Here is a 57,671-nt window from a genome sequence, read left to right on the forward strand (position 1 = left end):
AATCTTATTAAAATTTCGTCAACAGCTTAATAAATGGAATAAAAACTTATCTCTCCGATTTAAAGTGATAAAAGTTTCAAATATTTTTTTATAAAATTCCAATATACTTAAAATCTCCTTTTCTATATAAAAATATATATTATATAAATAAATAAGAAAACTTTTTCTATTGAAAAAAAATAAATAAATGATATTATATTATTGTAAATAGTATATATAATAAATATGGAAATGTGGAATAAGAAAAGGTTCGCAATTTAGTAGTTAAAAAATAAAAAGGGGGAAGATGATATGTTTAAGAAAATAACATTAATATTATTAATATGTACTATATTAGTGATATCAATAAATACAGCAAAAGCAAATAATGTAGAATTAATAGATGGAGAATATATAAAAGACGATATGATAATAGGAAATACAATAAAAACCCCAGCTCATAATAATGGTGAATTAAAGCCTTTTTCACTAAGGTCTAATGAAATAAGTTCTCCTAATTATGCTATATCTACAGAAACTCTCCAATTTATCTATGATGGATACTTGCAGTTTAGAGCAATTTACAAAACAAAATCATCAGATGGATATGGATTAGTTGCGAATAGAAATGTAAGACAAGGTTGGATAGACTACACAAGACAAGGAAGTAGTGTTATAGGAGGTAGAAAATATACTGAACACGCAGCAAACATACATGATACGAATTTATATTCAGTTAGTGCAAGAGCTTATGATAGTCTTATTCCTTTAGAAAAATATACAACCTATTTTGAAAGAGGATGGTATTATTTTCAATAGAAAGGTTTATTATGAAAAAAACAATTATTATTATAATTTTAATAATGATAACTATTACTGGATGTAACAAAAAAAAAGAATTATCTATAAATATAAATTTAGATTTAGATGATAAAATCTATATGATTTCTTATGAATATTACATAAATAATAAAGTATCAGGAGGTTCTTCTATAACAAAGTCTAATTTTAAGCAATTAGGAAGTAGTGTAAATTTTAAAATAAAAAGCAGAAGTCCTTATAAGATAAAAGAAAATGATAAAATTAAATTCAAATTTTATTTAACTAAAGACATTGACAAGGCAAAATCGTCAAACATTATATTAGAAGATAATTTATCGACTAATATTACTGAAGAATTAATAATCGATTTTAATAAGGAATATAACTTTAAAATATCAGAAAATTCGAATAAAAAATTAGAAGTCGTTTATTTAAATAATTAAGACCAGATACTTATAATTTCCTGTTATTTTATACTATTTTCAACTATCGTTACAATCTAGACACTTTGTATAATATATAGTTAATATATTTCCTAATTCTTCAATGGTAAAAAAATTTAATGATACTTAAAAAACTTATAAGAACAGTAATAGCTCAGATAAGAATGTAATATAAAAAGCAAAAAAGTATGCAAAATTGCGTACTTTTTCTTATTGTGGTTAACAAACAATGATATGCTAAGCCATAGGTTTTAAAACCTAGCTTAGCATCATATTTTTATGTTTAAATCAAAAAGTCAGGCAGTATTGAATGTCAATATTTTTTTGTAAATAGTTTTAAATTAATTTTCTAAAAGAATAAAATATTATCTCTTTTGACCAACAAAATACTTTAAAAATAAAATAAATTTGAAATACACTTAAATATTTACTACTAATGGCTCTGCATTATTGATTTTGTAATTTATACACTCTTCTTCCGAAATATTAAATAATATCTTAAAAAATACTCTAATAGTATATAAATGTGCAACAATAACGATTTTATTGTAATTCTTATCTTTAATTTCTTCCCAAAATAATCTAACCCTATTTTCAACATCGGCATAATTTTCTCCACCAGGTGCTTTGACTACAAAACTATGAGCAAAATGTTTTAATTCTTCATCATAAAAATATTTTGAATATTCAGGATGTATTTTCAATTCTTTAACTAATTGCCCCTCAAAAGCTCCTAAAGATCTTTCTCTAAGCCTTTTATCAACAATAATATTTTCTGATGATGTGATAGCTAATGCTGTATCATAAGCACGAATCAAATCTGATGAATATAATTTATCAAATTTCTCAAAAATTTCATTATCTCTCAATTTTAAAATTTGCTTAATACCTAACTCACTAAGTGGTGTATCAAATTGTCCTGTACATATGGTATATTCATTTTTATTTAATTTATTTGCTTCACTTTCGCCATGTCTAACAAAAATTATTTGCATTAATCCTCCAAAAAATTATTTAATTTCTTTTATAAAATACAATGCTAATTCATCATTATTTATACATTTTTCATTTACTGGTAAAACTTTACCTTCATAATAAATTCCAGTTCCATTTGGAATAAATCCATTTTTTACATATAATCTTTGAGCCTTACCATAATTTGAATTTAATCCTACACCAATACCTACCTTATCACTAAATTCTTTAGCTTTATCTATAACTGCAGTTAAAAGTTTTTGACCTATTCCATTTTTTTGATATTTTTCAAAAACATTAAAGTCAACAATTTCTGGGATATTTGTATCTTTAAATGGTCCAGAATTTTGATTAATAACTAATGTAATATATCCTGTACAGTCATTATCAATTTCATCCACAATAACTATTCTTTCATTATTTTGTTGCTCAATTAAATATTTTTCTAAAATAACTTTTCTTGATCCCCAATTTTGCTCAATAAAATTATTATCAATTTTATCTATGTGTTTTTTATTTAGTTTAACTATCATTTTATTTATCTCGTACTCTTTTTATATTTTTTAATATTAAAATTGTATCCATCAATTTTTTCCCTTTTAATAATATCAAAATCATCTTCATTAAAATCTTTTCTAATTGTGATAGTATTTAAGCAATCATATCCTAATTTATTGTATAATCTCATTGCACTTAAATTTCTTGCTGCAACCTCTATATATAAAGATTGTGAATATTCTTTAACATATTTTTCTAGTTTCTTAATTACTTTACTTCCAATTCCATTATTTTGATATTCTTTAATTATAAAAATATCTTCTAACCAATCAATTTTAGCTCCTCTATTTCCAAGATGCGCAAATCCAATATAATTTTTTTCAACTTTTACTAAAAATAATTTGTGACCATTATCAGTCCAATTTTTATAATCAACCTCTATTTCTATATCATCAAGGAAAACACCATTATGCTCTTTCCAAAATTGTTTTATAAGAAAACATGATATTTCTATTAATTTTTCGTTTGCTTCAATTAATTCTATGTTCATTTTAATTATTTCCTTTTATACTAAAAATAATTTTGACTATTTTTCAAATTAATTTATTTAATTCAAATAGTAACTTTTGTTTCATTTTATCTAGTTCCATATCTGTTGGTCGATTTGAATCATCATACATTTTTTCCATCTGAATCCACCATACTGGACCTTTTCCATTGTGTCCGTATTCTCCTAAATCACCATTATTTCTTGGAAAAAGGTGCCAATGTAAATGAGGATCACCATTTCCAAGCAATTCATAATTCATTTTTTCGCATTGAAAAGCATTAGAAACAGCTTCTGCAACTATAGACACTTCCTCTAAATACTTGATTTTATAATCCCTATCTAATTCAAAAATTTCATTTTTATGATATTTACAAATAAAAATCGTATACCCCTTAAAATATTGATGATCACCTAAAACTACATATCCCGTATTCAACTCTTTAACAAAATATGGATTTGTACCATCTTCAATTATTTTTATTCTTTCACAAATAAGACACATAAATTCATCCTTTTAAAATTATTTTTTCTAAATTTCTATCCCTTTTTCAAATAAGTTTTCAATACACTCTTTCAAATATTCATCATCATGTTCAGGATATACGGGTTTCGTTAATTCAATTTCTTCAACACTATAATATGGAGCACATGTTTTTCCTCTATAATTTGAATTTCTCCAAAAATTATCAGGTTTATAACCTCTTTTTTCCATTTCATTCAGTATCAAAATGTGATATTGATATAATTTGTAAGGATTATAGTTAAACACATAATTTACAGTTGAATGTGGTTTCCCCCAGCCATTACCTCTAAGTGCACAGCATTCTCTATGTTGTCCTAATAGTTGTTGTCTGGGTAGTTTATTAATAATTTCTTCATGCCATAGTCTCATAAAATATCACTCCTTGCAAAATCTTATCACAAAATGTATAATTCCTAGAAAATTTACTAACTAATATAATTAATAACTTTTATTCCAAGTCAAAATAAAATATATCTTCAAACTTTTTATCCAATGCAATACACAATATTAATGCAAGTCTGGATGTAGGACAAAATTCACCGGTTTCTATTGAACTAATGGTATTCCTTGAAACTCCAACCATATCAGCCAAATTTTGTTGAGTAATTTTTTTTTCATTTCTTATACTTTTAAGTCTATTTTTTAACTTTAATTTCTCATTCATTTTAACCAACTATCTTAATTAAATAAGAGATATAAAGAATACTCCCACCTATTATAAAACATATATAAAATATTTTTTGTAAAAACTTCATATTTTTTCTTTCCTTAAAATATTTATATGTCGAATTGCCAATAATTATAGATACAAACATAAGAGAAGCAGTTGTATAATCTAAATTTTTCACCAATGATATAATAAATATCAATAAGAATGTAACTGTAGAAAAAATAATCCCATACGAATATGATTTTACACTAACATAATTTTCTCGCACATCCCCCAAACTATTTTCAATCTTAAATTTATTTAAAATATCTTCCTTATCCATAAACCCCTCCTGCCAAGTATACTTTTCATTATTATACTCTTGAAAATTTTACTTGTCAATATATTATAATTCTTAAATAAAAAAATATTAGTAAATAATATTTTTCAGAGAATTCAAACACTTCATTTTTTCGTTTTAAAAATCTAATTAAAAAAACTCCATAAGCAATTTAAATTACATACTTTATTTTGCTTATAGAGACACAGATAAATTAAATCTATCATTTTTCTAATATTCATGTTATATTTTTACCTTTAATTTATTTAATACCATAATCAAATTAAAAACTATATTGGTTTTATTTTTTTTAATAATAAAAAAATATTTAATACCATAAGTAATTAATTATTGATATTGGTTTGATTATTTACACTATTAAAAGCTAAAAAATCAAACCATTACTATGTAATAACCAGCTTTAGTTTGATTTTATTTTAATAATATCTTAAAATTTAAAACTATTATTTTTGTATATAAATATTTGGTTTGATTTATAATAAAACTATAATTAAAACCCATTATATTATCTTTACCAATTCATTCCATTCTATTAAAAGATATATATAACAAGATGATTCCAAATCAATCCGCAGGGCTCTGCCCGAGGACGTGAGAAATCATCTTGTTTTAGTATAATTATAGTGTAATTAAAAATGCTATATTAGCATAGACCTTTTTTAGTACGTTGTACTATATTATTGAATTAAATTAAAATTAATCCACAATAAATTTAGCTATTTAGTTCTCTACTTCTTTTCTTAAAAATAATATAAGAGACAATTAAATTAAAAACAAATGGTATTATTTGTATCATAATTCTAATATAAACATTAATATTATTATAAAAACTACTTATATTTTTATAAACAATAAAATAAAAAACTATTTGAATGATAAATAATACTATAAAATATTTAAATAAATTTTTCATATTTAATAATATTAAATTTCGATTTGTCATACCTAAATCTCTAAACAAAATAAAATAATTTTCATTTAGCATCCAGTATGTATTTAAAGCTCCAATTGAAGAAAAAAACAAAATGCAAAATATTAATATTATATATAAAACTATAATAAATGATTTAAGATATTGGAAGTTGTGAAATTCCTCTAAATAGTTTGATAAATTTTTTATATGTAAATTCTTAATCTTGCTTGTTGAATTATATATTTCTTTTGCAACATCATTGGCTTTATCAAAATTATTTAAATAAATATGTAATCTTGTAGGCTCATAATTAATGTTATTTTTCTTAAAAAACTTATCTGAAACTAATATTCTATATGATGAAAGTACATGACTATCTAAATCGAACCATCCAATATTTTTATAAGTCTTTGATACCAATGGCAAATTGACTTTATCTACTTTAACATCTAATTTATCTAAAATTTTATCATTCAAAAATCCTGCAATGTTTTCATTTGCTTTAGGAAAGTATATATCAATGTCATTATAATCTAACAACTTTTCATCTCGTAATATATTTTCCCCCGATTCTTTATATTCCCAATAAAATGTTTTCTGATTATCTAAAGAGGAATCTTCTGATGTTAAACTGATTGATGGTGAAATAAGTATTCCGGAGTCTCCATTTAATAAATTCGTAATATCAACTTCACTGGAAATTTCTTTAAGCACAGTTTCTAAAATAAAGTCTGGCATTGCAATAATATTTGCTAATACAAGTTTTTTATTTTGTTCATTAAAATATTTTTTCCAAAAATCAACATTTGTATTTAATACACCATTATTAAGTATTTTAAAAAATTGTGAATCTACTAATTCTTTTCTCAAAGGAATATATACATAATAATTTTCATAAAATTGATCAATCTTTTTTATATATTTATTATTTTTTAATTTTTCTAAAACATCTGAAAGTTGATTATTATGGTTATAATAATAGAATTGAGTTATATCAAGTTTATTATTCATATAATCAGCAACATTTACAAAATCATTTCCTCTTAAAATGTAATTTTGAGGAATATGTTTTTCAATATAATTAATCTGAAAGTCATAGTCTTTTTTTATTTGTCCATATAATTCAACTATTTTATTTTTATTTTCAATATTATTTAATGAACCAATGAACGTAAATGACATATATATAATTATTAATATCATTGATGAGTAAACTATTAAATTACTTTTACCTTTTAATATTTTACTTAATGACATTATCTTGTCTTTTTTAATGTTGCTTGAATTTTGCTTTTGATTTAATATTTTACTTGAAAATATTGCACAGACAGTTGCTGCAAATAAATAAGAAAAAATGTAAAGTCTAACATAAAAATATCCTTTAATAATATTATATTCCACTTTTGAAATATTCATGGCATTTTTAAACAAATAAACTAACAATACATTTAATGTAAAACTAAGTAATATACAACTAAAAGCAATTATCAATATTTCTAAACTTACAACAAGAAATAAATTAGATTCTCGAATTCCTAAGTGCCTATATAATAAATATCTTTCTTTAGAATTAATAGTATATGAACTAAAGATAAAAAAAGATAATAAAAATAGTATAGAAATTTGAGTAAAATAAAACTCTTTTGGATATGAAAATAAAAACAAATTTGCGTCATCTTTTATTGGTTTATTTTCATAGTAATTTCCCTTTATATTATTAAAATCAATTTTATTAACTTCATTTTCATTCAATAATGTAATCCTATAATTTTCATTTTTTTGCAAATTTAAAAATGTTTGGTTATTTATTAATACATTTGGAGTATATAATTTTTTATTTTCCTCTCTAAAGCCTTTTATCCAATTATATCCAAAGTCATTAATAATACTTTTTACAGTAAATTTTTTACCATTTATTTTAATTTTATCATTAATTAAAATCTTTAGTTTTGAAGCTAAGCTTTTTGTTATTATAGCACTATCATGTTCTAAATTCTTTATATAGTCATTATTTGATGAAAAAGAATAATTCTCCGCTCCATTATAAAAACTTCCAACAATAAAATCTCCTTGTTTAAAAATATCAATATATGCATGTGAATTATATCCTGTATCTATATATTCATCTTTTTCTTGATAAATTATTGTATTAAAAGATCCATATAAGGAAAATTTACTATCAATTATTCTTTCCTGATTTATATTTATTATAGAATTTGAAAAAAATAAAATTAGCAAAATAATTGAAGAAATAAATAAAGTTATCCAAAAATTACGTGATTTTTTGCTGATTGAAGCTTTTATCAGCTTTAGACTACTTTTCATTAAATATCTCCCCATCAGAAATTGTAATTTTCTTAGTACCAATTTTTGCTAAATCTGTATCATGAGTTGCTATTATGCACAATGTATCATATTTTTTATTAATCTCTAAAAATAATTCAATTAAATTATTTGATGTTTTACTGTCAAGTGCACCTGTCGGTTCATCAGCCATTATAACTTTAGGATTTAGCATAATTGCCCTTGCTAAAGCAACTCGTTGTTGCTCCCCTCCAGATAAATCAGATACATATGAATATTTGTATTTTTTTATTTCAAGCAAATCTAAAATTTCATCTAAATAGTTTTTATCAACTTTTTCACCATATATTATTGATGGTATCATGATATTGTTTAATACAGAAATATCAGGTATAAGTCTATAATTTTGCCAAACAAATCCAATTTTTCGTGTACATTTTAACTTAATTTCATCATCAGACATAATATTAACTTCATTTCCATTAAAAAAATACTTACCATCTCTAGGCTTTAAAGTACCATTTAATAGTTTTAACAATGTTGACTTACCGCTTCCACTTTTGCCAACTATTGTTACTATTTCACCTTCATTTAATTCCAGATTAATATTTTTTAAGATTATTTTATTATTGTATCCCGCTGAAATATTATTTAATTTAATCATATTTACCTCTTTGTAATATAATCAATGAAAGAAAGATAAAATTTTATCTTTCTTTTCTTGATTATATTAATTGTTGAATTTCCAAGCTTGTGTTGATTCATGAACTTGATTTCCATCTACATAATAATATGCATAATGTGTACCTGTTCTACCATTCAATCTATTTGTAGTTACTTTGCAATATGTACTATTTGCAGTTGAAGCAAAATTTGTATAACCTGAATTATCATTAAAACTAACCGTTATTTTATTCATTAATATGTTTTCTGGTGCTGTAGATTCAGTTATAGCATAACCGTGTTTATAAAATCCCCAATCAACATTTCCATGTATATGTTCCAAATCTCCATTTATCGCAAATGTAAAACTATTAAAAATAAACACTAATAATACAAATGATATCCCAAGCAAAATCTTTCGAACCTTATTAAAATTCATCAAATACCTCCTTTTTTTAATATTTCTTAACTCCAAGATAACATATTTATGTTTTTTTTTCAATATATAATCTAAATAATAATTAATTATTTAGAAATATTAATATATTAATAATGATAAATAATAAATCATTTACAATATTTTAGATTTATTTAATTTTAATGTTTACTAACTTAAAATAATTATAACTTTGAGACATATACAAAATCTAATAACTTAAGTTTCAGTTGTCGACAAAATATCGACAACTCCATAAATAAATTTAATAATATAACTTTACAGACAAAAAACAAGATGATTTCGAATCAATCCGCAGGGCTCTGCCCAAATCATCTTGTTTTTTTATTTTAATACAATTTCGCCCCTGCTGGAATGTTACTATCTAACATCAACAAGTTCAAACCTTCTTTTTCTTCATATTCATATACAGCAGATATCAACATACCTTGTGATGGGATGCCCATCATCTTTCTTTCTGGTAAGTTTGTAATTGCAACTAATGTCTTACCAATTAATTCTTCTGCTGAATAGTATTCTTTAATCCCTGATAAAATCGTTCTATCAACTCCGGAGCCATCATTTAATGTAAACTTCAATAACTTCTTAGATTTTGGAACTTCTTCACAATTTAATACCTTAACTACTCTGAAATCAGATTTTTGGAATGTTTCAAAGTCTACAAACTCTTCAAATAAAGGCTCTACCTTAACTTTTGATAAATCTAATTTTGGAGCAGATATTTCTTGATTGCTTTGTGATTTAGAAATCTTTTCTCCACCAATTGGCTTCATCGTTGGGAATATATCAAAAAATTTTTGTTAACTATTTAAAACTCTATAAATATTAAATTCCCAATAATTTCAATATAATTCATATATTACAACTATTCATATCTCTATCTAAGTATCTAGTAAATTGTCGTAAATCAGTCGTAAAACTGTAGTAACTAATAATTCTTTAGATTAAATGCATTTTCAAAAACTTTCATCTGCTCTATATTGAAATCTTGTGTAGCATCTACATATATATCCATAGTCGTCGAAATATCTGAATGCCCTAGAATTGACTGCATAGCTTTTGTATTAATGTTTTGTTCATTAAGCCTAGTAGTAAATGTATGCCTAAAAATATGATTACTTAAATGTGGAACTAAAACTAAATTGGTTGATTTATTTTTATCAATTAAGGCTAAGTTACAATCTCTAACTATCCTTCTCAATGCTTTATTCAATGTACCATTATTATGCACTTTCCCAAATCTATTTAAAAATACAAAATCACAAAGTCCATCAATAGAGTCGCAACACTTAATTTCAAATATTTTTTGCATCTGCTTTTCCATAATCAAAGCATCTTTTACTTTTTTCATCATAGGAATCGTTCTTTTACCCGATCTTGTCTTTGGCGTATTTATTGCATACTTATTACTTAACCCTTTCCCTTTACTATAATAAACAAGGGTGCGATTAACGTTAATTAAATTATTTTCAAAATCAATATCTTTCCACTGTAATCCAGTAACTTCTCCTACTCTCATTCCTGTCCATAACATAACAATGAATATAGGATACCACCTTTTATATTCATTACTTGAAAACAAAAAATTTTCAAATATTTCTTGTTCGTCAACTGTCATAGATTTTTTTTTAGGCGTTTCATTTCGATAAGCTACCTTTAATTCTTTTAATGCATTATCAGATGGATTAAATCTAAGGTACTCATCATCAACTGCTAATTCTAAAACCTGATGTAATACTGTATGAACGCAATCAATAGTTGCTACCTTTAATCCTTGATTTTCTTTTACCTATTTTATCTCTCCACTTATATTCATATGTCCCATTTGCTCTTTGATGCTCACCTTCTTTAAGAACTACTCCTTTACTGTCTTTTCTTCTATTCAAAATAACTACCTGTCCTTTCTAAAAAAGAACTCATTTAAATGATTATATCACGAATTCATTTTATTTAAAATACTCTAAATTGAATACTGCCCATTTAAATATTTTTCAATATTATCTTTTTTTATAAGTCTTTTACTTCCATTAAATAATACAAATTCACACTCTTTTTCATTTGTAAGTTTTCTTATTTTATCTTGTCCAATATTAAAATAATCAGATGCTTCTTTCAATGTTAAAAAAGCTTTATCCGAAATCTTTATATTTTCATCCATATCAATTCTCCTTATACAAATAAATATAAAGTAATAAGTTTTTTGACATTGGTAGGTTCATTGGCTGCTACATTGGAATCTAACCACCGCCCCTTATTTAGACGAGCCAGCTTAAACTATTGAAATATCATTATCACCATTTACATCACAGAAGATTAGTTGCCACACTATCCTTTATGTATTCCTATCTATCGCTCTTTTTCTTTTATCCTTGGATTTCCCAGTATTTATTTAAACCGAATTACTCAGCAGAAAAGTCTTGGCGTAGGTCATAATTCTCAGCAAATGGATAAAGTCCTACCATGGTCTATTCAGTTGTCAAGGTACAAATGGCTTAATGCCATGTAGGAATATTTTGCTTATTTTGGGAATAGTTCATTTCTACTTAAAAGCAAAAGGATAAATTTCCCCCTACACTTTTAGAGTTAAAATTTATCCTTCTTGGTAACTAGATTTTTCATTTTTTGAAAAAGAAAAAGCACCGACTTTCTCGAAGCCGATGCCATATTCCTTATTAATCAATAATTTTAAGATATTCATCATTTGCAATAAACAACTTACGGTAATACTCGTTATATCCTTTACTAAACTTTCTAATGAGTGGAATTGCTATTTCATAGTACTTGTTATCTTGCATATATTTTTGTAGTTTATCTTGAATGATTTTCATTAGGCTATTTTGATACTCATAGCTGTTTTTATAATCTTGATATTGAGACAATATCTCCTTATTTTCTTCTAGCCATTTTTCAGAATTCTCTATAGCCTTAATTTTGGATTCATTAACTTCTTTTAATGTGTTCATATCATAAATAGTGCTAACTTCTTCGATATACTCTTGTTCTTCCTTGGTAAGTGTAAATGAAGGTAGGCTGTCTAGATATGTAACAAACTCTTTATATGCAACTTTGCCTTCTTCGTCCAATGTCTCATTCAAAAATGGTTGATAAGCAGAAAATATTAGCTGTCCGAAATATCCAGGGAAGGCATTTTCTAATTTTTCATAAATGCTTTCTTCCGCTTCAATCAAAGCAATTTTACCATTGATAATATCTTGGCTTTCCTTTTTAACCATCAATTCAATAACTTCTTTTCTTTTTTGTTCAATTTCCAAATGATATTCTTTTCTTCTAAGAATTGAAGCTAGTGATCTACTACTTGACGATAAACATTCTTCAATCTCAGATATTCTTAGACCAATCTTTCTAAACAAATATATTTTATTTAGAGTTTCTAAATCTTGATTACTATAATCTCGATAGCCATTTTCCAATTTTAAAGGCTTAATCAAACCTTTTTCTTCATAATACTCGATTGCTTTTCTAGTCAAACCTGTTTTCTCTTGAATTTCATTTCTAAGCATGGTCTAACACCTCCTTTATTAAAGGATATCCCAGTCCCTAATGGACAGGTCAAGGCTTATCTTAATATTTTTTCTCATAATATCTATTGATAAAAAACATAATTATTGGAGAACACCCAACTGAAATTGCTAAAAGAGCTGCTGGTAAATATGCTTTTACCGAAATACATACAACTGCAATCATTCCCATTAGAAGCATTAATATAGATGCCATTGATGCGTTTACCTTATCTCTGATTTTTTCATTTCTTTCATCCCTTACGCTTACTTTGTAATCATGGTCTTTCTCCATCATTTTATGATGCATAATTTTCACATGCGACACGGATACACAAATAGCAAAAATAAAAGTTAATGCAATTTCGGTAGCTTCATTCAACTTGAGGGCAAACACTAAAATTAAGCTACAGATTCCTATTACATATCCTATATACCATATTTTATTATTTTTCATTTTTTTCCTCCTCGTAAATAAATACATCTTCAATTGACAAATTAAATAACCTAGCAATTTTAAATGCCAACATAATGGACGGATTATATCTTCCATTTTCCAAAGAACCAACTGTCTGTCTTGATACTTCAAGAGCATTAGCTAATTCTTCTTGCGTTATACCTTTTTCTTTTCTGATTTCTTCAAGTCTATTTTTCACATTATATCTCCTTCTAGAACGGAAAGTTAGCTTTACATATAGTATAATCGCTACTCCCATAAATGTCAAGTTAGCTTTCCATTAAAGGAAGCAGACAAATTTTACTCTGCCTGCTCCTTTACAAAACTTCTATCTAAAGTCTTTTAATAGCTCCCTTAGCTTTTCTAATATCTTATTCCTTCTCTTAATCAAAGCTGGATGCGATATGCTTTTTTCTTTTGCGACTTTCCTAAGAGTTTCATCATCAAAATATAGCCTATCAATTATTTCTATTTCATCAACACTTAGTTTAGATAAGGCACTCCTTACAGCTTCTATCATTATCTGTGTTTGAATTATCTTTTCAACATCAAAATTTTTTCATCTATATTTTTCATTTTATTTTCCTCTCTTTCTGTTTTTTGAACAAAGAATAGCGACTAAGATTTATTCTTAGTCGCTATTCTTATAATGTAATCGTATTTTTATTCTTGTATTTCAGCAAACACGCACAAATGATCTGAATTTGGATACTTTTTAATTTCTACACTTTTCACATTATATTTATTTCTCGGTATTAAAATATGGTCTATTCTTACTCTAAAAATTGATGGAAGCTTTGTGTTCCATGTTCCCGAATTAAGTTTTGCGGCATATTCCAAAATATCTATGTGTGTTTTAATATTATTAAGGTTTCCATGTTTCATCGTCGCATTAAAATCACCAATTATTATTGAATCTTGATTGTTATTAGAAATTGCTGCAATTAAATCTAGGTCTCTTTGCCATAAGCTCATTAGTCCTGGAAGCGGAGGTGCTGTGTGTAATCCAATAATATCCGGATTATTTTTTGACGTTGATGATAGGTACAACGTTCCAAATCTTGTCATCGGAGTTTTATTGTAAATGTTATATTTCCCAAAAGTTTTCTTTATTACAATTGTAACGGGTGCTATACTTCCTTCTGTTGGTTCTGATACATATGCCACATACTTTTCAAAATCAACATTCGCTTGTTTAAATAAATTAGCTAATCTTTTATTAGACATATCTCCTTTTTCGTATCCGTCCAGTTCCGGAAATACTACTATATCAGCATCAAATTTACCAAAAATATCTTGAATGTTTTTTTCGTTTATATTGTTAGCTACATTCCATTCAACCAATTTTATTGTTCTATTATCTGTATGTTGTGCTTCGATTTTTTTATTATCCATTCCAAAATAAATAAATAATATAGAAAAAATCGAAGTGCCCATTAAAATTATATTTGCAACATCAGTTTTCAATTTAAAACCATTTCTAAATATTGATATTGAGATCATCAATATCGAAAAAATTATCATCATAAATCCTATCAATGTAGAAAAAGAGTACAAATGAGCAAACCCAAATTTTGTTGAAAGTACATTATTTAACTTGCTACGCGAGAAAAAAACATAACTACATCCTAATACTGTATATATTAAAAAAATTATAAAAATGATAATTTCCTTCTTTTTCATATTGAAAATTCATTCCCCTCTGTTATATAAATTAGAGACAGCGCATGAAAAATCGCTGTCTCGATTAAATACAAATTACATACCTTCACCGTTTGTTGCAACTAATGAACCATTTACAATTCGTCTACAATATCCATTTCTTACTTTTGACTTAACTGAACTAACAATACTCGATAATGATTTTCCTGAAACGTCTATACTTCTTCCAACACTATTGTTATGCAAATCCATAGTTTTATCAATTCCACTAAAATCATATTCGTGAGCTGTAGCCCATTGTTCTGCTGCTGACTCTCCTATTGATTGTTTCATTAATGCATTCCACAAACAATGTCTAAAAGCATCAGAATTATCTTGCCAACCGTTTTTCCCATAAACTTCAATAGTTTGCGATGTAGCACTATTCCCAGCATTATATACCTTTACCGATTGAATTGGATGTGCAAGAGCTAATTTTCTCTCAGCAGAATTTAAACTATTATAACCAGGTAAATAATCACCTATTCTCCTTAAAGAAACACGATTAAGTCCACCATTTTTCATAAAAGAAATAAGATGTTGTTCTTGTTCAAACTCTGTGCTGTGGGGTTTTGTGCAATAAACTTATCTAATTCTTCTGAAAGCACAGCTAAATCGTTAGTATCTCTAATTTCAAAAGATATATTTTCTTCAACTTGCTGATCATTAATAATATCAGCTGCAAAAACATTTACTGGCATCGCTATCATAGACGCAATAATCATCATCGTTGCTAAACCTGTAGCAACTAGTTTTTTCTTTAACATTTAGATTTCCTCCCTTTCGATTTTATTTTAATAAATTGTTAAACTCTTCATCGAAAAGTAATAAATCTCCATTTTTGTACCTCTGAGGATTATTATAGTTCATAAATTTCACCTCTCTTTTACTAAATATAATCATATAAGTCTTAACAACAGTCTCACTTATGACATTTATATGTTTCTTCTCCATCTAAATCGAAAATCTGATACATACAAACTCCTAAAGCATTTGCAATATCATTTGCCTTTTTTAGACTGGGGATAGTTTTTTCTGTTTCTATTTTATTAATATTGTTCTTGATATTCCAATTTTTTTACCTAGTCTATGTTGTGATAGACCTAATGGTTTTCTATATTCTTCAATTCTATTTTTCATTATTTAGCCTTCTTTCTTTGGTTAATTATAGTTTACGATATCATCTTATGAAAATCAATAGCTTAAATCAGCAGCCTCTAACTCTTTTCATTTTTATTTAATTGAATATTTCCTATAAAATTAAAGTATACATCGACTTGTTGCTTTCGGTCTTTGCCTTTTCTTCCCCCTGTTGCTTCATGGACTACAACTTTTTCTATATATTCATTTATCATTGGTACGGTCAGTTCTTCAATATCGGTATATTTTTCTATCATTTTTAGGAATTTATCGGTGTCAACTTTCCTCTGATGGTAGCTTTCTATTTCTTGTTCAAAATACTGTATTTGCTTTTCTAAATCTTGTTGCTCTGTATCATAGGTATTAAATAATCTATCAAAGTGTTTTACAGGAATTTTTCCAAGTGCATGGTCTTCATACAGCTTTGTAATTAGTGTTGTTAGTTCTCCATTTCTTGATGACAGTTTTTCTAACTTTTCTTTATACCCTTGATACTTTTCTTCCCTTTTTTCATCGGATAACTTGTTCATCACTTTTAGAAATTCTTGCTTTTCTTCTTTTGCAAAGTCTGTGATTTTTTTAATCTATTTTAATAGAATTTCATTCACTGTTTTTACTTTGATGTAGTGCATACTGCAAGTACCTTTTCTGTGTCTGTAATGTTGACATACAAAACAATAATCACAATCGTATTTCTTTTCTTTATGTTCTGCCGGCTCTCGATAGCTTAACTTTTCTCCACAATCGGAACAGATTAAAATCCCTGTAAATGGGTGTGAGGTTGTACCATACTTTGAACTTCTTCTTACTGTTTTTCTTAATCGTTGAGCGTTGTTCCATGTTTCTTCGTCAATGATGGCTTCGTGGGTATTTTTGAAGATAATGAGTTCATCTTTTTTGCCTTTCTGCGTTTCTTAGTTTTGTAATCAAGGCATATTGTTTTACCAAGTACAGTGTGTCCCATATATTCTTGCTTTTCTAAGATATAACCTACTGTGGTAGGTGTCCAAAAATATGGGTCTTCTATTCCTCTTTTCTTGGAGCTGTGGTTATTTTCAGGGTAATGTATTTCTGCATAGGCTGATGGGATAAGGACTTTATCTTTGGTTAATATATATCTGCTATCTGTGTTACTCCATATCCCTCTATTACAAGCCTGTAAATGCGTTTTACGACCTTTGCACTCTCTTTATCGACAAGTAGCTCCTGTTTGTTCTTAGGGTTTCTGTAATAGCCGTATGGAACGCTTGGGGATACTCTTTTACCTTCTTCCATTCTTGCTCTGAAGATAGATTGTATTTTTCTCGATGTATCTCTTGCATACCATTCGTTCATAATATTTAGAAATGGGGTAAAGTCGCTTTCTGCTTGTTTTTCACTGTCTATACCGTTATTGATTGCGATAAACCTTACTCCCTTTTCTTTGAACAGTATTTCAGTGTAAAAGCCTACTTTGAGGTAATCTCTGCCGAACCTGCTCATATCTTTTACTATCACAGTAGATACTTTGTTTTCTTCTACTGCTTTTATCATCTTTTGAAATCCCTCTCTATCAAAGGTTCTTCCGCTTACTCCTTCATCGGTATAGTGATAGATATTTACAAAGCCGTTTCTTTTTGCATAGCTTTCAAGTAGCTGCTTTTGATTGGTGATGGAATTACTTTCTCCTTGCATTTCATCATCACGACTTAAACGCTCATAAAGGGCTGTTTGTCCTGTTCTTTTCATATTTGACACGAGAATTACCTACTTTCCAAGTTTTTATTATTTTCTCTGTCCCTAATAGGTTAATCCTTTAGGATCAATTACACAATATGATGAGTGCATTTGCTTAAGATTGGGCTTTACATAAAATCTAGTCTTACCACTTCCTGAACCACCAATGACAAATACATTCTTGTTTCTTGCATACTTTGGATTAGCTGGTCTGCCATTCATAGTTAATCGTTCTGTTTGGGTAAGTAATATATTATTCTGAAATTTTTCATCCATATATGGCTCAATATCTTTTCTTGTTCCCCATCTTGCTGATCCATATTCTTTTCCCTGTCTGAACTTTTTAGCATTTTTCCCTTTTGTATATACGATGAGTTTAATTAAGCCTGCTATTACCAAACCCATTAAAATATCCGTAGGATGAATGCTTGGGATAAAACTCATCGTGTTAAGCTCCAATATACCTTGAAATATTTTATCAATGATATCACCACCTGTATAAGCTCTTACATGGTGTGAAAAGATATTACCTACATAAAAAAATGCAAGATAAGGAATATTCTGCTTTAGAAATTTTTTCTTATCCTGCATCCTAAACAAGCCTTTGATATCTTTTAATATTTTATCTATCATAGGCTCTGCTCCTTTTGCTTATTCTTAATTTTTTCCTTTGAAACAGAGTTTTTAGCCATCTCCTTAAATTTCTTAATACTTTTTCGTATAGACTCTTTTCTATGTTCTTTTTTCTCAATACTTTGAAGAACATTTTGAAATGCCTTATTCATTACCTTTGTGTCTTTTGCTTGAAAAAATACTGAGTGAATTTTTGTGTCCTTGTCTTTCATAATTGAAAATTTTACACCATGTTTATTTAACTCTCTTTTTAGCTTTCTTAACTCTCCATCTTTAACATTTATTTCTTCAAGCTGACCTTTTTTAACAAGATCTTTTAGCTTTACTTTATTTCCCTTGGATTTAATAAGCTTGTCAAGCCCACCAAATTTTTCAGATTCTTTCATGATTTTTTGTAGAATTTTCAAAACTTCTTTTGCTGTTGCCTTACCTATCCTTGCTTCAAGATTTAAAGTTCTATTAGATATTTCATCATTAATCAAGTTCTTTCACCTCCACCAAGTAGTCTCTCTTTATTTTCTTGTAGCTTTTGTTTTTGTAATCTCTTTCTAAAATCTTCTCCAGTTAGTTTGATGGGTATACACATCTCAATAATTCTTGAGTAAATCCTTTCGTATTCAACTCCTCGATCTGAATTTTTTATTTTTTCATAGGGAAGATTTGTTGTAAAAATCGTTGGCTTTTGTTTTAAATACCTGTTATTAACGATGTTGTATACATGTTCTTTTGCATAGCTTGTGTCTCTTTCTATTCCTAAGTCATCTAATATTAGAACAGGTACATTTACTATTGATTCTAGATATTCGTTTTTATCAAAATCGAAACCACTTTTTTGAAGGTCGTTAATTATTTGAGAAAAGTTTCTTATTTTTACTCTGACTTGATATTCCTCAATAAGTGCATTTGCAATACTACAAGCAAGATAAGTTTTACCACTTCCAACTGTACCAAAGAACAATAATCAAACATTATCCTTTTTCATGGCTTCATATTCTTTAACAAAATTTTTAGCAACAATATATGATTGTTCTTTATCACCTCGATAATTATCAAATGTATATGACCATTGACTAATAGAATTAAAGCAACTCCTTTTAAGACTTTCTATCATCCTTCTTTTTTCTTGCTCTTTTTCTTGTTTCAGTCGCTCTTTATCACAAGCACAATGACTTTTAAAGATATATTTTCTACCTCCAAAATCTACAACATCCCCATCTTTTCTTTGGTTACATACTTTACAGTATGCATGACCATCTTTTATATACTCTGCATCTGGATTTTAGTTATACTCGATTCCATCAATTAATGCTTTATTTTGTTGCTTTATCATAAATATTCTCCTGTTTCATAATCTTCTAAACTATATGTTGTAACTTTATTCTTTTGTCTACTATTTCCTTGGTCTTTGTAAAACCAAGAAAGTATTGTTGCCTTATGATCCTTATACGATTTACCTGTACTTTGAATATATGTCGATAGTCTTTCGATGTAATTTTCAAAGTTATTAAGAAGTATTTCTTTTAAGTCAATTACTTCATCTTCTGTTAAAAATACATTTTGAAATGTACCTAATCCATTTTCGCTAAAACTATAATCAGGATTACTATACTCAAGATTATTATTATAAGGATTACTTCCTTGTACTTTTTTCACTTCTTGAAGTGTATTTTCTTCATTTCTGGAGTGTAAATTCTTCACTTCTGAAGTGTAATTTTTACACTCAGAACGAAATATGCTCATGAAGTCTTTAACATAAATGATGTTAGGTTTTCCAAGTCCCTGTCTTTTTCGTTCAATAAATCCTATCCCACCAGTACTGCTATCCAATTCATTTAATATTTTTACTGCTGTTTTATTTGACTTGTTTAAGATTCTCATTATTTCTTCAACCGTAAAAATAATATATACTCTGCGTTCATCATCAATCCATTTATTCCGATATGATAAGCTAGTTCTCTCTAATAGGCATGAATATAGTATTTTAGCTTCTGAGGATAACTGTTTAAACATCTCATCTGTTACAAGTACTTTAGGTAGCATATAATAGCTAAACCTATCCCCATCTCTGTTATAAAAATAATCAAACTCCATCAACACACCTCCTTTCTTTCAATTTTGGGTAAAGAAAAAGACGATAGTTTTTACTCTATCGCCCTGGTAATCATTTAATATAAATTTCTATATTTGTTTAATTTTGATATTTAAAAATTCTAAAAATGCTATTATACTTGCTCCGACTAAAGGTAAGCCATATGGACTAAATATAAAGGCAATTACTAATGCTTCAATACCTGTTGCTGTTTCTTTGTTTATAAAACTTGCTATTGCCCCTATAATACAAAATACCATTAATAAATGTAAAATAGTTGTACCTATGCTAAGCAAAAATGTCAGACAAGCAGTTAATACTGATAGCAAAATACTTATAGGAAATAATATTATTTTCAATACCCATCTCATAAATAACCTCTTATTACTTATTTATTTTATTCTCCAAACTTTTAAGACCGATTGAATTTAGTTTTTCTAAAGATAAAAGCTGAGTTCTAGCAAGATTTCTAAGCTCTATCATTCTTTCCTTTTGCTCCATTCCTTTACTAATAAGAACGGCATTATAGTTTTCCATATTTGCAAGAACTAATAACTCGTTTAGACTTGCATAGTCTCTCATATTCCCTTTAATCTTTGGATTTTCTTCACGCCACTGTTTTGCTCTTTTATTAAATAAAGTGGCATTTAACATATCTGCTTCACTTGCATATTTATATGATAACTGCTCCGTAGTAAGTTCATTTAATAGATATTCTTTAATGGCATCAGTATGGATTTTGTAGTTAATCTTTGAGATTTCTCGATTTAAGTTCCAGCTTAGTGATAATTTTGAGTTCTCATCTAATTTAAGTCTCTTATAATCCTGAATAATGTATAACTTAAATTCAGGTGATAACCATGATGCAAATTCCATCGCAATATCATAGTGTGCATATGTTCCACCATATCTTCCTGACTTAGATATAATTCCAATTGCATTAGTAGATTCTATCCATTTTTGCGGAGTCATAGTGAATCTATTCAATCCTGATTCATTTCTAAACGTGTCGAATTGCACACGGTTAAAATTTTCATTATTGAGAGCTTCCCATAATCCTATAAACTCTAATGTATTTCTATTTCTCATCCAGTTTTGAATAACAAATCGTGGATCATCACTATTCCTGTACTTTGCTATATCCGTAAGACTTATATAATCATTTTTAAAGACTTCCGTATAGATTTGAATTTAAAATCCTTGTGCTTCAATTTTGTCTTTTTTTATTTTAGACATATGAATTCCTCCTATATGCTGATGCACTGTTTACAACATTTATTTTTTAAATAACCGCTCTAAACAGCACACCAACTATTAATTTTTTCAGTTTTAAATTTTAGTAGAAGTCCTAAAACCCTTGATTTTACTGAACTATTTGCCTCTGTCATTATTATGAGACGAAACCCACCTAAAAGATCTTTTAATGCTTCTTGAATATCTTCTGCTGTTTTTATATCATATTCCTCAATTAGTGAGCTTATGATATTTCTTTTTCCTTCCGTTAAGGGCTTTACATGATATACTTCTTTTTTCTTTGACATAAAGAAAACCTCCTTTGATAATTATACTCTACCAAAAGAAGTTTATCTTGTATTTACAGACTTTTTTTCACAGGCTCGCTTAGTATTGTATTTTTTTCCATAGGATGACTCTAATTTAAGTTGTCGACAAAATGTAGACAACTCACTTTTATCTTCTTCTGTCATTATTTTCTTTACTCAATACCAATAATCCCTAGGATTTTTACCTTCTGATAATACTCCTACAATATCAATAACTGAAAAATACCATTATTCGTTTTCGTTAACTCAAATTTAACGAATTTCTTTACCTTCAAATAATTTAATCTCATTGTTCAAACCTAGACCTCCTTTATTAGTATGTTATTCTCAAATAATTATTTTATAAATATAAATAATTACGACAAAGTTAAAATAATATTATCAAATATATCATTTTATAAAAAAGCTGAGGAAAATATCTAATTTTACCCCAGCTTTCAAAATGAGTTCTTTTTAATACAATTTCGCCCCTGCTGGAATGTTACTATCTAACATCAACAAGTTCAAACCTTCTTTTTCTTCATATTCATATACAGCAGATATCAACATACCTTGTGATGGGATTCCCATCATCTTTCTTTCTGGTAAGTTTGTGATTGCAACTAATGTCTTACCAATTAATTCTTCTGCTGAATAGTATTCTTTAATCCCTGATAAAATCGTTCTATCAACTCCGGAGCCATCATTTAATGTAAACTTCAATAACTTCTTAGATTTTGGAACTTCTTCACAATTTAATACCTTAACTACTCTGAAATCAGATTTTTGGAATGTTTCAAAGTCTACAAACTCTTCAAATAAAGGCTCTACCTTAACTTTTGATAAATCTAATTTTGGAGCAGATATTTCTTGATTGCTTTGTGATTTAGAAATCTTTTCTCCACCAATTGGCTTCATCGTAGGGAATAACAATACGTCACGAATTGTTGTTTGGTTTGTTAAGAACATTACAAGTCTATCAATCCCAATTCCCAAGCCGCCTGTTGGAGGCATACCAACTTCGATAGCGTTTAAGAAATCTTCATCTAATAAGTTTGCTTCATCATCTCCAGCTTCTCTTAATCTTAATTGATCTTCAAATCTTCCTCTTTGATCTTCAGCGTCATTTAACTCACTATATGCATTTGCAATTTCTTTACCGTAGATAAACGCTTCAAATCTTTGAGTCATATCCGGATTTTCAGGATTTCTCTTTGTCAATGGTGAAACTTCAACCGGATATTGTGTAATGAATGTTGGTTGAATTAATTTTGATTCAACATATTCTTCAAAGAAAGCAACAATAATATTTCCTAATCTATCGCTTGGTTTAACTTCAATTTTATGTTCATCCGCTAATTTTTTAGCTGTTTCAAAATCTTTAATTTCATTAAAGTCAATTCCTGTTTCTTCTTTAATAGAATCAACCATTGTGATTCTTCTCCAAGGAGTTGTGAAATCAATTGTTGTACCTTGGTAATCTACTGTCTTTCCGCCATTTACTTTTTCATTTACAGAACAAACCATATTTTCTAATATTTCCATCATGTCATTATAGTCAGCATATGCTTCATATAACTCGATAGCAGTATATTCGGGATTGTGTGTTGCATCCATACCTTCATTTCTGAACATTCTTCCCATTTCATATACTTTATCAAAACCACCAACGATTAAACGTTTTAGGTATAATTCATTTGCAATTCTCAAATACATATCAATGTCTAAAGTATTGTGGTGTGTTATAAATGGTCTAGCATTTGCCCCACCAGCAATTGTATTTAAAATTGGAGTTTCTACTTCTAAGTAGTCTCTATTATCTAAAAACTCTCTTATCCCTGATAGAATTTTTGTTCTCTTTCTAAATACATCTTTAACTTCCGGATTTACGATTAAGTCCAAATATCTTTGTCTATATCTTAAATCCATATCTTTTAATCCATGGAATTTTTCTGGTAAAATTTGCAATGATTTAGTTAATAATTGTAATTCTTGTGTTAATACTGAAACTTCTCCTGTTTGAGTTTTTATTACCTCACCCTTAAATAAAGCAATATCTCCCATATCTAATTCTTTAGTTTCATTATATAATTCATCACCTAAAACATTGTGTCTGTTGAAAATTTGAATTCTACCACTGTCATCTTGTAATACGAAGAAATTTATTTTACCAAATATTCTTTTAGCTAAAATTCTTCCTGCTACTGTAACAATTTTCCCCTCATAATTTTCAAATTGATCAACAATATTTTTAGCTTTAGAATCAACTTGAGCCTTTTCAATTATATGTGGATTTTTACCATTTTCCTTTAAGATTTTTAATTTTTCTCTTTTAATCAAAAGCATTTCATTGATATTTTGTTCTGCCATAATTACCTACCTAATAATTTTTTCAACTTTGTATTGTAATTTACTTACCTTAGTTTTAACTTCTACAGTTTCTCCTTCTTTAGAATTTAATAATGCCTTTCCTAATGGAGATTCATTTGAAATTTTTCTTTCGGCAATATTTGCTTCTATTGTACCTACAATCATTAATTCCATTTCTCTTTTGTTGTTTAAATCTACAACTTTTACAGTATCCCCAATACAAACAGTCTTATTGTTTTTCTTAATATTTTCATCAATAATTTCAACATTTTTTAATTGTAATTCTATTTCAACAATTCTTGACTCAACTTTGGCTTGTTCATCTTTTGCTTCATCATATTCAGCATTTTCTGAAAGGTCACCAAATCCTCTAGCAATTCTAATTTTATCTGAACATTCAGCTCTTTTTACAGTTACCAAATATTCTAATTCATCTTTTAATTTATTATAACCCTCTTGAGTTAATAATACTTTTTCACTTACTGTCATATATTCTCCCTAATTTGTTATTTTTATTGGTTTAAAATCTATCAAATCACCAGATACACAAAAATACTCTATACCATCAATTAATCCATGAGGCATTTTTTTTGCTAAATTTCCATGTATATGTCCATAAATCACTTTTTTTATATTATATTTTTTAAATATTTCAGTGAATTCATTCGGATTCAATTTTTTATCAAATGGTGGATAATGCAACATCGCAATAATTTCATCATATTCCTTAAATCTTTCTAACGCATCATTAATTGATAACTCTAATCTTGCAAGTTCTCTGGAAAATATTTTTTCATCGTTTTCATCAAATGATGCTGAGTTTCTACTATCCCAACCTCTTGTACCTACAATAATTTTTTTGTTAAAAATAAATGAGTTATTTTGTAAAAAACTCATTGTTTTATAATTTAAGTTATTAATTTTTTTTAGCGAACTCCACCAATAATCATGATTACCTTTCATCAGTATCTTGGTTCCATTAAGCTTTTCGATTCTATCTAAATCCTTCACAGCATCTTCCAGCCTCATGGCCCAAGATATATCTCCAGGTATCAAAACTAAATCGTCATTAGTTATTATGTCATTCCATTGGTTAAAAATTTTTTCTTCATAACCACCCCAATTACCGCCGAAAACTGACATATCCTTTTTCTTAGTTACATCTAAATGTAAATCAGCTATAGCATAAATCATAACAACCTCTGATATTTTATTTATAAATAAAGACCTATTCATAGGCCCTTTAGTAATTTTACTTAAATTCGTCTTCTAAAATTTCTTTTAAAATTTTTGCTTCTTCTTCTGTAAAAGTAATCCCTTTTGTCATTCTTGTGTGATCTTCATTCCAATCACGTAAATCATATTTTGGTTCTCTTTCATTCCAAGAAACAAGATTCAATTCTTTTCTCCATCCTTTTGCATTAGTAGATAATACACCAAGATTTTCAACTATTTCAAATTTTATTTCTGCCATAATTCCCCCATACTTGCATTAGGATAACACTTTTATGCAAAAAAGTCAAGTATTTATCCAGCCTTAAGGTTAAATATTATAACAATCATTTTGACTTTTTCTTATTTAAAATATATCCTTATTATTAAGAGGTGAATATGTATATAAAAAATATAAATTTTAACGAAAAAAAGAACTTATTTATAGTCACTTTAGACGATAATACCAAATTTAATATTTCTTATGAATTATATGAAAAACTAAACCTTGCTCCAAATCATGACATTAATGAAAAGGAATATAATTTATTGGATGAAGAAGATAATTACCAATGCTGCAAATACATAGCAGAAAATTTTATAAATTATAAAATGAGAACAGAATTTGAAATACATAGAAAACTAACTCAAAGCACAAAGAATTCTGCATCAATTAACAAAGTAATTCAATATTATAAAAAATTAGATTTAATAAATGATGAAAGATATGCTGAAGAATATATTAAACAAAATATTACTTACAGATATTTAAGTAAAAAAATGATTGAATTTAAGCTAAAAGAAAAAGGCATAGACAGTAAAATTTCAAAAAAATACCTGAATGAATACGATAATGAGATAGAATATAAAAATGCATTAAATGTATTTAATAAAAAATACAAAAATGAAGATCTAAGTGATTATAAAATTAAGCAGAAATATTTTAGATTTCTTTCTTCAAAAGGGTTTGATTTTAGCATAATTAATAGGATATTAAAAGATGAGTAACTATGTATATATTTTAAAATGTTCTGATGATTCATATTATACAGGATATACTAATAATCTTGAAAATAGAATTAAAAAACATAACAACAAAAAAGCATCAAAATACACTAGAATAAGAGTACCTGTAAAATATGTCTTTATAAAAAAATGTATCGATAAAATTGAAGCCACAAAATTTGAATATAAAATCAAACAATTACCTAGAATTAAAAAAGAAAAGTTAATAAAGGGATTAATTTCCCTTGAAGAACTTTTCAATATTTAATCTTTACTTAATATTACAAACATATCTCCATTTAAAATTTCGATATTAACATCATTATAAAATTCATTTGATATAGTTAAAGAGCTACCAAATTTCAAATTGTGATTTACTAATTCCCATTTTGTACCATACAAGTTAAATACACATTTTTCATTAGTTGGAAGTATCGAAATTTTTCTATCTAATTTTTTTATAACTGTAGATTCATTTATATAAAAAATATAATTATTTTCATCAATTATAGATATCTTCAGCCCTTTTAATGAATATGTTTTTAATAAATTAATATTTGAAATACTATGATCATATCTTGTACCAGTGGCACCAAACAAATAAACTTCCTTACAATTATTTTTAAAACAAAAATCCAGTGCTAATTCCATATCTGTCATATCTTTATCTTTATTGAAATTAAGTATTTTAATGTCACTATTTTTTAGATAATCAATAGATTTTTTACTTACTGAATCAAAATCCCCAATTGCAATATCAATATTAATATTATTTTCTAGAGCATAATTAACACCCTTATCAACACATATTATACTAATATTTTCAAATTTTACATCATTAAGCAAACTAATATATTCTAATCCAGAAATTGTCCCACCTGCAAAAATTACTGCCTTAGATTTCATTATTTTATTACCCTATAAAAATCATCTACATTTTTAGATATACCATCCTTGTTAAATATTGCGGAACCGGCAACTAACAAATCACAACCTGCATCTGATATTTCTTTAGCATTTTCTAATTTAATTCCACCATCCACTTCTAAAATAATATCTCTTCCTGATTCATCAATAATTTTACGAACCCTTTTAATTTTTTCTAAAATTTGTGGTATAAATTTTTGACCTCCAAATCCAGGAACAACTGACATAATTAAAACCAAATCAATATCTTGAATTAAATATTTTAAAACATTTTCATCTGTATGCGTATTTAATACAATTCCGGCTTTTACACCTTTTGATTTAATTTGAGAAACAACTCTATTTGGATGCAAGGTTGTTTCCGGATGGAATGAAATAATATCAGCTCCGACTTCTACAAATTTATCAATATATTTTTCCGGATTTTGTATCATTAAATGTGTATCAAAAATTAAATTTGTATGTTTTCTTAAATTATTAATTACATCAGGACCAAATGATATATTTGGAACATAACTTCCATCCATTACATCTAAATGCAGATATTTTACATCTGTTTCATTTAATTCTTCAATTTGTGACCTTAAATCATAAAAGTCAGCAGCTAACAATGATGGTGATAATTCCTTCATTAAAATTTCCTTTCATTTTTTCTTTCATTATAAATGTATAGATAACTTTCATATCTATTTTTGCTTATTTTTTTAAGTTCCATTTCTTTTTTTATTGAACAATTTGGTTCATTAATATGATCACAATCGTTAAATTTACATCCCACCTTAAATATCTCAAATTCGGGATAATATTTTTTTACATCTCTAAAATTTTCAATAAAATCAAGGTTTAATGCACTAAATCCAGGTGTATCAAAAATAAATGTATTTTCATCAATTTCAAACAATTCTGTATGCCTGGTAGTATGTTTACCTCTGGATGTTTTATTACTAATTTTACCTGTTTGTACATCAAAATTTTCATGTAATAAATTTAATATTGTAGATTTCCCTACCCCTGATGGTCCGGCAAATGATGAAATCTTATCTTTCATCATTTTATTTAATTTTCCAATACCTTGATTGTTTTTAGCACTTGTAAATACATACTCATATTTAGTTTTACTATAAATGTCTTCAAATTTTTTTATATCCTCATCTTTTGCTAAGTCAACTTTATTTATAATTATTTTAACCGGTATCTTAAAATGCTCTAACATTACTAAATATTTATCGAATGTAACATAATTAATTTCAGGATCAGTCAAACTATGAACTAAAAGTATTTGATCAATATTTGCAATTGGAGGACGTATTAATGAATTTTTTCTATCATATATTTTTTCTATATATCCGGTATTTTCATCTAATATTTGAATATCAACTCTATCCCCAACAAGAGGTTTTAGGTTTTTATCTCTAAAAATTCCTCTAGCTTTACACATATATGTCTTATTTTTATATTTTACATAATATAACTCTTTTTGAGATTTAATAATTATTCCTTTAGTTTCCATAATTTACGTCAGCTTTTTCTCCATCAAAATATACATCAAATTTTGCATCTGATTCGGCATTAAATTTTATTTGCAACTTACCCTCTTTTGCATTATTTTTATTCAATGTGTTATTGAAAACAACTTTTCCATTAGTTTTATTTATAATTGTTAAATTAAATGTTTTATTAGGTGTATTAGGAACATTTACATTAAATACATACTCTCTTAAGTTTACATTGTTTTGCTGATTTTGTTGTGGACCTGTACTTATAACAATTGTCACAGTAGTGCCTTGTTCAACTTTACTTGAAGGTTCAGGCTTTTGCTTTATTACAAGATTTCTTGCTACATTACTAGATTCACTTTCAATTTTAACATCTAAATTAGATTTTTTTAATAAACTAATGGCTTCTTCTTGTTCATAACTTAAAACACTTGGTACTGTAATTTTATTATCAGTTTTTTCTTTTTTTTGTCCATTACTCAAAATAATATTTATTTCAGTTCCGCTTTCTACCTCTTCACCTTCTTTAGGAAGCTGTTTAATGATTTGTCCTTTCGGTGCATCTGAATCTTCATTACTTGTAGTGCCTATTTTGAATCCATTTTTCTTTATAATATCTTTAACATCATCAAGACTAAAACCTACAATATTTGGCACTCTTAACAATTCTCTACCTTTACTGATGGTAAGCTCTATTACTCTGCCTTTTTTTACAGAAGTTTGAGAATTTATCGATTGAGATATGACATTACCTTTAATAATTGACTTATCAAATACTCTTTCTTTAATGGATACTTCCAAACCTTTTTCAGTTAAAAGATTAATCGCATCTTTTTCATTTACATCTATAACACTTGGCACTGTAACCATTAAACTATCTTGATTTTTACTTGATAAATTACTTGCTATTAGATAAATCATGCCTGATATGGCAAGTAATAAAAATGATATAACTCCTACCAGTTTCCAATTTACCTTATTCTTTTTCACATCAATATTTTCCGACTCATTTGTTTCAGATGATTTTGTTTTGTATACAACTGATTCTCTCAAAACATCTTCTTTTTCAGCAATTTTAACAGTTTTATCAATATCGTTTATATCTTCTATCTCAACATCTCTTCCGGATTTTATTTTATTCAAATCTATTAAAATATTGCTTGCTGTCTTATATCTATCTTCCGGATTTTTATTTAACAATTTTAATATAACTTTTTCAATATTTTTATCTATATCCGGTGCTAATTCAGATATTGGCTGAGGTGTTTCTTGTATATGTTTTACGGCAATACCCACAGGACTTTCCCCATCAAATGGAACTTTTCCCGTTGCCATTTCATACATTAAAACGCCTAAAGAGTATAAATCAGATCTTGAATCTATCGGTTGTCCTTTTGCTTGTTCCGGCGAAATATAATGCACCGTACCTAAAATTGATGATGTATAAGTTATCGTAACATCCGATGCAACTCTTGCTATCCCAAAATCAGTAACTTTTATCTTATTATTTTGATTTACTAAGATATTTGCCGGTTTAATGTCTCTATGAACTAAACCATGAATATGTGCAGATTGTAATGCTTTAGCAATTTGCATTGAATAGTCTAAAAGCATTTCATTACTAAGAGGAGCTTTTTCTTGAATAATTTCTTTTAAAGTGTTACCTTTAATTTTTTCCATAACAATGTAATCAACATTTTTTTCGTTAATAATTGTTGTTGAAATATCATATATAGAAACTATATTATCATCTGAAATTGAAGCAGAAGCCGATGCTTCTTCTTTTAATCTATTAAAAAATTCCTGATTTTCTACAAGATTATCCTTTAAGATTTTTATTGCAACTTCTCTATGAAGAATAGTATCATATCCATCATATACTATAGCCATGCCCCCCATTCCAATAATATCTTTAATCTCGTATCTACCGTTTAATACTTTACCTTTCATCTTATCCTCCAAGGAATATTTGAAATTTAATACTTAATTATCGTAATTGTTATATTATCATATCCTCCTGTAGAATTTGCCATATATTGTAAAATTTCACAGGATTCTTTTGCTTCATATTTGTTTTGTAGTACATCTTCAATATCAATATCATCGATTAAATCAGTTAATCCATCCGTACATAACAATATATTGTCATTTGGACTTAAAGGAATTTTATTTATATTAATCTTATATGTATTTTCAATACCAACTGCACTAGTTACTAAATTTTTAGGATAAAATTTAGCATCTTCTTCTGTAATAGCTCCTATATCAAGTAACTCCTGGACATAAGAATGGTCTTTACTAATCTGTCTAAAATTGTCTTCAGAGTAAAGATAAATTCTGCTATCTCCAACATTAGAAAAGTAAAGACAATCATCAACTATTATTGCTATAACAATAGTTGTTCCCATACCTCTACATTCTTCATTTTTTAATGATTTTTGCAAAATAGCATCATTAGCATCTCTTACAGATTCTGCAATCAAATCAAATATATTTTCTTTATCAAAATTTTTAACAATGTAGTCTTTAATAATGTTTACAGCCATATTAGATGCAATTTCTCCAGCTGAATATCCACCCATGCCATCTGCAACAATAAATAAATCAAAATCATCACTATTGTAATTAATAAAGGCATCCTCATTATTTTTTCTTTTTTTCCCTACATCTGTTGTAGAATAAAATTCCATAATAACCTACTTAACAAATATTATACTATACTATATTACATTATAACATAAAGCTCATCTTTTCGCTATTTTACAAATAAAAAAGCCATCATTATCAGTATCAGGTAAAAGTTGTATATAATTTTTTCCATTAATTTCAACGATTTTCATGTCATTATTTTCATTTAAGAATTTATCAATAATATCTAAATTCTCTACATTTCCTATTGTACATGTACTATATACAATAAATCCACCTTTTTTGAGATACTTATACGCATTACTTAAAATACTACTTTGAATTAATGATAATGAATTTATTTCATCCATAGTTTTTTTTAACTTTATCTCTGGTTTACGCTTTATTACACCAATTCCTGAACAAGGAGCATCAACTAAAATATAATCAAACTTTTCTTCAAAATTTTCTATTACTTGTGTTGCATCAAAATTAATTATTTTATAATTTTTAAATTTCAACCTATCAAAATTTTCTTTTATTTTATTTAATTTATTTTTCGATATATCATTTGAATAAATCAACCCCTTATCATTCATTATTTGAAGTAAATGTGTTGATTTTGAACCTGGAGCCGCACATAAGTCCAATACATTTGAATTTTCACTTGGATTTAATATCTCTGAAACTAAAATACTTGCTTGGTCTTGAATTGTAAATAAACCATTCTTAAATTCTTCTAAATCCGTCATATTAGAAGGATTTTCTACAATTAAAGAATCTTTTGAAATTTTAGACTCGTCAACTATATATCCTTTTAACTTTAATATTTCTCTTAAATCTTCTTTACTTGTCAACATTGTATTAACTCTAAGAGAAAAACTTGGTACTTTATTAAAACTTTCAATTATTTCTAAATAATTATCATAATACTTTTTTATGTATCTAATTAACTCAATATTTATCGAATATTGTATAGAATATCTTTCATCTATATCTTTAATATTAACAATACTTAAATTTTCAATATCTCTATCAAAATTTCTAAGAATAGCATTTACAAAATTCTTTGATTTATAATTAAATTTTTTTGATAACTTTACTGCTTCATTTATTGATGCATAGTTTTCATTATTTAAAAATCTCAACTCATAAATACCTAGCCTTAAAATATTTAAAATATTTTTATCAATTTTTTTTAATTTAACACTTGATATTTTCCCGATAATATAATCTAAATAATATAAATTTTCAATAACTCCATAAACTAATTGTCTATAAAAATTATGATCAATTTTATTTAATTTTTTTATATTTAAGGCAATAATTTCATTAGAAAATAAATTTTTATCTAAAATATCTCTTATTGTAATTATAGCCATTTCTCTTGCTTTAATAATAATTCTCCTATCTAATAAAAAATGGCAAACTATATATAAATACATAATTTGCCACCTAATTAATCTCTTCTCATTGAAATAAATCTTAGTAATTGTAGTATTGATACTAACATTGATGCTACATAAGTCATTGCTGCAGCACCTAAAACTTTTTTAGAACTACTTTTTTCTTCAACTGTTATTATACCATTGTATGTTAAATTATCTAATGCTCTTTTACTTGCATTTAATTCAACAGGCAATGTAACAATATGAAATAATACTGATAATGAATATAATGCTATTCCTAAGTTAATCAGATTTGTAAATTCTAATAAAAAGCCCATAAAAATCAACACGAACACAAATCTTGAAGTAAATCCAACAACCGGTGCAAGTAAAGACCTAAAGTTTAACATTAAATATCCATCTTTATCCTGAATTGCATGACCTACTTCATGAGCTGCAACTGAAATTGCTGCTATTGAAGTACTATCATAAACAGATTCTGAAAGTCTAATAACTTTATCTCTAGGATCATAATGATCTGTTAAAGAACCGGAAATTTGTTGAATATCAACATCTGATAATCCGTTTCTATTTAATATCATCCTTGCAACTTCTCGACCTGTCATTCCAGACTTAGAAGCAACTTTTGAGAATTTTTCAAAATTAGAACTTACCTTAAATGAAGCCCATATTGATACCCCAATCATAACAAATAATAAAATAGTTATGATTGGATTAATACCTAACCCTCTACCATATCCATATCCTACTAAAATCATAATACCTCCCTATTTAAGGATTTCTCCTTTTTCAATAGAGTTTCCTAAAAGAAATGACTTAATATCCATTCTCTTTTTCCCCGGAAATTGTATTTCATCAATCACTATACATTTATTTTTGCAATTTACAAATATACCAGAGTTGGAAACATCAATAATTTTTCCTTCTTCACTATCAGTATATTTATCAATTATGTGTATTTTGTGTATTTTTATTTTTTCATTTTTATATATTACATAAGCAGATGGCCATACAGAAAAAGCCATAATTTTAGCTTTTATATCTTCAGCATCTTCTAAAAAAGAAATATGTCCCATCTCTTTTGTAATTTTTTGAGAATAACTTGCAAGTTGATTATCTTGTTGTATTCTATGTGAAAATTTATCATCATAATTTATAATTGTATCGACAATTAAATCCCCAGATTTTAATGATAAATTATCATGTAATTTTGTAATATCTGTATTTTCATCCAAATCAACGGTAATAAAGTCTAATATGTCCCCCGTATCCATAGTTTTCTCAATTAACATAGAACATACTCCGGTTTGTTTTTCTCTATTCAATATAGCCCACTGCATTGGTGCTGCACCTCTATATTTAGGTAATAACGAAGAATGAATATTTATAATTCTATCTTTGTACCTTTCAAGCAAATGTTTTTTTATTAATTGTCCATATGCAATAACAACTATAAAATCAGGATTAATCTCATCAATTATTGAAAGAGATTCTTGTGAATTTACATTGTTTGGAGTATAAACTCTTAATCCAAGCTGCTCTGCCTTCTTTTTAACCGGAGTCGATTCTACCTTATTTCTTGACCTTTTTTTATCTTCCCCAGTAATTACCAATTCTATACTTATTTCGCTAGAATTATATAATGAAATAAGTGGATTAACTGAAAACTCCGGCGTACCCATAAAAATTATTTTTTTCAATAAATTTCTCCTTAGTTATTTTTTATATCTTTTTGAATCAATTTTTTCTCTAATTTCTTCGAAATTATCATCTGTTACTCTATCAATGAAATGTTTGCTGATAATAATTCCATCTAAATGATCCCTTTCATGTTGGAAACATCTTGCCAATAATCCATCTGCTTCTAAAATAACTTCTTCACCTTTTTCATTTAAATATTTAGCTTTAATTTTTTCCGGTCTTTCAATTGTTCCTCTGAAATTTGGAATAGATAAACACCCTTCAATATCAATTGAACTCCCATGCGCTTCTAAAATTTCCGGATTTATAACTTTATAAATGTTACCATCCCCTATATCCATGACAAAACATCTTCTTAACATTCCTACTTGTGGTGCTGCCAAGCCTATACCATCTTCTTGATGCATAGTTTCAACCATGTCATCCAATAAATTAAGTATTTTATCATCAATCACTTTTATTTCTCTTGCTTTTTTTTCTAAAATTGGATCATCTACAACTCTAACCGTTCTAATTCCCATTATTCCTCCTCTAAATTATAATTTAGGTATATTTTACTATCTATCTTTTGATTTCTTATCATTTTTGCAATATTTAATAATTCATCTTTATTTGATGATTTTAGTATTATATAAAATCTATATCTATTGTTAATTTTTTCAATTATTGCAGGATTAGGTCCCGTCATTTCTATTAAATTTATATTATTTTCACGAATAAATTTATTAATTTTAAGCATTGTATTTTGTCCAAATCCAATTGCATAGCTTCTATCTTTACATGAAAAACCAATCCTTAAAATATTAATAATAGGTGGATAATTAAATTTTAATCTTTCGTTAATTTCATTATTATAAAAAGTATCATAATCGTTATTTGAAGCACTATTAATTGCATAATTTTCAGGATTGTATGTTTGAATTATAACTTTGCCTTCAACATTACCTCTTCCTGCTCTTCCCGAAACCTGAGTAATAAGATTAAATGTTTTCTCTCCGGATCTAAAATCTGGGACATTTAAGCTTATATCTGCTGAAACAATACCAACAACTGACACATTTGGAAAATCTAATCCTTTTGCAAGCATTTGAGTACCAATAAGTATATCAATTTCTTTATTTTTCATCATTTCGTATACTTTTTGATAATCATCTTTCGTACTTGTAGTATCAGCATCCATCCTGTATACTTTGGCAGTTGGAAAAATTTCTTTTGTTTGTTCTTCCAGCATTTCAGTCCCACCACCATATTCCTTTATCCATTTACTGCCACAATTTTTACATATTTTATCCTTTTTTGCGGTTCTTCCACAATAATGACAAATTAATCTATCTTTGCTTTTGTGGTATGTCATAGCCACGTCACACGCTTCACATTTATACACATAACCACAAGTTCTACAAAACACAAATGATGTATGTCCTCTTTTATTTAAAAACAGGATAACTTGTTCTTTATTTTGAAGAGCATTTTTTATATTTTCTTGTAATAGATATGAAATCATCGTAAAGTTATTTGATTTTAATTCTTCTCTCATATCAACTACTTTTATATCCGGCATATTTCCGCCAGTTGCACGATTTTTCAAAGTTAAAATTTCAATTTTTTCTTTTTTTACATCATACATAGTTTTAATTGAAGGTGTGGCAGTACCTAAAATTAATTTTGCATTATTTAATTTTGATCTTAATTTAGCTATTTCAATTGCAGAGTATTTTGGATTTTTTTCTGATTTGTATGAAGACTCATGTTCTTCATCAATTATTATAATACCCAAATTTTCGAATGGAGCAAAAATGGCAGACCTTGCTCCAACTACAATTTTTACATTTTTATTTTTAATAAGTTTCCATTGATCTGCTCTTTCACTTATATTAAGTTTAGAATGTAAAACCGCTATATTTTCACCGAATCTACCTTGAAATCTATCAATAGTTTGTGGAGTTAATGAAATTTCAGGTACTAAAATAATAGCTTCTTTTGACTCCTTAATATATTTTTCAACTAATTGTAAATAAACCTCAGTTTTACCTGAACCTGTAACACCATTTAATAGAAAATAATTTTTTTCACTCGAAATAACAGTATTATACACATCCTGTTGTTCAGTATTTAATTGATGTTTTTTATATTTATTAACATTATTTAATACTTTTCTATATGATTTATTCTTTTCAACTTTTATAATTTTTTTAGAAATTAAAGTTTTAATGGTTGCAAGTGTAGAATTTGTCTTATTCAATAACTCTTTTTTTTCGGTATCTCCATTTTCAATTAAAAAATTAATAATTTCGATTTGTTTTTTACCTTTTACATTAAATTCAATAGTGCTGTTTAAGGTAACAATTTCTTCATATTTGATACTTGCCTTACTTTTTAAATCAAAAAAAGATTCAATTTGATTTTTTGACACCATGCTATTTAAAAATGACTTAGTATATTTTCCATTAAATTTATTTAAAATCTGCTTAAAAGTTTTTTCACTCTCTAAAAATGTTAATAATTCATCATCACTATTAATTTTATTATTTATATAAAATTCTTCTACTTTATCAATGCTACCCGGGGGCAATATTGCATTAATCGCAGATGAATAATCAGAAATATTATTTTTCACCATATAAAAAGCAACTTTTAATAATTCATCACTTACAATTGGTTTATTATCTAAAATTTCAATTATTTCTTTTGCTTCAAATGCAAAACTATCTTCAATATTTTTTTCAATAACAATCCCGATAGTTTTAGTATCTCCTTTACCAAATGGTACAATTACTCTTGTTCCCGCAAGAATTTCCTCATTTGATGAATAAGTAAACATCCTATCTAAAAATGATGTTTTTGATTTTAATATTAAATTATATAACATTATTTCACCAACAAATCTAAAATTAAATTAGCAATTTCACTTTTAGCTAATAAAGGATACTCTTTTTTTGATTCTTTTTCTATTATTGTAACAATATTAGTGTCAACATCAAAACCTGTATCATTTTTTGATACATCATTAGCAATAATATAATCAGCATTTTTCTTTATTAATTTATTTTTAGCGTTTTCTACAACATTTTCTGTTTCAGCGGCAAAGCCTATAATTTTCTGATTTTCTTTTTTATTTCCAAAATAACTTAAAATATCAACAGATTTTTTTAAAGTATAATTTACTATATCTGTAGATTTCTTAATCTTTTGATCACTTGTAATTTCAAATTCATAATCAACAGGTGCTGCTGCCATGATCAAAGCATTTGAATCATTAAACTCACTATCAATAGCATTTTTAAGTTCTAAATTCGTTTCAACTTTTATACTCTTTACAAAATCTAATTTTGGTGTACTTACTCTACCTGTTATATAAACAACTTTAGCTCCTCTATTTCTAGCATTTTTAGCTAATTGATATCCTGTTTTCCCACTTGAATAATTTGTAATAAATCTTACCGGATCCATTTTTGAAATTGTCGGTCCGGAAGCAATTATTATTTTTTTTCCTAACAAATCCTTTTTAGTTAATTTATATTCTATAAAATCTAAAATTTCTTCGGGTTCAGCCATTCTTCCCTTTCCAATAGTATTGCATGCTAATTTCCCTTCATTTGAATCTATAAAATCATATCCTAAATCCATTAATCCATCAATATTTCTTTGAGTAATCGGATTTAACAACATATTTGTATTTGTACTTATAGCAAACGCCACCGGTGCTTTAGATGCTAAAATAGCTGTTGTCAACAAATTATCCGCAATACCGGCATAAACTTTAGCGACTGTATTTGCTGTAGCAGGTGCAACTAAAAATAAATCAACATCATTTGTTATATCAACATGTAAAACTTTATCAGGATGAATAAACATATCTGTATACACTTTATTATTTGATATAGTTTCAAATGTTATTGGATTTATAAACTTTGTTGCTGATTCAGTCATTATAACTTCAACTTCTGCACCTTTTTTTCTAATTGAACTAATTAAACTTAATACTTTGTAAATGGCAATACCACTACTTACCCCTATAAGAATTTTCTTGCCCTTAAGCATATTTAATCCTCACTTTCGATTTTCCCTTCCATTATCTCTGTTAATGCAACTGTTACAGGTTTAGCTGCTTTAGTTTTAACTTTTGGTTTATCACCTGCTATCAATTCTTTAGCCCTTTTGGCTGTCATCATAGCGATGTCATATCTTGATTTACTTACTTTTTCTAACTCTCTAAATGATGGATTTATCATGTTATTGTCTCCTTTTTGCTTTTTCTTCGTTCATAATATCACTTAATCTTTTTGTTGCTAAATCAATATAATCATTAACCAAATAATAATCATATAGCTTTAATTGTTCTAATTCTTTTTCTGCAGTTTCTAATCTTGTTTTGATTTTTTCTTCAGATTCTGTTCCTCTATGTCTTAATCTATCTTCAATATCTTTTTTTCTTGGAGGAAGCACAAATACATAGACAGCATTATCAAAGTTATTCATAACTTGTATTGCACCTTGAAAATCAATTTCAAGTATTACTATTTTACCCTCTTTAATTTTTTCTTCAACAAAATGCTTTGGTGTACCGTATTTATTACCATGTACAACTGCATGTTCTAATAAGGCATTATTGTTTACTAATTCATTAAACTCTTCAACAGTCTTAAAAAAATACTCTCTTCCCTCTTCTTCTGTTTCACGTTTATATCTTGTAGTTACAGAAATACTTGTAACAATATCGTCTCTTTGTTTCATTATTTCTTTGACTATTGTGCCTTTTCCGACACCTGATGGTCCAGATAACACAAGTAAAAATCCGTCCATAATTCCCCCTTAACTATTCAATATTTTGTACTTGTTCCTTTATCTTTTCAATAATAGTTTTCATTTCTATTACTAAATTAATAATTTCAATTTTAGAAGATTTTGATGCAATGGTATTAGTTTCTCTAAGCAATTCTTGAGTAATAAAATCTAATTTTTTCCCGATAGATTCTGATGATTCTAATACTCTCTTAAAATGTAATATATGTGAATATAATCTTGTAATTTCTTCATTTATATCAACTTTATCAGCATAATATACAATTTCATTAGCAAGTCTATCTTCATCAATTATATTTTTTTCAAGTATTTCAGATATATTTTTATATATTTTCTCTCTTAATTCTTCCTTAATTCCTGAAATATTATTATTTACTTCATCAACATAAGCATTTAATTTTCCAATATTTGAATTTAAATCTTTATATAAATTTTCCCCCTCAAAAACTCTCATTTTTACAACATCTGATAAAGCAATTTCCATTGTATTTTTAACTATATTATATAAGTATTCTTCATCTAAATCTTGAGATTCATATGTAAGAATGTCTTCATTTTTAAGAATTTCAGACAAATTAGGTTCTGAGTTTTTATCAGATAATGACAGATGATTTGAAATTAGCCTTAAACTATCATACATTTTCTTTGCACTATCCAAATCAACAACAATATTGCTCTTTCCAATATTTCTTGAATCAGATTTTATATAAACATCTACTCTACCTCTGTTTATATAACTTTTTACAATATTTTTAATTTTATCCTCAAAAAAATTTAACTTATTTGGCATTTTAATGTTTATATCTAAATATCTACTATTTATAGTTTTTATTTCAATATTAAAATTAACATTTTCATCTTGAAAATGACTTTTACCAAATCCAGTCATAGATTTAATCATATTGCACCTTCCTTTCCATAGTATTAATGATATAATTCTTTATTTTAAAAGTCAAAGCATTGTTACGTTTTTTTAATATTTATGATATAATTTTTCTAAGGAGTAAATATGGCAACAGATGGAATTACAATTAGAGCATTAACAAAAGAATTTAATGAAAAATTAACAGGTGGAAGAGTTCAAAAAATATACCAAATAAATGATCATTTAATCTTAATTAATATATATAATAATAAAAATAATTATAAGCTATTAATTTCTTCAAATCCTCAAAATGCTAGGATACATTTAACAAATCAGGAATATAAAAATCCAACTAAAGCACCACAATTTAGTATGATATTAAGAAAACACATTCAAAATTCTATAATAGAAAAAATCGAGCAAATTGGACTTGATAGAAGTGTTGAATTTACATTTTTAAGTAAAGATGAACTTGGATTTAATGCAACAAAGAAATTAATCATAGACATAATGGGTAAACATTCTAACATTGTACTTACAAATGAAGAAAATAAAGTAATAGAATCTATTAAAAGAATTTCCCATGAAATGAGTAGTATTAGGGCGGTTTATCCGGGTACAAAATTTATTAATCTTAAAGATGATAAAATAGATATCACAACTAATGATAAAAATTTATCAGATATAAATATACCTGAAAATTTTTCTATCAAAAAAATATTCTATATGACATATACAGGATTTGGTCCTCAAATTGCAGAAGAAATTGCTTATAAATCAAATTTAGATTCTAAACGTACTTTGAGCTCATTAAGTAACGAAGAAATTACGATATTAAATGATAATTTTATAGAATTCAAAAATAAAATACTTTCAAATAACTTTGAGCCTCATATTTTTTACAATAAGGATAAAGTAAATGATTTTTATTGTATGAATTTAACCTATAAAGGTACAAATTCTAAAAATTATAAGAGTATAAGTGAGGCTTTAGATATTTATTACAAAGAAAATGTTAATGACAATTCATTAAATCAAGCAAAGAGCAATTTATCAAAATCAATTATTCAAATAATTAATAAACTGGAAAATAAGCTTACTAATTTAAGATTTGACTATGAAAAATCAAAAGAATATGAAAAATACAGAATTGAAGGCGAACTATTGTCAGGTGTCGCTTTTAATATAACAAAAGGACAAACATCAGTAATTGTCGAAAATTACTACGATAATACAAAATCAGAAATAAAGTTAAATCCAACAAAATCACCATGGGAAAATATAGAATTAAAATATAAAACTTCAAAAAAACTTCACAAAAGTTTTAATTTATTAAGTGAGTCTATTCCCAATTTAATTAATGATATTCAATATTTAGTAAATATAAATAATCAATTAAAAAATGCTGATACAATAGAAGAAATAAATGAAATTAAAGAGGAAATGTATCAAGAAGGATATATAAAAAAACAAAAATCAAAACATAATGATAAATCTAACAAATCTTCAAATCCATATAAATTTATAACTAAAAATAACAATATAATTTATGTTGGTAAAAATAATAAACAAAATGAATATCTAACACTGAGAGAAGCTAATCCTGATGATTATTTTTTCCATATAAAGGATTTACCGGGAGCACATGTTATTCTTAAAAATAATCAAAAAATTACAGAAGATGATATTATTCAAGCTGCATTTCTTGCTGCAAAATATTCTAAAAATAATAATGATAGGTATATTGATGTGGATTATACACTTAAAAAAAATGTAAATAAAGCAAAAGGATCTAAACCCGGCATGGTATATTATACAGATTTCAAAACCATTAGAATTGATTTAGAATATAATACGGAATTTTGATATTTAATAAAATAGTGATGATATCGAATAGATTAAAATCTATTTAACATCATCACTTTTTATTTGATTAAAATATATTAATTTTCATTTAGCTTTTTTTTGCAAATACAACTGTTGAAAAGGCAACCACAGTAATCACTAATGAAATAATAACGTAATCCAAAATTCTTGATTTATCTTCTTGTGAATCTTCTAACATCTCTTTCGAATAATTTTTTTCTTCGACTTTTTTATCAGAAATTACTAATTTTTCTTCTTTTTTGTCAGTTTTTTCTGGAACTTTTACACTTTCTGTTTTATCAGTTTTTTCAGAAACTTTTATACTTTCTATTTTATTATTATCAATTGAAATTAAAGTATTTTTTTCCTCTATAGTGCTTCTTACAACCTTTTCTTTTTGTGTATTATTTTTCTTGTCATTAGTGTTTTCTGAAATTTTATTCAAATTAGCAAAATTATTAAAATCTTCATTAGATTTTTCATTATTTTTAATATTATCTTTTATTGAATTATCTAAATCTTTTTCATTATTTTTATCTAATTTTACTTTTTCTAAATCTTCAAAATTTACTTTTTCATCTAAATCATTCTTATTAGAATTTTCAGTTTTTACAGAAGGAATTTCAGTCTTCACAGACTCTTTATTTTTATCCAATGAAATATTATTCTTATCTGACTCATCAACTTTTGGAGTTTCATTTTCTTTATATGACTTATCTATTTTGTCGCTTAAACTTGAATCATCAGGTATTTTCTTATCCGTTTCTTCGATAACTTTCTTCATAAATGAAATTTGAACCATTACAGGATCATGATCAGATGCTCTTCCATGTGATTCCATATATAAAGAATTTATGTGAATCATATCAAACACTGATTTGTCAGCAATATTTTTAGAAACTAAAATATGATCTAGTGTTTGGCTGATTCCCCTAAAGAAGAATGAAAATCTGTCATCTTCTGCATGTCTATCAACTAAATTGATTAACTCATTTCCGGCTATAGTTTTTAATGTGCTTGTATTTTCATAATCGTTAAAGTCACCAGTTACTACAACATTTAATTTAGGATTTTCATTTAACTTTTTAGCAATATATTCATTTATAACTTTTGCTAATTTAACTCTTTTTACTTCTGTTTTAAATATTGGTGGTTGCTTTGCACCAAATAGCCCATCATCGCCTATTTTAGAATTTAAATGATTTGCAACAACCATTACTTTTTCACCGTTAAATTCAAAGTTTGATACTAATGATTTTCTTACACCATTAAATAATGGATTTCCCTTTCCAATAGCTTCTACATTTTTAAACTCTACTCTATCAGGATTATAGATTAAACCAATACGTATATTGCCCCCTAGTTGTCCACCATCCTTATTATTTTCAGGTGCTATATCTACATATGTATATTTTACACCGTTAGGAAGATTTGCAATTGCCTGTGTAAGTCTCTTACCACTCTCAGTTGCCGAAACATTTCCGCTATCTGTTGGACCATCATCATCTTGTACTTCTAATAAAGTTATGATATCCGGTGCATTTAAATCATTAACAATGGAATTTGCAATTTTTTGAACTTTCTCTTCAGAAGTACTTCCCTTTCCTTTATCTAAAGCTGTAAAGTTTTCAACATTGTATGTTGCTACAGTTAATTTATCTTTATCTTTAACAATATTTGTTTTATCATCTTTTTTATCAAATTCTTTTATTTCCAATTTACCAGAAATAAAAATTTTATAATTACCGAATCCATAAGTAACTGGTCCTTTAATTGAATTTGTGATTTGATCACCTGCTTTTACCTTTATATCATCATTTACAGCCAAACCTATTATATTAGGATTATTATTTTTATCTAAGTTAACTCCTCCTAATTTGTTCAGTTTTTGTTCAGAATCTAAAGGCAATACATATACTTGTTTAGATATTTGCGGACCGATTACCTTAGCACCATTCAACTCAACAATCATTCCCTCAATTGATTCCCAAAAGTCAATTGCATCCTCTTGAGGGTCAAATTTAATAAATCTATCATTATCAATGTATTTTGAAGGAATACTGTTTTTGAAAATCTTATGGACTTTAATTTTTTCAGTTTTGCCTGTATTTATTATTGTTTTAGCAGATATTTCTGTAATAGATAAATCACTCTTATATTTTGAACTATATCCATCACCAAATGTTTCTCTTACTTTCCCATCAATTTCTACAACATCTCCGACTTTAACATTGTGATTTGTCTTAAATACATGAATACCATCCGATGTCTTTTCATCTTTATCAGGATTTATGTCTTGAATATAAAATGCATCCTTACCATCAAGTGCTGTTACTACAACATCCTTAACTTTTACATTTCTTTGTTCTAATAATGATTTATGAGCAGTGCCTTGAATTTGTCCAACTTTGAAATATTGGATTTTAATATTTGCCATACTTTTTATCTCAATCCCCTCAGGCGAAACAACTAATATTTCAGGAATTCCGTTTTTATATGACAAAATACCAGTTAAATTAATTTTATATCCATTTTTCAATCTTTCTTTTAGTTTAGAATATTTTTCCCCAGCTCTATTATCATAATTTACATTCATAGGATTTCCATCTTTATCAAAAATCATAAATCTCGTTGAACCATATCCATTTGATTGTTCCATGTAATCAACTGTAACATTATCAAACTTAACCAAAGTATATGGATTTTGCTCTGATATTTCATTTATTTTAATATCTTTAGGATTTATAACTGTTGATTTTTCTTTATTTAAGATTTCAATATCTTTCAATTGCCATAAGCCGAAGTAATTATCAAGTTTTCCCTTTAATTCAACTTTATCTCCCTGTTGTAAATTAATTCTGTATTCATTATTTACAAATATTCCATACCCAGTTTCATCTTGAATATAGAAACTATGTTTTCCAGAGATACCTGATTTAGATGTTACAATTCCTTGTATTTTATATGTTTTTCCTAATTTTGAATTAAATAAATCTTTAATAGGTGTAACTTTTGTATCATCTTTTGGAATTTCATAATTTTCTACTTTTTCCTCAATATCATTCAATTTTAATTGTACAATTACCGGATCATGATCTGAAGCTCTTCCATCTTCTTCCATAAACATTGAATTTATATGAACCATATCAAACTTAGCATCTTTTACCAATTTATTTGAAACTAGTATATGATCCAATGTTTGACTATTCCCATTATGAAAATATGAAAATCTGTCTTTTTCATCATGTTTAGTTACTAAATTTGTTAATACTTTTCCCTCTAAAGTTTTCAATGTTTTAGAAAATTCAAAGTCATTAAAGTCGCCCGTTAAAACAACATTTAATTTTGGATTTCCTTGTTTTTTATCTACAACATATTTATGAATTATTTGAGCTAATTTTTCTCTTTTAATTTCAGAACTATTTACCGGTGGTTGATTTTTACCAAATTGTGGTTCATCCCCTCTCTTTGAATTCAAATGATTTGCAATAATTAAAACTTCTTTATCCTTAAATTCAAATGTTGCCGCTAATGATTTTCTTACTTCTTCAAATTCAAATTTATCTTCACCAATTCTTTCACTAGATTTGAATTTTACTCTTTCAGGATTATATAAGAATGCAACCCTAATATTTGAGCCGGGTGCCCCACCATCTTTATTATTTAATGGTGGTAAATCCTTATATACATATTTTATATTACTAATTTTATTAATTTCATCAATTAATTCTTTAGCATTACCTTCTGCACTTACAACAGAATCGTCTTTTTTACCACTATCATCTTGCATTTCAACTAATGATATAATATCCGGATTTTTAAGATTTTCTTTTATTGATTTTGCAATTTTTTCAACCTTTTCAATAGATGTATCTTTACTTTTTGGTGCAAAATTTTCAATATTATATGATGCAATAGTTAATAAATCATTATCACCTTGTAGTTCTGTTACTTCTTGTTGTAATTCATTCTTATTTATATTATTTTTTAATTCTAATCGTTTTTCCTTTGGAACATATATTTTATATCCTCCAAATGCATATGTTAATGGACCTGTATATTCTTTAATTTCATCTCCAGATTTAACTTTAATTCCATCATATGAATATGTCTTAACTTTATCTTTAGTATGAACATCGGCATGAACAAATAATCCTAAAATATCAGGATTACCATTTTCATTTAGTGTAATACCATTCATTTTATTATATCTACTAAAATTTTTATCTAAACTTACAAAAATTTGACCTCTAACCATTGGTCCTAAAATTTTTGCATTCTTTATACCAACAAGCATGGATTCTTTTGATTCCCAAAAATTTATTGTATTTATATATGACTTTCTACCATTTACATCTTTTACATCAATAGGTATATCTCCTTGTTCTAAATATTTTACAGCAGGCAATGCATGATTTTTAGATGTTACTTTATATGACTTAGCAACTACTTTTGTGATGGTCAAATCTGTATATTTACTATCATCAAAACCATCTCCATTTTTTTCTTCTACATAACCTTCAAACTCCAGCACATCCCCGACATTTATTTGCTTATTTTCATCATTTTTATTAGCAATATTAACAACTAAAGCATCTGAAGTTTTTTCATTTTTATCATCTTCAATATCTTGCACAAAGAAATTATTTTGATTGTGGATTGCCGTAACTACTACGTCTTTAACCTTTACTTTTTTACCTTCATATGGAGAGGTTAAACCTTCTCCTTGAACTTGCCCTATTTTAACATACTTATATAAGTTTTCATTATTAATAGTCAAGTGTTCATCTTCAAAAGGCATGATTTGATATGTAGTATTAAACTTAGATAAGATTCCTTTTACATTAATCATTGCACCATCTTGAATTTTATTTAAACTAATATTTGATGCCTTATTAATTAATATAGTTGCACAATTTCCATTTTGTTCAATATTAATTGAAAATGCAAACCCCAAATCTCTGGAGCTCTTTACTTTTGAATCTTTTATCTCTATAAAATCAGATAAATTTTCATCTCTTAAATCTGAAATTTTCATTTCTTTAATTTCAAATTTATTTTCTTTATCCTTATTATTTACGATTGATTCCTCGATATTTTCAAGCTGTTTAACACCATTATTTTCACTTAAATATCCTGTTAAAACAACATAATCTCCAAGTTTAACTTTTGCATCAATATATGTATAAATAAAAATCGAATTTCCATCTTTATCTTTAATCACAAAACTATGTTGACCAAATGCACCTGGTCTTGAAATTACATAACCGGAGGTCGTAAATTTTTCACCAATATCTCCCTTTAATACATCAGCTATTTTTACAGATTTCAACTCAGAAAGTCTAACTTCTTTCTCACTTTTAGTTTTTTGCGTTTGTTTTTTTGATTTTTTTTCAGGAGTTTTTTTCTCTTTTTTCTCTTTTTTATTTTTCTTTTCTTTTTTATTTTTTTCTGATTTTTTAGATTTTATAGGTTTTCTAGATTTTTTTGTTTTTTCCTTTGTATCTTCTTCTACTTTTTCTTTTTTCCTTTTTTCCCTTTTTACTCTTTTTTTACTTTCTGAAGTTTTTGGTGTTTTATCCTCTTCATTCTTTTTTAATGAAGCTGTATCATTTTCTTCAGTTTGCTTTACAACAGATGTATCAACTTTATTTTCACCATTATTTACCTCAGGAGAATCAGCAAGAACAATGGATTTTATATTTTTTAGTCCTTTTGTACTAAAATAATTATTTTTTTCTCCTTCAATAATTACTAGTTTTCCTTTATTATTTTCATAAGAGTTTGGATATTTTTTATAGTAAGAATTTGAATATTCTACCGGAATACTGGATTTTTTACCATCATCTAATTTATCACTAAGCTCAAAATTAGTTATCCTAGAAGATCTATTACTATCTTTCCAAGGCTCTCCTATATACCCCCTTACCTTTACTTTTTCTCCATCTTTTACTTGAGACTTAAATTCAGATACACTGTAAATTTTGCTGTTATCATTAGCAAAAATTACAACAGGAATAGCTGTCTGCAACAATAACGAGAATATAAGCATCATAACAGCAAATCTTCTCGTTATTTGTAGTTCTTTTTTCATTGGTGTCCTCCCAAAAATATATTTTCCACTTATATTTTATCAATAAAATATATTCCATACAAATAATATTTTAACATTATAAATATATTAAAAATAAAACCTTAGTAAAATTTTCATTATCTTTTAATCGCACTTCCTTTATTTATATATAAAATTAAATAAGGAGCACTTACAAAAATAATTTTGTAAATACTCCTTAAAATACTATTCATTTTTAGTTAAAATGTATTTATAAATAATTACAAGTATCAATCCTATAACTGATGTCATAATTATTGAACCACCCGGTTTAAGTTTTAAATAAAAAGCTCCTGTCAATCCTAAGAAAAAATAAACCATGCCTAATAAAATTGAAATTACTACCGTTTGCTTGTAATTTTTAGCAATTAACATCGCTGTTGCAACAGGTAAAACCATTAGTGATGAAATAATTAAAATCCCGGCTATTCTTGCAGAAAGAGCTATTGTAACCGCTAATAACAAAGTAAATAAATAATTATTTTGTTTAACTTTAACTCCGGATAATCTAGCACTCGTCGGGTCAACAGAAATAAACATCAAACCATAATAGGTATAAATAAATACAGCAATTACAATAATCGAAACTGAAAATATAATTAAAATGTCAGAAATTGTTATTGCTATTATTGAGCCAAATAAAAATGACTCAAAATTTTGTGCTGCAACTATAAAGTCTGACAATATAGATGCCAATCCAATACCACAACTCATAATAATAGCTGTAGCCATATCTCCATTTTTTGGAAATTTATTTCTAAGTGCTTCTATTGAAAATGCAGCTAATACGCTTATCACTATCCCGCCTATTATAGGGTTAAAACCTAGTAATATACCTAAAAATAATCCACTAAGAGTAGTATGTGATAATGCATCACCAATTGTTGATGTTTTTCTGTTTACAACTACCGTCCCAATAAGGGGGATTATTATAGATATAAAAAAACCAACTATAAATGCTCTTTGCATAAATACATAATTAAACATATTCTTTAATCTCTTTCTCTTTTAATATAAGTTTTCTATCAATTAATTTATCTGAAAAATCTAACTCATGTGTTACTAATATTATTGTAATATTATGAAATTTATGCAAATGATCTATTAATTCATAAAATACTTTCTTACTTTCCGCATCTACCCCTACAGTAGGTTCGTCAAAAATTAATAATTCCGGACTGTGTACCATTGCTTTTGCAATCATTACTCTTTGCTTTTGACCACCACTTAATTCATTAAAATTTTTATCAGCCAAATGTTCAATTTTAAATGAATGTAATACTTCCTCAACTAATTTCAAATGTCTTTTCTTTGGTAAATTGAATAAATTAAAATCATAATAAAAATTTAATAAAATCATCTCTCTAACAGAGATTGGAAAATTTGTTATATTATTTCTGTCAACTTGAGGGACATATCCAATTTTGCTCCATTCATTAAATGTATTTAATTCTTTGTTGAATATTTTAATACTCCCTGTATAATTTTTTAGTTCACCAATTAAAATTTTCAATAAAGTAGATTTACCACTACCATTATTTCCCATTAAACATATAAATTCATTTTCCTTAATATTAAAATTTATATTGCTTAAAACTTCAGTTTTCTCATAACTGAAACTTAAATCTTTTATTTCTATTATATTCATATTTACCTTCATTTATATAATCAGTTTTTTTGTTTTTCAAATGAATCTGCTAAATTTTTATAATTCATCTTCATTAAGCTAATATAATCATCTCCATTATCTATATCTTGCTGTGTTATTACTTCTAAAGTGGATATAGGTTTAACATCTCCACCGATTTCATTAGCAATAGCTTTTGCAATTTTATCACTCTTTTTATATTCGTAAAATACAGTACTAATATTATTTTTTTTCATTTCTTCAACTATTTCTTTTAATCTTGCTGCATTTGGTTCAGATACAGAATTAATTCCTTCAATAGCTACTTGATTTAATACCCCTCCGGTAACATAATTAAACGCAGCGTGAGGTGCTACAAAAGATTTTCCTTTATATTTAGCCAATAATTCATCATGTTCTTTTATTAATTTAAAAAATTCTTCATTATATTTTTTATAGTTATTTTCATAAAAATCTTTATTTTTAGGATCTAATTCTACAAATTTATCTTTAATTTTTTTCAACATTTTAATCGTATAACTAGGATTCATCCAAGTATGCGGATCATAATCAACTTTATTATCATTTTCGTTTTTCGATTTTGAATCCACATCTGAAACTTTAATTAATTCCATACCTTTTGATAAATTTAAAACTTTTAAATCACTTTGACTTTCTATAACTTGGTCTGCCCATCCTTCAAAACCTGCACCATTTATTATCAATAAGTCAGAATTATGTATATCTTGCATATCCTGTATATTTGGTTCATAAGAATGTGCGTCGCCTGTTTGAGTTAAATTTCTTAATTTTATTTTATCTCCACCAATTTTTTTAGCTAAATCATATGGAGGAAAAAATGAGGCTACTACTTTTAACTTTTTTTCTCCAAATGTATTTTTATTATTCCCAGCACAACCTACTAAAATAATTGAAAATACTAGAACTAATCCTAAAATTACTTTTTTCATATTATACTCCTTCACTCATTAAATGAGAATTATTATCATTAAAATTATAACTCATAATTGAAAAATGTCAAATATATAGTATAATCAATATGAGGTGGTCAAATGGATATTTTAAAAAATCATGGCTTAAAGTCAACTAAAACAAGATTAACAATATTAGAATTACTAGAAAAAAATTCGCCATTAAGTGCTGAACAAATTTATGAAAATTTAAAAGATGAAAAGATTAAAATCTCTTCTATATATAGAAATTTATCTACTTTTTTAGAGGCAGGATTAGTATTGAAATCAGTCGGTATGGACAATATTTCCTACTACCAACTTAATTCAAGTCATCACAAACATCAATTAATTTGTACAAACTGTAAAAAAACTATAATTATTGATGACTGCCCTATTCACAAAATTGAAAAGGAATTAGAAAAAAATACAGGATTTAAAATTACATCTCATAATTTTGAATTTTCAGGTATATGTGAAGATTGTCAAAAAAATATAAAATAAAATAGATAAAGGTATTGTTATAAACTAATAAAGTTTAATCACAATACCTTTTTATATTAATTAAAATTCTTCAACTTTATCCTTTAGTAAAGCTCTAATTTCATTAATATTATCCAGTGATAATACTTTTTGAACAAATTTTTCAGCTTCAGCTAAATTAGTATTATTAATTATGCTCTTTAATTTACCAATTTTAGCACTTACAACAGAAAATTCATCTAATCCCATACCTAATAATAAATAAGTAGCTAAACTATCTGAAGACATTGACCCACACATACCAGTCCACTTTCCTTCTTCATGTGAAGCATCAATAACTTGTTTTATAGCTCTTAATACAGCTGGATTAAAATAATCATATAAATGTGAAATCTTTTCATTTCCCCTGTCTGCCGCTAAAATATATTGTGTTAAGTCATTTGTACCTATACTAAAGAAGTCACAATACTTAATCAAATCTCTTGCCATAAATACAGATGCAGGTGTTTCTACCATGATACCAACTTGGATATCTTCATCATATTTTTTACCTTCTAATTTTAATTCTTGTTTATATGTTTCAATATATTCTTGAACTTTTTTAATTTCAGCAACACTTATAACCATAGGTAATAAAATCTTAACATTTCCATATGCACTTGACCTTAAAATAGCCCTTAACTGATCTCTCATTATGTCCACTTTATCAAATTGCACTCTAAGAGCTCTCCATCCTAAAAATGGATTTTCTTCTTTTGGAAATTCAAAATAACTTAATCCTTTATCTCCACCAATATCTAATGTTCTAATAATTAAAGGCATTCCTTCTAATTTTTCTGCAGCTTCTTTATATACTTCAAATTGTTTTTCTTCTGATGGAAATTCATCTGATTCCATATATAAAAATTCTGTTCTAAATAAACCAACTCCTCTAGCACCATGTTTTAGACCGGTTTTTAAATCTTCTAATCCACCAATGTTACATACTACTTCTAATTCTTTTCCATCAGTTGTCTTAGCTTCAGCAAATTTATATTTTTCAGCTATTGCTTTATCTTCTTTAATTATTTCAAATTTCTTCTTATAAGCATTTACCGTTTCTTCATCAGGATCTACAATTATTGTACCTTCAATAGCATCTAAAATTATAAATTGATCATTTTTTAATTTTGAAGTTATATCTTTCATCCCTACTATTGCAGGTATACCTAAAGTTTGAGCAATTATTGAAGAATGGCTTGTTTTACCACCTAAATCCATTGCCAACCCTAATACATGATCTTTGTCCATTGTAGACGTATCAGTAGGTGTTAATTCTTCAGAAACAATTATATAATCATCATCTAAAACTTGTAATGTATTAGGTTTTACACCTTTTAATTTATACATTACATTTTCTCCAAGATCTCTATAGTCCGCAGCCCTTTCTTTTAAATAGGCATCATCCATCATTTCAAATACCATAACCATCTCTTTTATGGTTGAATCTAAAGCATATTCTGAATTAATCAATTCACCTCTAATTTTATCAGAAGTTGTATCAATTAACGCCGGATCCGATGCAAGCTCAATATGTGCATCCCTAACTTCTTTTGCTGCCTGACTAGAAACTTCTCTATTTTCTAGTTCATATACATAATCATTTATAGCCTTTTGAACTTTTTCAATTTCTTCTTCAACTTTATCCTTTTCTATGGTATGTTTGCTTATTTCAAGATTAATTTTTTCAAATAAGTATACTTTTCCCATGGCAACGCCATCAGATGCCGCAATTCCTTTATATTTCATAATAATCTCCAATCAATTTTCATAAAAATAAAAGAGATACACAAGGCATCTCTTTTTTATGCAATTAGTCTGTTAAACTACCAATAAATTCAACAACTTTATCACAATTTTCTTCTTCATTTTCCCCTGTTACTCTAACTAATATTTCTGTATCCTTAGAAATACCTAATGACATTACACTAAATATACTCTTAGCATTTGCCACCTTTCCATCTTTTACAAGTTCAACTGTTCCTTCAATATTTTTTACAAATTGTACCAAAGCTGCTGCCGGTCTTGCGTGTAACCCTGTTTCATTTACTACAACAATCTTCTTTTCTACCATATTTTCCTCCTAAATTTGTTTTCTATTTAATTTTTTTGATAGTTTCTCTCTTCATGATTTCATGATTTAAATTAATTGATTCATTAAATTCTTCTTTATCTCTCAATATTTTAACCAATACTCTTACAGCAATTGCACCTATATCGTAATAAGGTAACCTTACTGTCGTTAATGATGGTTTAATTAATTCAGAAATATCGCTATTTCCAAATCCTGATATTGAAAAATCTTCTGGAATATTTATATTATTATCATAGCAATAGTGCATTAACCCAACAGCTAAGTTGTCACTTTCAGCAATTATTGCCGTAATATCATTTTTCTTAAGCTTATTATAATTTTTTTCTAAAAACTTATACCCGGCTTCAACCGTATCTTCATTAACACCAAATACCCAATTATCTAATTTATGTTTTTCTGTAGATTCAATATATCCACTTTCTTTTGATTCTGAAGAATGAAATGCTGTCTTTTCTCTTAAATATGCAATATTTTCATGACCATTATCAATCATGTATTCTGTCATATCACTCATTGCTTTCTTAAAGTCTATACTTACAGTCTTAAATTCATCAGGACTATAGAAAGTATCTAATAACATATATGGAATATCATGTTCTTTTATTAAATATAAAATTTCATTATTTATTTTTTCAGATATTACAATAATTCCTTCAACTTGTTTCGAGGATAAGAAGTCTACAGCTTTCTTTTGAATTTCAAAACTACCAAATGTAGAATACAAAAGTATATCATATTTGTACATTTTACCTATTTCATCAATACCTCTTAAGTATTGTGCCATATAGCTATACCCGATATCATCAAGTATAATACCAAGAGTGTTTGATCTTTTCATAACTAGAGATCTAGCTAATTCATTTGGCTTATAACCAAGTTTTGCTATAGCTTTATTAACCGCTTCAGTTTTATCGGGTGAAACTTTTCTTGTACCATTGATTACTCTAGATACTGTAGAAATAGAAACTCCCGCAAGATTTTTAACATCCTCCATAGTAGGTTTTCTAGACATAAAACCCTCCTTATATCCTTTTACTACATTGTAACACAAAAAACCTTTTCATACAATTTTTTATTTATTTGTTATACAATTTTCATTATTGCAAATAATTGCATCCATTTTTCTATTTTTTCTATGAACCATTAAATCACCACATTCTGCACATTTTTCTCCTGTTGGTTTATCCCAGGAAGCCCAATCACATTGAGGATAATTTTCACAGCCATAAAAAACTTTTCCTCTTTTTGAGATTTTTTCAATTATTTTTCCACCACATTTAGGACAGACTATACCCAATTCTTTTACAATGTTTTTAGTGAATGTACATTTAGGAAAATTAGAGCAACCAATAAAATCTCCATTTCTTCCTTTTTTATAAAGTAAGTCTTCTCCACATTCCGGACATTTTTCTCCAGTTGGTTTATCTTTAATTTCAAAATCTTTACTTGAATTTTCAGCTTTTTTCAACAGTTCATCAAATTTATCATAAAAATCTTTAATTAATTTTCTCCATTCAACATCTGATTCTTCAATTTTATCTAAACTATTTTCCATCTCAGCTGTAAAATCTTCATTTATTATCGTCTTGAAATATTGTAATAATAATTCAATAACGGTAAATCCTATTTCGGTAGGTACTAGTGATTTTTCTTCAAATTCAACATAATATCTACTCAATAAACTTTTAATTATTGATGAATAAGTCGAAGGTCTACCAATACCATTTTTTTCTAATTCCTTCACTAATGAAGCTTCTGTAAATCTAGCCTTTGGTTTTGTAAAATGCTTTTCCTTATTAATTTTAGATGCTGAAAATACATCTCCAATTTCAAAATTAGGAAGCTCAACTTTTTTATCAGCAATGGTCCAAACTTTTGAAAATCCATCAAAAGTAACTATCGAACCATTTGCTCTAAATAAAATACCATTGCTTTCAAAATCATATCTAGTAGATAAATATTTACTATCTTTCATTTGTGATGCAAGTGTTCTTTCCCATATTAATCTATATAATTTATATTGATCAGTAGTTAAATAATCTCTTATTTTTTCAGGTGTCCTATAAATTGATGAAACTCTTACAGCTTCATGGGCATCCTGTGAACCACTTTTCTTCTTATTATATGACCTTCCTTTTGAAGCATATTCTTTACCATAATTTTCATTAATATATGAAATTGCTTCATCAATTATCCCATTTGAAAGTCTTGTAGAATCTGTTCTCATATATGATATTAGTCCAACAGATCCTTCACCAACATTTATCCCTTCGTATAGTTGTTGTGCAACAGACATCGTTTTTGAAGTTGAAAAGTATATTCTTTTAGATGCTTCTTGTTGTAATGTTGATGTAGTAAAAGGTTCGTATGGTTTTCTACTTTTTTCCTTTACATCCTTATCAATAATCTTAAAATTGTCCTTATCTATTTTAGATATTATATTATCAACATCATTTTCATTAGTTAATTTAATATTTTTAATTTTATTATCTATATATTCTCCAATAAAATCCCCAGTGAAATCAATTTTGTTATGAGTTGCAACAAAATCTATACTCCAATATTCTTCTGGAATAAACTTTCTTATTTCATTTTCACGATCAATTATAAGTTTCAATGCAGCTGATTGAACTCTTCCTGCTGATAAACCGTTTTTAACTTTTTTCCATAAAATCGGAGAAAGTTTATAACCTACAATTCTATCAAGTATTCTTCTTGCTTGTTGTGCATCAACAAGATTTAAATCAATTGGACGTGGATGTTTGATTGCCTCTTTTACTGTTTCTTTTGTAATTTCCGGAAATACAACTCTATTTTTTTCTTTCAAATCTAAATCCAATAAAAATGCTAAATGCCATGCTATTGCTTCACCCTCTCTATCAGGATCAGATGCAAGATAAACATTATCTACTTTTTTTGCTTCTGCTTTTATTGCATTTATTGTTGAAGCTTTTCCTCTTACATTAATATATTCCGGTTCAAAATTGTTTTCAACATCTACACCCATCCTACTTTTTGGAAGATCTCTTAAATGCCCAACTGAAGCCATTATCTTATAATTTTTTCCTAAAAATTTTCCAATTGTTTTAGCCTTTGTAGGTGATTCTACAATAATTAAATTTTTAGCCACATTATCCTCCCATTATTTTACTACAAAAGTAATAATACCATAAATAATTTTAAATACAAATATTTAATTTAATGTATAAAAATCTTCTTTTACATTTAAAACTACATTTTTACTTTCTAATTCAAAAATTATTTTATATAATTCTCCAATATTAATTTTAGTTAGAATAGATATATTATTTATACTCAAAATATTACCACTCAAAACATTTATAACCTCTAAATGCTTATTTGAAAAGTTATAATTATCATTAATTATATTAATTTTATTTATTTCTTTTATAAATGGTATGTCTTCTAATATATCCAAGCCTGATTGAACCATTTTCGCTCCAAATTTAATCAGATTATTACAACCTTTAGAGTATTCACTGTTAATATTTCCGGGAACAACAAATAAATCTCTATTTTGTTCAATAGCGTATTTAGCTGTTATAAGCGATCCGCTTTTTTCAGCCGCTTGTACTATTAATGTTCCAAATGACAATCCGGAAATTATTCTATTTCTAAAAATAAAATTTTGTTTTTGAGGATTTGTAAATAATGGAAATTCTGAAATTAATAATTCATTTTGCATTTTATCATATAAATAATTATTTGATTTAGGATATCTAATTTCCAAGGATGAGGCTAAAATTCCTATTGTAGGGATATTATTTTCAATTGCCGTATTATGGGCACATGCATCAATCCCGGTTGCCATACCAGATACTATACATATATCATGTCCTGTCAATTCTGTAATTATTTTTTTAGTCGCCCATAAACCATATTCTGTAGGTTTTCTGGTGCCTACAACAGCTAAACAATTATTAAAATTAATATTTCTATTCCCTTTATAATAAATTATTGCCGGAGCATTATAAATATTTCTTAATCTATCGGGATAATTTTCATCTAAAATTGTTACATATTTTATTCCGGAAATTTCCAATTTATATTTATAGTCCTCTAGACTAAATTTTTTAAAATTTAATTTAATATTGTTTTTTTCTTTATCA

57 protein-coding genes and 6 pseudogenes (1 of these 63 running past the window's edge) are annotated in these 57,671 nt (G+C 26.7%); 6 read left to right on the forward strand and 57 right to left on the reverse strand.

Annotated elements, in window-relative coordinates; all coding sequences use genetic code 11:
• Window positions 1-291: 291 nt before the first annotated feature.
• On the forward strand, window positions 292-798 hold the full coding sequence (locus ABGF45_RS04065) for a hypothetical protein (RefSeq protein WP_134710620.1): 507 nt from the start codon (window positions 292-294) through the stop codon (window positions 796-798).
• Between the two features lie 11 nt (window positions 799-809).
• Window positions 810-1,244: a hypothetical protein gene (locus ABGF45_RS04070; RefSeq protein ID WP_134710619.1), complete on the forward strand. Its 435-nt coding sequence runs from the start codon at window positions 810-812 to the stop codon at window positions 1,242-1,244.
• A gap of 419 nt (window positions 1,245-1,663) precedes the next feature.
• On the opposite strand, the gene ABGF45_RS04075 is transcribed toward ABGF45_RS04070, so the two are convergent.
• The 34 genes and pseudogenes from ABGF45_RS04075 to ABGF45_RS04240 form a co-directional block, all read right to left on the reverse strand.
• Window positions 1,664-2,239: a histidine phosphatase family protein gene (locus tag ABGF45_RS04075; RefSeq protein WP_134744592.1), complete on the reverse strand. Its 576-nt coding sequence runs from the start codon at window positions 2,237-2,239 to the stop codon at window positions 1,664-1,666.
• 15 nt (window positions 2,240-2,254) lie between these two features.
• On the reverse strand, window positions 2,255-2,752 hold the full coding sequence (locus tag ABGF45_RS04080) for a GNAT family N-acetyltransferase (protein ID WP_134744593.1): 498 nt from the start codon (window positions 2,750-2,752) through the stop codon (window positions 2,255-2,257).
• Between the two features lie 5 nt (window positions 2,753-2,757).
• Window positions 2,758-3,267, reverse strand: coding sequence for a GNAT family N-acetyltransferase (locus tag ABGF45_RS04085; protein ID WP_134744594.1), 510 nt, complete (start codon window positions 3,265-3,267; stop codon window positions 2,758-2,760).
• A gap of 43 nt (window positions 3,268-3,310) precedes the next feature.
• The gene (locus ABGF45_RS04090) at window positions 3,311-3,769 is read right to left on the reverse strand and encodes an HIT family protein (RefSeq protein ID WP_134744595.1); all 459 of its coding nucleotides are present in this window, start codon (window positions 3,767-3,769) and stop codon (window positions 3,311-3,313) included.
• A 27-nt stretch (window positions 3,770-3,796) separates the two neighbouring features.
• Entirely contained in the window at window positions 3,797-4,159 is a 363-nt protein-coding gene (locus ABGF45_RS04095) for a TIGR02328 family protein (RefSeq protein ID WP_134744596.1), read from the reverse strand.
• A 79-nt stretch (window positions 4,160-4,238) separates the two neighbouring features.
• Entirely contained in the window at window positions 4,239-4,454 is a 216-nt protein-coding gene (locus ABGF45_RS04100; RefSeq protein ID WP_134710613.1) for a helix-turn-helix transcriptional regulator, read from the reverse strand.
• Between the two features lies 1 nt (window position 4,455).
• Window positions 4,456-4,782 carry a DUF6442 family protein gene (locus tag ABGF45_RS04105; protein WP_134744597.1) on the reverse strand — a complete coding sequence of 109 codons (327 nt, stop codon included), beginning with the start codon at window positions 4,780-4,782 and terminating at the stop codon, window positions 4,456-4,458.
• Window positions 4,783-5,512: 730 nt separating this feature from the next.
• The gene (locus ABGF45_RS04110; RefSeq protein WP_134744350.1) at window positions 5,513-8,038 is read right to left on the reverse strand and encodes a hypothetical protein; all 2,526 of its coding nucleotides are present in this window, start codon (window positions 8,036-8,038) and stop codon (window positions 5,513-5,515) included.
• On the reverse strand, window positions 8,028-8,681 hold the full coding sequence (locus tag ABGF45_RS04115; RefSeq protein WP_134744351.1) for an ABC transporter ATP-binding protein: 654 nt from the start codon (window positions 8,679-8,681) through the stop codon (window positions 8,028-8,030). The genes ABGF45_RS04110 and ABGF45_RS04115 overlap by 11 nt, the downstream gene beginning before the upstream one ends.
• 66 nt (window positions 8,682-8,747) lie before the next feature.
• Window positions 8,748-9,119 carry a hypothetical protein gene (locus tag ABGF45_RS04120; protein ID WP_134710609.1) on the reverse strand — a complete coding sequence of 124 codons (372 nt, stop codon included), beginning with the start codon at window positions 9,117-9,119 and terminating at the stop codon, window positions 8,748-8,750.
• 347 nt (window positions 9,120-9,466) lie between these two features.
• Window positions 9,467-9,922, reverse strand: a pseudogene (locus ABGF45_RS04125) (lysine--tRNA ligase); the annotation flags it as partial.
• A gap of 143 nt (window positions 9,923-10,065) precedes the next feature.
• A pseudogene (locus ABGF45_RS04130) lies at window positions 10,066-10,914 on the reverse strand (tyrosine-type recombinase/integrase); the annotation flags it as partial.
• A complete protein-coding gene (locus ABGF45_RS04135) occupies window positions 10,889-11,023 on the reverse strand; it encodes an integrase DNA-binding domain-containing protein (RefSeq protein ID WP_408112632.1) in 135 nt (44 codons plus the stop codon). The pseudogene ABGF45_RS04130 and the gene ABGF45_RS04135, both read right to left, overlap by 26 nt.
• A gap of 74 nt (window positions 11,024-11,097) precedes the next feature.
• Entirely contained in the window at window positions 11,098-11,295 is a 198-nt protein-coding gene (locus ABGF45_RS04140; protein ID WP_134744352.1) for an excisionase, read from the reverse strand.
• A 514-nt stretch (window positions 11,296-11,809) separates the two neighbouring features.
• A complete protein-coding gene (locus ABGF45_RS04145; RefSeq protein ID WP_134744353.1) occupies window positions 11,810-12,658 on the reverse strand; it encodes a MerR family transcriptional regulator in 849 nt (282 codons plus the stop codon).
• A 61-nt stretch (window positions 12,659-12,719) separates the two neighbouring features.
• Entirely contained in the window at window positions 12,720-13,112 is a 393-nt protein-coding gene (locus ABGF45_RS04150) for a DUF2178 domain-containing protein (RefSeq protein WP_134744354.1), read from the reverse strand.
• Window positions 13,102-13,311, reverse strand: coding sequence for a helix-turn-helix transcriptional regulator (locus ABGF45_RS04155; RefSeq protein WP_134744355.1), 210 nt, complete (start codon window positions 13,309-13,311; stop codon window positions 13,102-13,104). The genes ABGF45_RS04150 and ABGF45_RS04155 overlap by 11 nt, the downstream gene beginning before the upstream one ends.
• A gap of 129 nt (window positions 13,312-13,440) precedes the next feature.
• A pseudogene (locus ABGF45_RS04160) lies at window positions 13,441-13,671 on the reverse strand (sigma-70 family RNA polymerase sigma factor); the annotation flags it as partial.
• A 104-nt stretch (window positions 13,672-13,775) separates the two neighbouring features.
• Entirely contained in the window at window positions 13,776-14,795 is a 1,020-nt protein-coding gene (locus ABGF45_RS04165) for an endonuclease/exonuclease/phosphatase family protein (RefSeq protein WP_134744356.1), read from the reverse strand.
• A 75-nt stretch (window positions 14,796-14,870) separates the two neighbouring features.
• Window positions 14,871-15,338 (reverse strand): DUF6973 domain-containing protein, encoded by a 468-nt coding sequence (locus ABGF45_RS04170; protein WP_209021609.1) that lies wholly within the window; start codon window positions 15,336-15,338, stop codon window positions 14,871-14,873.
• Window positions 15,335-15,580 carry a hypothetical protein gene (locus ABGF45_RS04175; RefSeq protein ID WP_209021610.1) on the reverse strand — a complete coding sequence of 82 codons (246 nt, stop codon included), beginning with the start codon at window positions 15,578-15,580 and terminating at the stop codon, window positions 15,335-15,337. Before ABGF45_RS04175 ends, ABGF45_RS04170 begins: the two co-directional genes overlap by 4 nt.
• A gap of 274 nt (window positions 15,581-15,854) precedes the next feature.
• Complete coding sequence (locus tag ABGF45_RS04180; protein WP_245151221.1) at window positions 15,855-15,953, reverse strand: helix-turn-helix domain-containing protein; 99 nt, start codon at window positions 15,951-15,953, stop codon at window positions 15,855-15,857.
• Window positions 15,954-16,030: 77 nt separating this feature from the next.
• Window positions 16,031-17,690, reverse strand: a pseudogene (locus ABGF45_RS04185) (recombinase family protein).
• Window positions 17,691-17,744: 54 nt separating this feature from the next.
• Window positions 17,745-18,302, reverse strand: a pseudogene (locus tag ABGF45_RS04190) (type IV secretory system conjugative DNA transfer family protein); the annotation flags it as partial.
• Window positions 18,299-18,784, reverse strand: coding sequence for a PcfB family protein (locus ABGF45_RS04195; protein WP_134744358.1), 486 nt, complete (start codon window positions 18,782-18,784; stop codon window positions 18,299-18,301). The gene ABGF45_RS04195 and the pseudogene ABGF45_RS04190, both read right to left, overlap by 4 nt.
• Window positions 18,781-19,563, reverse strand: a pseudogene (locus ABGF45_RS04200) (ATP-binding protein). Before ABGF45_RS04200 ends, ABGF45_RS04195 begins: the two are co-directional and overlap by 4 nt.
• A gap of 65 nt (window positions 19,564-19,628) precedes the next feature.
• Window positions 19,629-20,393, reverse strand: a complete 765-nt coding sequence (locus tag ABGF45_RS04205; RefSeq protein WP_134744359.1) for a replication initiator protein A — start codon at window positions 20,391-20,393, stop codon at window positions 19,629-19,631.
• Between the two features lie 87 nt (window positions 20,394-20,480).
• A complete protein-coding gene (locus tag ABGF45_RS04210) occupies window positions 20,481-20,762 on the reverse strand; it encodes a CD1845 family protein (protein ID WP_134744360.1) in 282 nt (93 codons plus the stop codon).
• Between the two features lie 13 nt (window positions 20,763-20,775).
• Window positions 20,776-21,582 (reverse strand): KilA-N domain-containing protein, encoded by an 807-nt coding sequence (locus ABGF45_RS04215; protein WP_245151224.1) that lies wholly within the window; start codon window positions 21,580-21,582, stop codon window positions 20,776-20,778.
• 104 nt (window positions 21,583-21,686) lie between these two features.
• On the reverse strand, window positions 21,687-21,932 hold the full coding sequence (locus tag ABGF45_RS04220) for a hypothetical protein (protein WP_134744361.1): 246 nt from the start codon (window positions 21,930-21,932) through the stop codon (window positions 21,687-21,689).
• Window positions 21,933-22,406: 474 nt separating this feature from the next.
• On the reverse strand, window positions 22,407-24,302 hold the full coding sequence (gene lysS / locus ABGF45_RS04225; RefSeq protein WP_134744362.1) for a lysine--tRNA ligase: 1,896 nt from the start codon (window positions 24,300-24,302) through the stop codon (window positions 22,407-22,409).
• Between the two features lie 6 nt (window positions 24,303-24,308).
• Window positions 24,309-24,791, reverse strand: a complete 483-nt coding sequence (greA, locus tag ABGF45_RS04230; protein WP_134710607.1) for a transcription elongation factor GreA — start codon at window positions 24,789-24,791, stop codon at window positions 24,309-24,311.
• A gap of 9 nt (window positions 24,792-24,800) precedes the next feature.
• Window positions 24,801-25,496 (reverse strand): metallophosphoesterase, encoded by a 696-nt coding sequence (locus ABGF45_RS04235; protein ID WP_408112634.1) that lies wholly within the window; start codon window positions 25,494-25,496, stop codon window positions 24,801-24,803.
• A 58-nt stretch (window positions 25,497-25,554) separates the two neighbouring features.
• Complete coding sequence (locus ABGF45_RS04240) at window positions 25,555-25,776, reverse strand: YdbC family protein (RefSeq protein ID WP_134710606.1); 222 nt, start codon at window positions 25,774-25,776, stop codon at window positions 25,555-25,557.
• Window positions 25,777-25,913: 137 nt separating this feature from the next.
• Here ABGF45_RS04240 and ABGF45_RS04245 point away from each other — a divergent pair, with 137 nt between their 5' ends.
• Together ABGF45_RS04245 and ABGF45_RS04250 are read left to right on the forward strand one after the other, a co-directional pair.
• On the forward strand, window positions 25,914-26,522 hold the full coding sequence (locus ABGF45_RS04245; RefSeq protein ID WP_134710605.1) for a regulatory protein RecX: 609 nt from the start codon (window positions 25,914-25,916) through the stop codon (window positions 26,520-26,522).
• On the forward strand, window positions 26,515-26,787 hold the full coding sequence (locus tag ABGF45_RS04250; protein ID WP_134710604.1) for a GIY-YIG nuclease family protein: 273 nt from the start codon (window positions 26,515-26,517) through the stop codon (window positions 26,785-26,787). Before ABGF45_RS04245 ends, ABGF45_RS04250 begins: the two co-directional genes overlap by 8 nt.
• Here the strand turns inward: ABGF45_RS04250 and ABGF45_RS04255 are convergent.
• Genes ABGF45_RS04255 through ABGF45_RS04320 form a run of 14 tightly spaced genes read right to left on the reverse strand, consistent with a single transcriptional unit; the run spans window position 26,784 to window position 40,384 of the window.
• On the reverse strand, window positions 26,784-27,425 hold the full coding sequence (locus ABGF45_RS04255; protein WP_134710603.1) for a thiamine diphosphokinase: 642 nt from the start codon (window positions 27,423-27,425) through the stop codon (window positions 26,784-26,786). The two genes, ABGF45_RS04250 and ABGF45_RS04255, sit on opposite strands and share 4 nt — an antisense overlap.
• On the reverse strand, window positions 27,425-28,078 hold the full coding sequence (gene rpe / locus ABGF45_RS04260; protein ID WP_134710602.1) for a ribulose-phosphate 3-epimerase: 654 nt from the start codon (window positions 28,076-28,078) through the stop codon (window positions 27,425-27,427). The genes ABGF45_RS04255 and rpe overlap by 1 nt, the downstream gene beginning before the upstream one ends.
• On the reverse strand, window positions 28,078-28,956 hold the full coding sequence (gene rsgA, locus ABGF45_RS04265; RefSeq protein WP_134710600.1) for a ribosome small subunit-dependent GTPase A: 879 nt from the start codon (window positions 28,954-28,956) through the stop codon (window positions 28,078-28,080). The genes rpe and rsgA overlap by 1 nt, the downstream gene beginning before the upstream one ends.
• Entirely contained in the window at window positions 28,946-30,892 is a 1,947-nt protein-coding gene (gene pknB / locus ABGF45_RS04270; RefSeq protein ID WP_134710598.1) for a Stk1 family PASTA domain-containing Ser/Thr kinase, read from the reverse strand. Before pknB ends, rsgA begins: the two co-directional genes overlap by 11 nt.
• A 26-nt stretch (window positions 30,893-30,918) precedes the next feature.
• Window positions 30,919-31,632 carry a Stp1/IreP family PP2C-type Ser/Thr phosphatase gene (locus tag ABGF45_RS04275; RefSeq protein WP_134744363.1) on the reverse strand — a complete coding sequence of 238 codons (714 nt, stop codon included), beginning with the start codon at window positions 31,630-31,632 and terminating at the stop codon, window positions 30,919-30,921.
• A 54-nt stretch (window positions 31,633-31,686) separates the two neighbouring features.
• The gene (rsmB, locus tag ABGF45_RS04280; protein WP_245151222.1) at window positions 31,687-33,015 is read right to left on the reverse strand and encodes a 16S rRNA (cytosine(967)-C(5))-methyltransferase RsmB; all 1,329 of its coding nucleotides are present in this window, start codon (window positions 33,013-33,015) and stop codon (window positions 31,687-31,689) included.
• Window positions 33,016-33,029: 14 nt separating this feature from the next.
• On the reverse strand, window positions 33,030-33,737 hold the full coding sequence (locus tag ABGF45_RS04285) for a zinc metallopeptidase (RefSeq protein WP_134710594.1): 708 nt from the start codon (window positions 33,735-33,737) through the stop codon (window positions 33,030-33,032).
• A 9-nt stretch (window positions 33,738-33,746) separates the two neighbouring features.
• A complete protein-coding gene (fmt, locus tag ABGF45_RS04290) occupies window positions 33,747-34,679 on the reverse strand; it encodes a methionyl-tRNA formyltransferase (protein WP_134710592.1) in 933 nt (310 codons plus the stop codon).
• A gap of 15 nt (window positions 34,680-34,694) precedes the next feature.
• Complete coding sequence (def, locus tag ABGF45_RS04295) at window positions 34,695-35,201, reverse strand: peptide deformylase (RefSeq protein WP_134711641.1); 507 nt, start codon at window positions 35,199-35,201, stop codon at window positions 34,695-34,697.
• Window positions 35,201-37,549: a primosomal protein N' gene (gene priA / locus ABGF45_RS04300; protein ID WP_134711640.1), complete on the reverse strand. Its 2,349-nt coding sequence runs from the start codon at window positions 37,547-37,549 to the stop codon at window positions 35,201-35,203. Before priA ends, def begins: the two co-directional genes overlap by 1 nt.
• Window positions 37,549-38,721 carry a bifunctional phosphopantothenoylcysteine decarboxylase/phosphopantothenate--cysteine ligase CoaBC gene (coaBC, locus tag ABGF45_RS04305; protein WP_134744559.1) on the reverse strand — a complete coding sequence of 391 codons (1,173 nt, stop codon included), beginning with the start codon at window positions 38,719-38,721 and terminating at the stop codon, window positions 37,549-37,551. Before coaBC ends, priA begins: the two co-directional genes overlap by 1 nt.
• 2 nt (window positions 38,722-38,723) lie before the next feature.
• Complete coding sequence (rpoZ, locus tag ABGF45_RS04310; RefSeq protein ID WP_134711638.1) at window positions 38,724-38,912, reverse strand: DNA-directed RNA polymerase subunit omega; 189 nt, start codon at window positions 38,910-38,912, stop codon at window positions 38,724-38,726.
• A gap of 1 nt (window position 38,913) precedes the next feature.
• The gene (gene gmk / locus ABGF45_RS04315; RefSeq protein WP_330167163.1) at window positions 38,914-39,483 is read right to left on the reverse strand and encodes a guanylate kinase; all 570 of its coding nucleotides are present in this window, start codon (window positions 39,481-39,483) and stop codon (window positions 38,914-38,916) included.
• Window positions 39,484-39,496: 13 nt separating this feature from the next.
• Window positions 39,497-40,384 (reverse strand): YicC/YloC family endoribonuclease, encoded by an 888-nt coding sequence (locus ABGF45_RS04320; protein ID WP_134711636.1) that lies wholly within the window; start codon window positions 40,382-40,384, stop codon window positions 39,497-39,499.
• A gap of 108 nt (window positions 40,385-40,492) precedes the next feature.
• Here ABGF45_RS04320 and ABGF45_RS04325 point away from each other — a divergent pair, with 108 nt between their 5' ends.
• Window positions 40,493-42,214: an NFACT family protein gene (locus tag ABGF45_RS04325; protein ID WP_134768818.1), complete on the forward strand. Its 1,722-nt coding sequence runs from the start codon at window positions 40,493-40,495 to the stop codon at window positions 42,212-42,214.
• An 88-nt stretch (window positions 42,215-42,302) separates the two neighbouring features.
• On the opposite strand, the gene ABGF45_RS04330 is transcribed toward ABGF45_RS04325, so the two are convergent.
• From ABGF45_RS04330 to ABGF45_RS04345, 4 genes are all read right to left on the reverse strand, one after another.
• Window positions 42,303-48,308, reverse strand: coding sequence for an endonuclease/exonuclease/phosphatase family protein (locus ABGF45_RS04330; protein WP_167554072.1), 6,006 nt, complete (start codon window positions 48,306-48,308; stop codon window positions 42,303-42,305).
• A gap of 204 nt (window positions 48,309-48,512) precedes the next feature.
• Window positions 48,513-49,313 carry a metal ABC transporter permease gene (locus tag ABGF45_RS04335; RefSeq protein WP_134744213.1) on the reverse strand — a complete coding sequence of 267 codons (801 nt, stop codon included), beginning with the start codon at window positions 49,311-49,313 and terminating at the stop codon, window positions 48,513-48,515.
• Entirely contained in the window at window positions 49,306-49,974 is a 669-nt protein-coding gene (locus ABGF45_RS04340; RefSeq protein WP_134711632.1) for a metal ABC transporter ATP-binding protein, read from the reverse strand. The genes ABGF45_RS04335 and ABGF45_RS04340 overlap by 8 nt, the downstream gene beginning before the upstream one ends.
• A 20-nt stretch (window positions 49,975-49,994) precedes the next feature.
• On the reverse strand, window positions 49,995-50,924 hold the full coding sequence (locus ABGF45_RS04345) for a metal ABC transporter solute-binding protein, Zn/Mn family (protein WP_134744214.1): 930 nt from the start codon (window positions 50,922-50,924) through the stop codon (window positions 49,995-49,997).
• A 102-nt stretch (window positions 50,925-51,026) separates the two neighbouring features.
• Here ABGF45_RS04345 and ABGF45_RS04350 point away from each other — a divergent pair, with 102 nt between their 5' ends.
• Entirely contained in the window at window positions 51,027-51,428 is a 402-nt protein-coding gene (locus ABGF45_RS04350) for a Fur family transcriptional regulator (protein WP_134711630.1), read from the forward strand.
• A gap of 60 nt (window positions 51,429-51,488) precedes the next feature.
• Here ABGF45_RS04350 and ptsP read toward each other — a convergent pair whose 3' ends face one another.
• The 5 genes from ptsP to dprA all read right to left on the reverse strand — a co-directional run.
• Window positions 51,489-53,195 carry a phosphoenolpyruvate--protein phosphotransferase gene (ptsP, locus tag ABGF45_RS04355; protein ID WP_245151223.1) on the reverse strand — a complete coding sequence of 569 codons (1,707 nt, stop codon included), beginning with the start codon at window positions 53,193-53,195 and terminating at the stop codon, window positions 51,489-51,491.
• A 64-nt stretch (window positions 53,196-53,259) separates the two neighbouring features.
• Complete coding sequence (locus ABGF45_RS04360) at window positions 53,260-53,520, reverse strand: HPr family phosphocarrier protein (protein WP_134711629.1); 261 nt, start codon at window positions 53,518-53,520, stop codon at window positions 53,260-53,262.
• Window positions 53,521-53,542: 22 nt separating this feature from the next.
• Window positions 53,543-54,553 (reverse strand): LacI family DNA-binding transcriptional regulator, encoded by a 1,011-nt coding sequence (locus ABGF45_RS04365; RefSeq protein WP_134711628.1) that lies wholly within the window; start codon window positions 54,551-54,553, stop codon window positions 53,543-53,545.
• Between the two features lie 60 nt (window positions 54,554-54,613).
• A complete protein-coding gene (gene topA, locus ABGF45_RS04370) occupies window positions 54,614-56,671 on the reverse strand; it encodes a type I DNA topoisomerase (protein WP_134744215.1) in 2,058 nt (685 codons plus the stop codon).
• Window positions 56,672-56,734: 63 nt separating this feature from the next.
• Window positions 56,735-57,671, reverse strand: partial view of a DNA-processing protein DprA gene (dprA, locus tag ABGF45_RS04375; protein WP_167554073.1) — the 3' portion only. The gene runs 143 nt beyond the window's last position; the window shows 937 of its 1,080 coding nt (coding positions 144-1,080); its start codon lies beyond the right edge, outside the window; its stop codon occupies window positions 56,735-56,737.

Source organism: Helcococcus sp. KG196, assembly GCF_046035495.1.
Lineage (GTDB): Bacteria > Bacillota > Clostridia > Tissierellales > Peptoniphilaceae > Helcococcus > Helcococcus ovis.

Bases quoted from the DNA above. Each gene is read 5' to 3' on its own strand.
- ABGF45_RS04090 (WP_134744595.1), bottom strand. From the start codon at position 3,769: ATGTGTCTTATTTGTGAAAGAATAAAAATAATTGAAGATGGTACAAAT.
- ABGF45_RS04165 (WP_134744356.1), bottom strand. From the start codon at position 14,795: ATGAAAAAGAAGGAAATTATCATTTTTATAATTTTTTTAATATATACA.
- ABGF45_RS04070 (WP_134710619.1), top strand. From the start codon at position 810: ATGAAAAAAACAATTATTATTATAATTTTAATAATGATAACTATTACT.
- rsmB (WP_245151222.1), bottom strand. From the start codon at position 33,015: ATGTATTTATATATAGTTTGCCATTTTTTATTAGATAGGAGAATTATT.
- ABGF45_RS04365 (WP_134711628.1), bottom strand. From the start codon at position 54,553: ATGTCTAGAAAACCTACTATGGAGGATGTTAAAAATCTTGCGGGAGTT.
- ABGF45_RS04180 (WP_245151221.1), bottom strand. From the start codon at position 15,953: ATGAAAAATAGAATTGAAGAATATAGAAAACCATTAGGTCTATCACAA.
- ABGF45_RS04350 (WP_134711630.1), top strand. From the start codon at position 51,027: ATGGATATTTTAAAAAATCATGGCTTAAAGTCAACTAAAACAAGATTA.
- greA (WP_134710607.1), bottom strand. From the start codon at position 24,791: ATGACAGTAAGTGAAAAAGTATTATTAACTCAAGAGGGTTATAATAAA.
- ABGF45_RS04085 (WP_134744594.1), bottom strand. From the start codon at position 3,267: ATGAACATAGAATTAATTGAAGCAAACGAAAAATTAATAGAAATATCA.
- ABGF45_RS04065 (WP_134710620.1), top strand. From the start codon at position 292: ATGTTTAAGAAAATAACATTAATATTATTAATATGTACTATATTAGTG.
- ABGF45_RS04115 (WP_134744351.1), bottom strand. From the start codon at position 8,681: ATGATTAAATTAAATAATATTTCAGCGGGATACAATAATAAAATAATC.
- ptsP (WP_245151223.1), bottom strand. From the start codon at position 53,195: ATGAAATATAAAGGAATTGCGGCATCTGATGGCGTTGCCATGGGAAAA.
- ABGF45_RS04245 (WP_134710605.1), top strand. From the start codon at position 25,914: ATGTATATAAAAAATATAAATTTTAACGAAAAAAAGAACTTATTTATA.
- ABGF45_RS04360 (WP_134711629.1), bottom strand. From the start codon at position 53,520: ATGGTAGAAAAGAAGATTGTTGTAGTAAATGAAACAGGGTTACACGCA.
- ABGF45_RS04110 (WP_134744350.1), bottom strand. From the start codon at position 8,038: ATGAAAAGTAGTCTAAAGCTGATAAAAGCTTCAATCAGCAAAAAATCA.
- ABGF45_RS04210 (WP_134744360.1), bottom strand. From the start codon at position 20,762: ATGAGATGGGTATTGAAAATAATATTATTTCCTATAAGTATTTTGCTA.
- ABGF45_RS04140 (WP_134744352.1), bottom strand. From the start codon at position 11,295: ATGGATGAAAATATAAAGATTTCGGATAAAGCTTTTTTAACATTGAAA.
- ABGF45_RS04170 (WP_209021609.1), bottom strand. From the start codon at position 15,338: ATGAAAAATGGTGGACTTAATCGTGTTTCTTTAAGGAGAATAGGTGAT.
- rpe (WP_134710602.1), bottom strand. From the start codon at position 28,078: ATGAAGGAATTATCACCATCATTGTTAGCTGCTGACTTTTATGATTTA.
- ABGF45_RS04330 (WP_167554072.1), bottom strand. From the start codon at position 48,308: ATGAAAAAAGAACTACAAATAACGAGAAGATTTGCTGTTATGATGCTT.
- ABGF45_RS04075 (WP_134744592.1), bottom strand. From the start codon at position 2,239: ATGCAAATAATTTTTGTTAGACATGGCGAAAGTGAAGCAAATAAATTA.
- ABGF45_RS04235 (WP_408112634.1), bottom strand. From the start codon at position 25,496: ATGATTTATGCTATAGCTGATTTACATTTAGATGTAACTAAGAAAAAG.
- ABGF45_RS04220 (WP_134744361.1), bottom strand. From the start codon at position 21,932: ATGTCAAAGAAAAAAGAAGTATATCATGTAAAGCCCTTAACGGAAGGA.
- ABGF45_RS04285 (WP_134710594.1), bottom strand. From the start codon at position 33,737: ATGATTTTAGTAGGATATGGATATGGTAGAGGGTTAGGTATTAATCCA.
- coaBC (WP_134744559.1), bottom strand. From the start codon at position 38,721: ATGCTTAAGGGCAAGAAAATTCTTATAGGGGTAAGTAGTGGTATTGCC.
- ABGF45_RS04120 (WP_134710609.1), bottom strand. From the start codon at position 9,119: ATGAATTTTAATAAGGTTCGAAAGATTTTGCTTGGGATATCATTTGTA.
- ABGF45_RS04105 (WP_134744597.1), bottom strand. From the start codon at position 4,782: ATGGATAAGGAAGATATTTTAAATAAATTTAAGATTGAAAATAGTTTG.
- ABGF45_RS04255 (WP_134710603.1), bottom strand. From the start codon at position 27,425: ATGAAATCTAAGGCAGTAATTTTTGCAGGTGGGACAATTTCTGGATTA.
- lysS (WP_134744362.1), bottom strand. From the start codon at position 24,302: ATGGCAGAACAAAATATCAATGAAATGCTTTTGATTAAAAGAGAAAAA.
- ABGF45_RS04150 (WP_134744354.1), bottom strand. From the start codon at position 13,112: ATGAAAAATAATAAAATATGGTATATAGGATATGTAATAGGAATCTGT.
- ABGF45_RS04250 (WP_134710604.1), top strand. From the start codon at position 26,515: ATGAGTAACTATGTATATATTTTAAAATGTTCTGATGATTCATATTAT.
- ABGF45_RS04325 (WP_134768818.1), top strand. From the start codon at position 40,493: ATGGCAACAGATGGAATTACAATTAGAGCATTAACAAAAGAATTTAAT.
- ABGF45_RS04205 (WP_134744359.1), bottom strand. From the start codon at position 20,393: ATGGAGTTTGATTATTTTTATAACAGAGATGGGGATAGGTTTAGCTAT.
- ABGF45_RS04335 (WP_134744213.1), bottom strand. From the start codon at position 49,313: ATGTTTAATTATGTATTTATGCAAAGAGCATTTATAGTTGGTTTTTTT.
- ABGF45_RS04320 (WP_134711636.1), bottom strand. From the start codon at position 40,384: ATGATTAAATCTATGACTGGATTTGGTAAAAGTCATTTTCAAGATGAA.
- rpoZ (WP_134711638.1), bottom strand. From the start codon at position 38,912: ATGATAAATCCATCATTTAGAGAGTTAGAAAAAGTAAGTAAATCAAGA.
- ABGF45_RS04080 (WP_134744593.1), bottom strand. From the start codon at position 2,752: ATGATAGTTAAACTAAATAAAAAACACATAGATAAAATTGATAATAAT.
- ABGF45_RS04240 (WP_134710606.1), bottom strand. From the start codon at position 25,776: ATGGCAGAAATAAAATTTGAAATAGTTGAAAATCTTGGTGTATTATCT.
- ABGF45_RS04275 (WP_134744363.1), bottom strand. From the start codon at position 31,632: ATGGAATTTTATTCTACAACAGATGTAGGGAAAAAAAGAAAAAATAAT.
- ABGF45_RS04100 (WP_134710613.1), bottom strand. From the start codon at position 4,454: ATGAATGAGAAATTAAAGTTAAAAAATAGACTTAAAAGTATAAGAAAT.
- def (WP_134711641.1), bottom strand. From the start codon at position 35,201: ATGGGAATTAGAACGGTTAGAGTTGTAGATGATCCAATTTTAGAAAAA.
- ABGF45_RS04175 (WP_209021610.1), bottom strand. From the start codon at position 15,580: ATGTTAAAGAAAAAACTAGTTGCTACAGGTTTAGCAACGATGATGATT.
- ABGF45_RS04095 (WP_134744596.1), bottom strand. From the start codon at position 4,159: ATGAGACTATGGCATGAAGAAATTATTAATAAACTACCCAGACAACAA.
- ABGF45_RS04145 (WP_134744353.1), bottom strand. From the start codon at position 12,658: ATGCTTAGAAATGAAATTCAAGAGAAAACAGGTTTGACTAGAAAAGCA.
- ABGF45_RS04340 (WP_134711632.1), bottom strand. From the start codon at position 49,974: ATGAATATAATAGAAATAAAAGATTTAAGTTTCAGTTATGAGAAAACT.
- priA (WP_134711640.1), bottom strand. From the start codon at position 37,549: ATGTTATATAATTTAATATTAAAATCAAAAACATCATTTTTAGATAGG.
- gmk (WP_330167163.1), bottom strand. From the start codon at position 39,483: ATGGACGGATTTTTACTTGTGTTATCTGGACCATCAGGTGTCGGAAAA.
- rsgA (WP_134710600.1), bottom strand. From the start codon at position 28,956: ATGGAAACTAAAGGAATAATTATTAAATCTCAAAAAGAGTTATATTAT.
- ABGF45_RS04345 (WP_134744214.1), bottom strand. From the start codon at position 50,924: ATGAAAAAAGTAATTTTAGGATTAGTTCTAGTATTTTCAATTATTTTA.
- pknB (WP_134710598.1), bottom strand. From the start codon at position 30,892: ATGAAAGGTAAAGTATTAAACGGTAGATACGAGATTAAAGATATTATT.